The following is a 56,179-nucleotide window of genomic DNA, read 5'->3' as shown; positions in this document are numbered from 1 at the left end:
GCGCAGCGACGCCGAAGGCGCCCTTGACGCGCCCACCGCACCGTAAGACGCTGAAAAACGAAGGGCCCGCCCAGCCAAAATCCCCGCCGATGCGAAGCGAGGCGACCCCCAGAGTCACATCACCGACGGCACAGCCTGCAAATCCTTCACCAACGCGGCGAACGCCTCGTCCCGATCCGGAGCCCGCAGCACCGACGACGGATGCACGGTAGGCAGCACCCGCTCCGGCTGCCCGGAGAACTCCTCCGGCGCCGGCAGCAACTCCCCACGATGGGTGGTGACCCGGAACGACGGGCCCATCAGCGATGAAGCCGCGGTCGCCCCCAGCAGGACCACCACCGAGGGCTGCACGGCCTCCAGTTCCGCGACCAGCCAGGGACGGCACGCCACGATCTCCCCGCGTGAGGGCTTCTTGTGGATCCGCTGCTTCCCCCGCTCGGCCCGCACGAACTTGAAGTGCTTGACCGCGTTGGTGACGTACACCTGCGACCGGTCGACCCCGGCCTCCTCCAGCGCCCGGTCCAGCAACCGGCCCGCCGGCCCGACGAACGGCTCCCCCGCGACGTCCTCGCGGTCCCCGGGCTGCTCGCCGAGCATCATGACCTTCGCCGGCGCGGGCCCGTCCCCGAACACGGTCTGGGTGGCGTCTCGGTACAGGTCGCATCCCTGACAGCCGAGCGCCGCCGAGCGGAGCCGGTCCAGCGATCGGCTGTCCGGCACGAACTCGGCGGCGGTCCGCTGCGTCTTGGTGGCCATCAGCTGCCGGGCCGGTCCACGTCACCACGCCACGCGCCGGTCTCCTGACCGCCGCGCTTCTCGATGAACGCCTTGAAGCGCTCCATGTCGCCGTGCACGCGGCGGTCCAGGATGCCGAGCTTGTCGGCGGCCTGCTCGACGAAGCCCTCGGGGTCGATGTCCATCTGCGCGGTCACCCGCGTCTTGTGGTCGTCGAGCCGGTGGAACGTGATGACGCCGGCGTGGCTCGGGCCGGAGTCGGACCGCCAGGCGACCCGCTCGTCGGGGTGCTGCTCGGTGATCGTCGCGTCGAACTCGCGCTTCGCGCCACCGATCTTGGTCACCCAGTGCGTGTGCGTGTCGTCGAGCTGGCGGATCTCCTCGACGCCCTCCATGAACTCAGGGAAGGACTCGAACTGGGTCCACTGGTTGTAGGCGGTGCGGACGTCGACGTTCACGTCAACGGACTCGGTGATCGTGCTCATTTCGGCATGTCTCCTTTCACCCGTGTCACGTTCCGGGTACCTCGAGACTCGCCGGTTACACGTCCTCCGCGGCCGACAAGCGCGCCAGAATCGTTTCAAGGTGGGCACGGGCCTGCGCGGGCGGCTGGCCGGACGCGTGCACGGCCTCCACGAGCCGGTCGGCCAGGTCGCGCAGCTTGACGTTGCTCTGCTGCGACACGCGGATGAGCAGCTCGAAGGCGCCCGCCGAGTCGTGCCCGTACGCGAGCATGATCATGCCCTTGGCCTGCTCGATCGTGGCGCGCGAGGCCATCGCCCGCTGCAGCCCGGCCGCCTCGCCCGCCAGCTCGGACAGCTGCTCGGCCTCGCGGATCCGGGCCGTGGTCAGGTCGACGTAGTACCCGTGCACGCCGACGACCTCGCCGTCCTCCTCCTCGACGTCGCCGACCACGACCACCGCGCGGGTGCTCTCGTCCGCGGCCAGGATGCGCTGCTGCGCGCTGAACGGCTGACCGGTGCGGCGGGCCTCGTCGAACACCTCGGCCAGCTGGCGCCGGTCGGTCGGATGGCCGTGCTTGGTGACCAGGTCCAGCCCCGGTTCGACCGAACCCGGCTGGTAGCCGTACATCAGGTGGATCTCCGAGGACCAGGTCCACTTCGCGGCGCGGATGTCCCAGTGGTACATCCCGACCTGATCGGCGCTCTGGCCTGCGGGCAGGTCGGACAAGGGGTCCGGCTTCCGGGGCGTGGACATGCGTGTACGGCTCCTGCAGTGGAGTTGATCGAACACGGGTGCCACGCTGCTGGACAATCCCAGGGAGCCAGATCATAGCCGGGTGATCATCCGGGGCTACGCTCCGCTGTCCGGAAATCCTCGCGTGCCGCGTTCGTCACGCCGAAGGCTGCAGGAGGATCTTGATCGCGCCGTCCTGCTTCTGCTGGAACATCCGGTAGGCACGCGGCGCGTCCTCCAGCGGCAGCTTGTGGGTGGCGAGGTCCTCGACGCCGAGCGGGTCGGCGTCGTCGCTCACCAGCGGCAGCACGTCGTCGATCCACCGCCGCACGTTCGCCTGGCCCATCCGCAGCTGGATCTGCTTGTCGAACAGGTCCATCATCGGCAGCGGGTCGAGCATGCCGCCGTAGACGCCGGACAGCGAGATCGTGCCGCCGCGGCGCACCGTGGCGATGGCCTGGTGCAGCACCGCGAGCCGGTCCACGCCGCCCTTCTCCATCAGCGGCGCGGCGATCTGGTCCGGCAGCAGCCCCACCATCTGGTGGGTGAGCTTGCCCAGCGGCGCGCCGTGGGCCTCCATGCCCACCGCGTCGATCACCGAGTCCGCGCCGCGGCCGCCGGTCATCTCCCGCACCACGCCCGGCACGTCCTTCACCGCCTTGGCGTCCACCGTGGTGAAGCCGTACCGCTCGGCCAGCGCCAGCCGCTCCGGCACCAGGTCGACGCCGATCACCTTGCCCGCGCCGCGGTGCGCGGCGATGCGGCAGCACATCTGCCCGATCGGGCCGAGCCCGAACACCACCACGCTGCCGCCGTCCGGGATCCCCGCGTATTCGACGGCCTGCCAGGCGGTGGGCACGACGTCGGAGAGGTAGACGAACCGCTCGTCGGAGGGGCCCTCGGGCACCTTGACCGGCCCGTAGTGGGCCTGCGGCACGCGCAGGTACTCGGCCTGGCCGCCGGGCACCTGCCCGTAGAGCTTGGTGTAGCCGAACAGCGCGGCGCCCTTGCCCTTCTCGGTCACCTGGGTGGTCTCGCACTGCGACTGCAGGCCCTGGTCGCACATGAAGCAGTGGCCGCAGGAGATGTTGAACGGCACCACGACGCGGTCGCCCGGCTTGATGTTCGTGACACCGGAGCCGACCTCCTCGACGATGCCCATCGGCTCGTGGCCGAGGATGTCGCCCTCCCCCATGAACGGCCCGAGCACCTCGTACAGGTGCAGGTCGGAGCCGCAGATGCCGGTCGAGGTGATGCGGACGATGGCGTCCGTGGGCTCCTCGATCCGCGGGTCCGGGACCTCGTCGACGCGGACGTCACGCTTGCCGTGCCAGGTAACAGCCTTCATGCCCGTTCGTGTGCCCGCACGACGGGCGGGAAAACATCTAGCCGCCGAGCCAGCCGTGGTCGTGGACGAGTTCGAGGACGACGCGGCGGACCCGCAGGACCTCCTCGGCGGTGAGCGTCGGGACGCCGGTGAGCAGCGCCTCCGTCAGCTCGCCGCGGAAGTCGCGGGTCACGTACGGGTCCTCGCCGTCGTCGTCGCCGGCCTGGCGCACCAGCCGGATGCCCGACGCCTTGAGCCCGCGCTCGCCGTCCTCGACCGTGAACTCCACGACCACGCCGGGGGCGATCAGGCGTTTGTCCACGTCGAGGTCGTTGACGTGCATGAAGACGTCCTCGCCACCCCCCTCCGGCGCCACGAAACCGTACCCGCGCATGTCGTCGAAGCGGACGACCTTGCCCCTTACCACCAGCCACCCTCCCGGCGAAGTATCGCGCCAAAGTACGCCCCTGGCCGCGCCTGCACAACGTGCAAGTGTCACGGAACGGAACTCCGGGTACCCGGACGGGTGGAGCCGGGTCCACTGTGGAGAGGTGACGGGATGAAACTGCTGTACAAACCGCTGAGCCTGGCCGTGAGCGCGCTCGGCGGGGTGCTCGCCGGGATGCTGTTCAAGCAGGCCTGGAAGGCGGCGACCGGCGAGGACGACGCGCCGGAGGCCACGTCGTCCGACTACTCCACCAAGGAGGTGCTCCTCGCGGCGGTGCTGCAGGGAGCGATCTTCGGCGGCGTCAAGGCGGCCGTCGACCGGGCCGGCGCCAAGGCGTACACCAAGGCCACCGGCAAGAAGCTGGACTAGCTCCGCACGGCTCTGCGGGCTGAGTCGCCGAACATGGCGAGTGCCCGCAGGGCCGTGCCGAGTTCCGCGATGTCCGACGGGTCGCTCAATGACCGGCCCAGCACGTCGGTGATCCGCTTCAACCGGTGCCGCACCGTGTTCGGGTGGCAGTAGACCCGCTCGGCGATCTGCTTGGTCGACCCGCCGCAGTCGAACCAGGCGCGCAGCGTCAGCAGCAGCACGTTGCTCTCCTCGCCGGGCAGCTCCAGGATCGGCCGCAGCACCTGGCCGGCCAGCTGCGCCGACGCCTCCGGGTCGCTCGCCACCAGCCCGGCCAGCGGCGACTCGTGGAACCGCGCCACGTCCTTCGTCCCCGCGGGCAGGCTGGACAACGCGACCCGCGCCAGGTGCAGGGCACGCGCGGTGTCGCCGAGGCCGGTGAACACCGGGCTCATCCCGACCCGGCCGCGCGGGTTCTCCCGCAGCAGCTCCAGCACCTGGTCCGGATCGCGCACCGACACGACCCCGATCTGCAGCTCCGGCGTGAGCCGCCACGCCGACGCGTGGTGCCGCTCCCGCAGCCGGACCTCGATCAGCGGCAGCGCTTCCTGACCAAGCCCGGGGGTTTCCGCGGCGACGACGACGAACGAGCCCTCCAGCGGCAGGTCGAGCATCCGCGCGATGTCCCACAGCGTGCCCTCGGTCGTGCTGCCGCCGGTGAACAGGGCCTCGACGAGCGCCAGCCTGCGGTTCTGCCTGGTGCGGCTGATCTCGGCGACCGTCGCACGGTAGGTCGAGGTGAGCTCCTCGATGTAGTCGTCCATCAGGTCCCAGATGGCGGTGGTCGCCGAGACCAGGGTCGCGACGTCCTGCGCGGGCGCGGTCAGCTCGACGAAGCACTGCCACACCTCGGTGAACCCGATGCGGAACGCGCGCAGCATCTCCGGCAACGGCGCCCCCGCCAGCGCGCGCTCGCGCCCGGTCGCCCGCGCCTTGGACAGGTCGGGCGCGCCGGGCTCGGCCAGTGCGCGGACGAGGAACTGCAAGTTGTCCCGGCACGAGGCGAACAGGTCGGCGTGCGAGACGAACCGCTCCTCGCGGTAGACGGCCATCTCCTCGACGATCTGCTCGTAGGTCGCCTTGGTCATCTCCGGCAACCGCGTCAGTGCCCGGCCGGCCAGACCGGCCACCGCGGGTTCGGCGCCCGTGTACCTCATGAGATGTCCGTCCTCCCCGTCGAGGGCTCGCGAGTGGACATCTAACACGAAAGTGTCCAACGTTGCGCATTGGCATGACAGAGCCCCGCAACCGCGGCGGGTTGCGGGGCTCTGGTGCCGCAAGTGCGGTTCACATCTGGCTGGCCGCGGACTTCACCGCCTCCCGGATGCGGGAGTAGGTGCCGCAGCGGCAGATGTTGCGGATCTCCTCGAAGTCGGAGTCGCTGATCTCCCGTCCCTCGGCGCGGGCCTGCTTGACCTTGGCGATGGCCGCCATGATCTGGCCGGGCTGGCAGTAGCCGCACTGCGCGACGTCCCGGTCGATCCAGGCCTGCTGCATCGGGTGCAGCTCACCGGTGGCCGGGTCGGCCAGGCCTTCGATCGTGGTGATCTCGTCGTCCGGGCCGATCGCCGACACCGGCACCGAGCACGGGTTGAACGCCTTGCCGTTGATGTGACTCGTGCACGCCTTGCACACGTTGATGCCGCAGCCGTACTTCGGACCGGTGATGCCGAGCAGGTCGCGCAGCACCCAGAGCAACCGGACCTTGTCGTCGGCGTCGACCGTGACCCGCGTGCCGTTGACCAGGAATGTGTGTTGGGACAACGAAGGCTCCTCAGAACGTGTAGGCCAGGCCGTCGACCGGCGATTCGGGCACCGGCGGCACCTTCGGCTTCGGCTCGAAGCTCAGCGTGCCGTGGTTGATCGGGAAGCGGGTCGGCATCTTCCCCACCGCGCGGCCGTAGGCGCAGGCGGCCGCGGCGAACGAGCTGGCGACGGCGAGCTCCCCGGCGCCACCGGGCTCGCCGGTGGTCGCGGGCATGACCACGACCTCCATCTCCGGCGGCGTGTTCCACTGCCGGGTGTAGAAGTAGTTGTCCCAGCTCGCTTCCAGCGGCAGGCCGTTGTCGATGTGCAGGCTGGAGGTGAGCGCCATCGCGATGCCGTCGTTGACGCAGCCGATGGTCTGCGCCTCCAGGCCCTTCGGGTTGATCGGCAGTCCGGCGTCCACGACCGCGACGGCCTTGGTGACGCGCGGGCCGGCGACCCCGTTGCGGATCTTGCGGTTGACCGTCTCCGGGCGGCAGTCGATCTCCATCAGGACCGCGCTGACGCTCTTGTACTCGTAGTGCAGCGCGATGCCCTGCGCGGTGCCTGCGGGCATCTTGCGGCCCCAGTTGCCGACCTCGGCGGCCTTGTCGAGGACCTTGCGGATGCGGTCGTCCTTGAGGAAGTTCCGCCGGAACGTCAGCGGGTCCTGCCCCATCTTCGCGGCCAGCTGGTCGACGATCAGCTCGCGCGCGCAGACCACGTTGGGCGAGTAGACGTTGCGCATGCTGGAGGTGTGGAACTTCAGCGGCACCTCGTTGAGCAGTTGCGTGGCGGCGCCGAAGTTGTACGGCATCTGCGTGGACAGCATGAACACCGTCTGGGAGAACCCGATGTCGCCGACCGGGAGCTTCGCGGCGACGGCGGTGAGGATCTCGCCGAGGCCGTGGCCGAAGTCGGTGGTGACGCTGGTGTGCCGCTGCTCGTAGCTGACGACGTTGCCGAGCGCGTGGTTGACCCGGACGCGGGAGATGCACATCGGGTGCGTGCGGCCGTGGCGGGCGTCGTCGGCGCGGTGCCACATGAGCTTGACCGGCTTGCCCATCTTCTTCGAGATCTCCGCCGCTTCGAGCGCGGCATCGCCGAACAGCTTGCGGCCGAAGGAACCGCCGCCGGTGACGACGTGCACCTTGACCGCCGGGATCGGCAGGCCGAGCTTGAGCGCGATCTGCTCCTGCGTGGTGATCGGCGACTTGAGACCCGACCAGATCTCGGCGCGGTCGGCGCGCACGTCGGCGATGGCGCAGTTGGTCTCCAACGCGCTGTTGCTGGCGAAGGCGAACACGAACTCGGCGTCGATCGACTGGGTAAGCACCGGCGGCACGGTCATCGGCAGCGCCGCGGCACGCAGCTTCCGCTCGACCGAGGCGTCGGTCTCACCGTCCACTGTGCCCGGTCCCCAGTCCACCTTCAGCGCCCGGATCGCGTCGATGCACTGGCCGAAGGTCTCGGCCCGCACGGCGACACCGGTGGAGACGGTGGCGACGTCGGTGACGCCCGGCATCGCCTTCACCTCCGCCAGATTGCGGACGGCCTTGACCGTGCCGTTGATCGTCGGCGGGCGGCAGACCATCGTCGGCTTGGCGTTCGGGACCTGGAGGTCCATCGTGAACTGCTTGCGCCCGGTGACCGCCTCGAGCGCGTCGATGCGGCCGGTGGGCTTGCCGATGATGCGGAACTCGGAGGTCTTCTTCAGCGTCGCGCTGGTCTCCGCGGTGCGGGCGCTGGCGGCGGCCTCGGCGAGCGAGCCGTAGGTCGCGGTGCGGCCGGTGGCGCTGCGGATGACGCCGTCGCGGGTGGTGAGCGTGGCGGCGTCGACCTTCCACTGCTCGGCGGCGGTGGCCAGCAGGCGGGCGCGCGCGATGGCGGCCGCGGTGCGGACCGGGGTGTAGAGCGAGCGCACCGAGTTGGAGCCGCCGGTGAGCTGGTTGAAGACCAGCTCGGGGCGGGCGTCGGCGAGGTTGACCCCCACCTTGCTCAGCGGCAGGTCCATCTCCTCGGCGATGAGCATCGCGATGGTGGTGGTGATGCCCTGGCCGACCTCGGCGCGCGGCACCGCGAAGGAGACCGTGCCGTCGCGGTTGAGCTGGATCGCGATGAGGTTGGAGGTCGGCATCGCGGCGAGCGTCAGCGCGTCGCCGAGGTCCAGGATGTCGGCGGCGCCGGGGAGGGTGGGGATCGCGGCTTCGGCCGGGGCCGGGGACGCCAGATCACCACCGAGCTTCGCCGCCACCGCGAGGGTGGGCGCCGCGAGGAGGTAGCCGAGGAACCGGCGCCGTTCCAGGGACGGAGCACCGTCCCCGGGCGCGGGCGATCGCCGTTGATGCGCCATCGAGAGTGTCCTTCCGAGATCCACGTTGATCGCGGTCACGATAGGAATCGGGTTCGGCGGTGGTCAACGATCCGTAGCCGTGCCGGGGCATCTCTGTGACGGGGTGACAGTCTCGTGCCACACAACTGTGACGCGGACACAGCCGAACGTCGTATCTGGTTGGGCCGGACGGCGCACTGATCGCGACAGTCGATCAATCGGGGCGGCTGGCAGGTTGATGCCGCGGCCGCCCCGGGACCGGTTCCCGCCCCGACAATGACGATCATGGTCCAGCCCCACACGAAGGCCGCCGACCCACTGGCCGCGGCGCTCGGCAACGCCTCGCTGCTCGGCGCCGGCTACCTGCTGCTCGGCCGGCGACGGCTCGCGGTCCTCACCGGCCTGGTCACGATCGCGCTGGTCGCGGTGCTCGCCCTGGCGGTGCGGACGCTGTGGTTCGAGATCGTCGTGCTCGTCTGGTGGGCGGCTCTGGCCGCGCACGGCTGGCACCTGGCCCGGCGCACCGAGCGCCCGGCGCGCGCCGGCAGGCAACGGCTGACCGGTCTCGCCGTCGCGCTCCCGGTGCTGCTGGCCGTCGGGCTGCTGCGCTTCGACGCCGCCCGCATCGAGGGTGACGCCATCGAAGCCCACGGCCGCGGCGATTGCTCAGGGGCGCTGGCCGCGCTGGACGGACTGTGGGCGGGGCACGCGGTGGCCGACGCGCCGCTGACCGCGCGCACCGGCGACACCGTCCGCGCCTGCCGTCTGCTGCTGGCGGCCGAAGCGCAGCTCGGCAAGGCCCTCGGCGGCGACCCCGCGAACCTGGAGCGCGCGTTCGCGACACTGGCCGACGTGCGCGCGATCCCCGGCCAGGACCAGCGGATCCGGGAGGTGCTGGACCGCTTCACCGGCCGGCTGCCCGTCCCCGACCCGTGCGGCACCGCCGCGATCACCGACTGGCTCCGGCAGGGCGCGCGCGGCCCGGTGCTGGACCACGCCGCCCGTGTGGTGGCACGGGTCGCGCCCGCCGCGCTCGCCGGGTGCGCGGACCGGCTGATGGCGGCGGACGACTGGCCCCGCGCCCGCGACCGGTACCAGCAGATCCTCGACCAGTACCCCGGCCACGAACTCACCGCGCGCGCCGGCGACGGCGCGACCAGGGCGACCCAGGCGATCGAGCTGGCGAACGTGCGTGACCTGCTGGAAGTCTCCTACCCGGGCGCGGAACCGGAGTACTGCGACCACCCGGCGCCCTACAGCGGCGCGGCGCCCTACGGGGACGGGCCGAACCGGGCGCTGGTCTTCGGCGACGACGAGCACCTCGGCCGGTTCCCGGCGGAGTGGCGGGCGGGCGGCCCGGCCGACGCGGTGGCGGTGATCTGCGCGGGCACCACGGACTACGGCGCCGAAGTCCGGTCGTGTCCCTACGAGTCGGGCCTGAGCCTGTACGGCTACCAGGACGTGTCCTTCCGGAAGATCGCGATCCCGGTACGCGTGTACGAGGTGAAGACGGGGCGGCTGGTCACCGACACCCGCGTGGAGATCGGCGGCGCGTCCTGCCCGCCGGTACTGCACTACACCACCTACGTCGACCTGGCCGTGGACATCCCGCCGAGCCAGGTGTACGTGACGCCGTCGGACGCCGACGTGCGCGCGGCGTTCCAGCCGCTGATCGACCCGTGAGGGCGGGCAGCCCCCGCCCTCACGGGTGCTCGATCAGTCCGCCGAGTGCATGATCACGCCACGGATGTTCTTGCCGTCGCGCAGGTCCTGGTAGCCCTCGTTGACCTCATCGAGCGAGTACCGCTTGGTCACCAGCTCGTCGAGCTTCACGTGCCCGGCCTGGTAGAGGCGCAGCAGGCGGACGATGTCGTACTGCGGGTTGGCCGAGCCGAACAGCGTGCCCTTGACCGTCTTCTCGAACAGGGTCATCACACCGCCGGACAGGTGCACCGTCAGCTTCTCCGGGTTGGCCAGGCCGGTGATGACGACCGTGCCGCCCTTGCCGATCACGTTGAACGCGTCGGTCACGACCTGCTCGTCCACCGTGCCGACGGTGATCAGCGCCTGGTCGGCCATCTGGCCCCAGGTCAGCTCCGCCACCTTCGCCGCGGCCTCGTCCGCCGAGGCGAACGCGTGCGTGGCGCCCAGTTCCAGCGCCTTCTCGCGCTTGAACGCGACCGGGTCGACCGCGATCACGTTCGCCGCACCCGCGTGCGCCGCGCCCTGGACCGCGTTGATGCCGATCCCGCCGATGCCGTAAACGACGCACGTGTCGCCCGCGCGCACGCCGCCGGCGTAGTTGGCCGTCGCCCACCCGGTCGGCACACCGCAGCCCACCAGCACCGCGGTCTCCAGCGGCAGCCAGTCGTCCACCTTGACCACGGAGTGCTGGGAGATCGTGGCGCGCTCGGAGAACGTGCCGAGCATGCACATGGCGCCGTAGTCGGTGCCGCCGCGGTGGAAGCGGAAGCTGCCGTCGGGCATGTGCCCGTCCAGGATCGTGGCGCCCATGTCGCACAGGTTCGACCGGCCGGTGGCGCAGTAGCGGCACGTGCCGCAGTTCGGGATGAACGAGCAGACCACGTGGTCACCGGGCTTGACCTTGGTGACGCCCGGCCCGACGTCTTCGATGATGCCCGCGCCCTCGTGCCCGCCCACGATCGGGAACCGCGGCACGAGGTCGTTGTCGATCAGGTGCAGGTCCGAGTGGCACAGCCCGGCGGCCGTGTACTTGATCAGGACCTCACCGTCGCGGGGACCGTCGAGCTCGAGTTCCTCGATCTCGAACGGCTTGCCCGCGGAGTGCAGGACAGCGGCCTTGGTCTTCACACCGATCACCTCTTTGTGACAGGGGTCTCATGCACGGACTGCTACATGATGCCATCTTTGGCCACCGCCGCGGCAGCTTCAAGTAGAGCGTCCGCCCATCGACGGAGGGTGGCGCGCCCCGCTTCCGCGGTCGCCCCCACGGGGTCACCCAGCACCCCGTTCGGGCTCACCCCGCGCACACCTTCGTCACGCAACCGGCCGATCAGCTCGGGCAACGGCCGCGTCGCGCCGGCCTCGAACCGGTCCACCCGCACGGCTTCCGGCCGCAGCGCGAGCATCACCGAGGTCTCCAGCCGTCCGGCGTGCGTGTCGTCGGCCGGACCGTCCGGGCACCAGGCGCGCACGTTCCGGCCCTCGTGACGCAGTTTCGCGACCGCCCGGCGCAGCGGGGCCGCGTTGCCGCCGTGCGCGCACACCAGCAGCACCCCGGCGAACGCGTCGGCGGAGCGCACCAGCTCGACCACGAGGAGTTCCGTGACTTCCTGACCGATCGACAGCGTGCCGGGAAAACCGGCGTGCTCCCCGCTGGAGCCATAGGGCAGCGGGGGCGCGACGACCACCTCCGGACGAGCCTCGGCGAGGCGGCGGCACAACTCGACGGCGATTTCGGTGTCCACCGTGTACGGCAGGTGCGGACCGTGCTGCTCGGTGGCGCCCAGCGGCACGGCCAGCAGGCGGCGCTCGCCGAGTTCGGGCCAGGCGAGGTCGGCGAGGTTCATGACCTTTTCCGGATCGAGGCAGTGCCGCGCAGCGGCTCCGTTGAGGGTGGTGGTGGGCGACGGGTGGGCCAACTTGAGAGGTCGGGGATCAGCGGCCCCGGTTCCTCCTCGCGCAGGCAGCCACGCCAAACCCCGGTGCCGTAAGCGAAATCGTCCGCGGCACGGGCCAGCAGCCACCGCAGCGGGTCGATGTCCGGCCGGGTGCGGGCCCAGTCGGCGAGGTGCCGGGCATAGGCCAGCGCCAGCACGCGGCGGCCACGCCGGGACAGCGCCAGCACCGGGACCGCGGCCGGGCCCCACGCGCCGGTGAGCGCGTCGGCCAGGAACCGGCCCGCCGCGACGTGCCCGCGCAGCGCGATGCCGAGCGCCTCTTTCGCCGGGACGTCAAGGGGTTTCAGCTTGCGTGGCAACAGGGCCGCGGTGCCGAGCGCGATCGCCACACCGGTCTTCGGCCGTCCGGCGGCCACCGCGAGCCAGGCCAGCGCGGTCCAGCCGGACACCCGGACCGGCGCGAGCGCCTGCCGCCCGTGGCGTTTCGCGAGCGGCGCGGCGGAGGTGCCGTAGCTGTACCGCTGCTTCAGCCAGGCGCGCCACGTCGTGCGTGGTTCGTGCACCACTTCGGACTCCGGCTCGTACCGCACCGAGCCGCCGGCGTCGACGAGGCGCCAGATCAGGTCGACGTCCTCGCCGAACCGCAGGTCCTCGTCGAAGCCGTGGATCGCCTGCAGCGCCGAGGTTCGCACGACGAGCGCGGCGGTGGGCAGGTAGGTGATGCGGCCGCGCGGCCGCACCTGCGCCGGGGTGGTGCCCATGTCCAAAGAGGACCGCAGCCGTTCGTACCGGGAGAGCGTGCCGTCGCCGGGCGCGCTGCGCACCCGTGGCGCGACGGCCACCACGGCCGGGTCCTCGAACTGCGCCAGCAGCGGCCCGAGCCAGCCCGGTTCGGGGCGGGTGTCGGCGTCGAGGAAGGCGACCAGCTCGGTGGTCACCTTGCGCCAGCCGGTGTTGCGGGCGGCGGCCGGTCCGCGGGCGACGGGGTGCCGGTCGACGGCGTGCGGCACGGGCACCGCCGACCCATCGTCGACGACGAGCGTCTCGCGCACGTCGGTCAGGCGGGGCAGGAGTCCGGCGAGGCGGTCGGCGTGGTCGCGGACCGGGACCACGACGGTGACGTCCTGCGGGGTCAGCTTCGAGTCGGGGTGGGTGGGGTGGACCATCCCGGCGAGGGTGAGCTTTTCCGCCAGGCGGCGGTGGTGGGGCTTGTCGCCGACGGGTGTGCCGCTTGCCCACTGGGCGAACAGGCGCGCCCCGGTGGCGGACAGCTTGATGATCCGCAAGGGCGAGCCGCCGACGAGGACGCGCCCGCCGGCGACGGCCTTGGTGGAGGGGTCCAGGCGCAGCACAGTCATGCTGTGAAGCCTCCGTCCGCGTGGACGACGGTGCCGGTGACGGCGCTCGCGTCCGGGCCGCACAGCCAGCAGACCGCGGCCGCCACCTCCTCGGGTTCGAGCAGGCGCTCGGTGAGCTGGTGCTGGGCGAACTCCTCGACGTCGTCCAGGTCGTAGAGCTCCGCGGTGGCCTGCAGCATCGGGGTGCGGGTGGAGCCGGGTGAGACGGCCGTCGCGGTGACGCCGGTGCCGCGCAGGTCCGTCGCGAGGCCGCGGATCAGCCCCACGACGGCGTGCTTGGCGGCGTTGTAGCCGGCCAGCCGCCAGAGGCCGGTGTGGGCGGCGGCCGAGGCGAGGGCGACGAACCGCCCGGTGCGCGGCTGCGGGCGGCGCAGCAGGGCGGGCACCGCGGCGCGAGCGAGGTGGAAGACGCCGTCCACGCCGGCGCCGAACAACGATTCCCACTCGGAATCGGTGGTCTTCCAGAGCGGCCGCCCGCCCGCCATGACCGCCGCTGCGGCGACAGCGGCGTCCAGCCCACCGAACTCGCGCTCGGCGATGGCGACGGCCTCGTCGAGGGCCTGCTGGTCCCGCACGTCGGCCACGAAGTCGAGCACCTGGCCCGGCCACTTCGCGGCGACCTCGGCGAGCTGCTCCCGCCGCGCCAGCGGATAACCCAGCCCCGGGGAATCCGCGGCGACATCCACGGCGACGACGCGCCACCCCTCCCCAGCGAGCCGGTGCACCACGGCCGCCCCGATGCCCCGCCCGGCTCCCGTAACCACGGCGACGCGCGGGGTCACGTGATCATCTCCACGAGCGGAGCGTGCCAGCTGCCCGCTCACGACGACACCACCCACCCGGTGACAACTTGGCCGCGGGCGGCCACGCGACTCGCCAACCAGCTCCCGCCGCCCCCCGCTCGCACACCGCCCATCCGCGGGAGCGCAACCACCAGCGCCGAACCCATCACCCACCCGGTGCCGCAGCGAGCGGTCGCGGGACTCCCGACCGGCAGCTGCCATGGTCCCGCCGGAGGCGGGGTGACCGACCGCCCGGCCGCTGCCCCGCGTCCAGCCGCGTCGCTCACAACGACACCCCCGCTCGATGCCCCTCCACCACGGCGGCGTGCGCGCGCCGCGGGGTCACGCAATCCCCCGCGCGCAGCACCGGGAACGGCGCCTCCCGCAGCGCGTGCCACAACTCGTCCTCCGGCTCCTGGTGCGTCGCGCACACCACCCAGTCGCAGCGGACCTCCGTGGTCTCGCCGGTCGTGTGCTTCAACATCCGCAACGCCACGCCCCCATCCTCCGTCGCCGCGGCGCCGAGCACCATCTCGTCCGTCCGCTCCGCGATCCCGAGCTCGTGCGCCCGCCGCCCGAACAGCTCCCGGTCCAGCGTCAGCCCCAGGTCCTGCCCGACGACCATCCCGGGCGTCGACAACGTGACCCGGCAACCCCGCCGCGCCAGCAGCTCCGCCACCGACGTCGCCGGGTGGAAGCCGACCTCGTCGATCACGACCACCGCGCCGGACGGCGAGACACCGCCCAGCACCTCCCGCGCGTGCACCACCCGCGGCGGGACCGCCCAGCCCGGCAGCACCGGCCGGGCGCCCGTCGCCAGGACCACGGCATCCGGCGCCTCGTCCAGCAGGAACGAAGCCGTCACCGCGACACCGGTCGCCAAGTCGACACCGGCCTGACGGCACTCGGTCAGCAGGTTGCGCACCAGGTCACCGAGCTCGCCCCGGCCTGGCGCGGTCGCGGCCAGCGCGATCTGCCCGCCGACCTCGCCGCGCTCGAGCACCGTGACCCGGTGTCCCCGCCCGGCCGCCGTCGCCGCCGCCTGCAGCCCGGCCGGGCCCGCGCCGACGACCAGCACTCGCTTGGGGCGCGGCCCGGGCGGCGGCAGCGGCACCGCTTCCCGCCCGGCGCGCGGGTTCTCCACGCACCCGAGCCACCGGTTGAGCCCCATCCGCCCGACGCACTCCTGGTTGCAGGACAGGCAGGTCCGCACCTCCCGCCCGGCCCGTGCCTTCGCCGCGAACGACGGGTCGGCGATCTGCCCGCGCACCACGCCGACGAGGTCGCACCGCCCCTCGGCCAGCGCCCGCTCGGCCTCCTCCGGCGATTTGATCCGTCCGATGCCCACGACCGGCACGGACACCGCGCGCCGCAACGCTTCGGACACTGGCAGCGCGTACCCGCGCGGGACCGCCATCGACGGTTCGACCATGTACAGCGTCGAGGTCGCGACCCCGATCGAGGTGTTCAGGTAGTCGATGTCCGGCGAGATCAGCCGCGCCACCTCGGCCGCCTCGGACGGCGTGATGCCGCCCTCGACCAGGTCGTCGCCGGAGAGCCGCACCCCCAGCGCCCGGTCGGGCCCGATCGCCGCCCGCACCTCCGCGACGACCTCCCGCAGGAACCGCGCGCGGTTGGGCAGCGGGCCGCCGTAGTCGTCGGTCCGCAGGTTCGCCGCGGGCGCCAGGAACCCGCGCAGCAGCGACGACTGGGAGCACTGGATCTCCACGCCGTCGAAGCCGCCTTCGGCGCAGTGCCGCGCGACGCGCCCGTACCCGGCGACCACCTCGGCGATCTCCGCGACGGTCATCGCCTTGGGCACCTCGCGGAACAGCGGGTCCGGCACCGGGGACGGCGCCCACACCGCCCGCCGCGAGTACATCGACGACGCCTGCCCGCCGTTGTGGTTGAGCTGCGCGAAGATCGGCACGCCGTGCGCGTGCACGGCGGCGGTGATGCGGCGGTAGCCGGGCACGACCTCGGGCTGGTACCCGTGGATCACCTTCTCGTAGGGCCAGTCCGAGGGGTGCACGACGTGCTCCTCGGAGATGATCAGCCCGGCGCCGCCCGCCGCCCGCGCGGCGTAGTAGGCCGCGTGCTGCTCGGTGGGCAGGTTGCCGGTGGCGTAGTTGGTCAGGTGGGCGGCGAACACGATCCGGTTGCGCACCTCGACCGGCCCCAGCCGCAACGGTTCGAACAGCAGGCTCACAACGCCACCGCCGCGCGACGACCGTCCAGAACGGCCTCGTGAATCGTCCGGGGCGCCACCGCATCCCCGACCGCGACCCCCGGCAGCGCGACCTCGGGGAGCCGGTGTCCACAGTGGATCAGCACCGCGCACGACAGCTCCCGGCACTCCCCGGTGAGCACGTCCTCCACCACCACTTGGTCCCGCCGCGCCACCCGCAGGCGCGACCGCTTCGCCAGCTCCACCCCGGCCCGCTGCAGGCGCGCGTTCACCGCGGCGACGTCCCGGACCTGGGTCGCGATCACCGGATCAGGGCTGACGATCGTCACCGCGCGTCCGGCGGCCAGCAGCTCCGCGACAGCCGCGCCGGTCCAGTCGCCGAGCGGGTCGTGCACCACGACCGGCCCGTCCGGCAGCTCCGCGCCACCCAGCACCGCGGCCACGTCGAGCACCCGGCCGCCCTCGACGGAGTAGTCCCGCGGGCCGGGCCTGCTGCCGGTCGCCACGACCACCGGCCGGCCGTCCGCCGCGACGGTCTCCACACCGGTCGAGATCCGCACGCCCAGCCGCCGGACCTCGGCCTCCAGCCAGTCCGCGAGCCGCCCCAGCCGGTCCCGCCCGGGCAGCCGCGCCGCGACACGCGCCATCCCGCCGAGCCGGTCGTCGCGCTCGGTCAGCTCGACGTCGAAACCCCGCAGGGCGAGCACCCGCGCGGCTTCCAGCCCGGCCGGGCCACCGCCGGCCACCAGCACCTCCCCGGCACCCGGGCGCGGCAGCGGATCCTCGGTCTCGTGCCCGCTGCGTGGCTCGCCGATGCAGCTGACCAGCGGGTTCCGCGGGTCCCGCACCCGGCACTTCTGGTTGCACAGCACACACGGCCGCGGCCGCGTCCCGGCCCGCACGTGACGCACCAGGTCCGGATCGGCGATCTGCGCGCGGGTCATCTCGACCAGCCCGGCGAACTCCAGTGCCCGCTCCGCGAGCTCAGGATCCACCACACTGCCCTGCAACACGGTCAAGGCGCGCCCGGAGAACGCCCGGCACAGCTCGGCGTTGAAGCCCGGTTCGGTTCGTGCGTCCGGCCGGGAGTCGGTGAACGCCGAACCCCGCACCGGCACCAGGTAGTCGATCCCGCCGGGCACGGGCGCGGTCTCCGGCGTGATCCCGCCCCACGGCGCCCCTTCGTCGCACGCCAGGCGCAGCCCGAGGATGCGGTCCCCGATCGCCCCCCGGACCGCCGCGACGACCTCGCGCAGCAGCAGTCCCCGGTCCCCGTAGGCGTCCGTGCGCCGGTTGGTCAGCCCGGAACAGAACTGCCGCAGCAGCGAGTACTGCCCGGCGTCGATCTCCACACCGTCCACACCGGACTCGGCAGCGAGCGCGGCGGCGGCGCGGAACCCGGCGATCAGCTCCGCGATCTCCGGGCCGTCCACCTCCATCGGCAGCTCGCGGCTCACCGGATCCGGCACCCGCGACGGCGCCCACAACGCCGACTGGTGGTAGGCCGACGAACCCTGCCCGCCGGCGTGCCCGAGCGACGCGACCACGAGCGTCCCGTGTGGACGGCAGGCGTCCACGATGGACGTCCACCCCGGACCGCATTCCGCGGCCAGCGGCGCGCGCTCGTACGGCCAGTCGGAGGGGTGCACGCTCGCCGTCTCGGTGACGACGATCCCGGCGCCGCCCTCGGCCCGCCGCCGGTAGTAGGCGACGTGCCGGTCGGCGAGCGCCCGCCCCCGAGCCAGGTTCGTTTCGTGCGGACCGAAGAGGACCCGGCTGGGGGCGGTGCGGCCGCCGACCCGGACGGGGCCGGCGAGCCTGGTCATCGTCCTGGCTGGAACCCCGCGAGCGGGCTGGTGTCGCAGGCCCGGTCCGGCCGGGCGCCGCCCTCGGGCGGGCCGAACCCGATGCTGACCGGCACCTTGCCCGCCTTGCGGCTCTGGCGGGTCTTGCGGTGCGAGTGGTCGATGTGCGACCGCGGCGCCCCGCTGACCCCGGCCAGCGCCAGTTCCCCGTGCCCCTTCACGCATTCCGGATCGGGACCGTCCAGCGGAAGGCCGGTGAAGAACTTCGCCGCCATGCACCCGCCCTGGCAGGCGTCGTAGGCCGAACACGACGTGCACGCGCCGCCGGTCTGCGGGCCGCGCAGGCGCTCGAACAGTTCGGAGGTGTTCCACACGCCCGCGAACCCGCCCTCGTCGCGGACGTTGCCGGCGAGGAACTCCTCGTGGATCGCGAACGGGCAGGCGTAGACGTCGCCGACCGGGTCGATCAGGCACACCACCCGGCCCGCGCCGCAGAGGTTCAGGCCGGGCAGCGGGTCCGAACCGAGCGCGTTGAGGTGGAAGAACGAGTCGCCGGTGAGGACCTTCTCGCCGTTGGCGATCAGCCAGTCGTAGAGCTGCAGCTGCTGCTCGGCCGTCGGGTGCAGCTCGTCCCAGGTGTCCGCGCCGCGGCCGGACGGGCGCAGCCGCGTGATGCGCAGCTGGGCGCCGTAGGTGTCGGCGATGGCCTTGAACTCGTCGAGCTGGCCGACGTTGTGCCGGGTCATCACGACGGAGAGCTTGAAGTCGCGGAATCCGGCGTCCTTCAGGTTCCGCATCGCCCGCATCGCGGTGTCGTAGGAACCCGGGCCGCGGACGTAGTCGTTGACCTCGGCGGTGGCGCCGTCCAAGGAGATCTGCACGTCCACGTAGTCGGTGGCGGCGAGCCACCGCGCCCGCTCCGGGGTGAGCTTGACGCCGTTGGTGGAGAACTTGACGCCCACCTGGTGGTCCACGGCGTACTCGACGAGCTCCCAGAAGTCGGCGCGGACGGTGGGCTCGCCACCGCCGATGTTGACGTAGAAGACCTGCATGCGCTGCAGCTCGTCGATGACGGCCTTGCACTCCGCGGTGCTCAGCTCCCGCGGGTCGCGGCGGCCCGACGAGGACAGGCAGTGCACGCACGAGAGGTTGCAGGCGTAGGTCAGTTCCCAGGTCAGGCAGATGGGCGAGTTCAGCCCCTGCTTGAAGTGTTCGACGAGCTTCATCGCACGCCCTTCTCAGTGTTTCAGCGCGGTTCGATCGTGCCGTTCTCGGCGAGTCCGGCCAGCGCCTTCAGGTAGGCCGGGCGCTGGTCGCCGGGGACGCCGGCGGCGTCGAGGGTGGTGTGCACGTCGGGCTGGTCCCCGAGCGTGCGCACCACCTCGACCAGGATCTTCGTCTTCAGGAACGAAAGCCTCCGGGTGCCGAAGTCGTAGGCGAGCGCCCCGAACGGTTCCGGTCGCAACGCGACCCGCGGGGAGCACCGGTAGGCCTGGTCCGGATCGAACACGGTCAGTAGACGCCGCACATGCCGTCGATGGAGACCTCTTCCACGAGCAGGTCCTCCTCGACGAGCGAGTCTTCCACGGCGGGGGCGACGCTCTTGGCCTCGGACATGGGATGCTCCCTTCGGCGATGGGCCGCTCCGGTGCGGCCGCGCTTCTCGGACAATAATGGCACCGAGTGCCGAATGGAAGAGGGATGACCGAAAAGGCGGATCCGGCGCCCCGTGCGGGACGCAAGCCGATCACGTCGCGGGCGGAGGTCGAGCACGTGGCGTTCGAACTGTTCGCCAGCCGCGGGTTCGACCGCACGACGATCGACGACATCGCGAAGGCAGCCGGCATCGGGCGGCGCACGTTCTTCCGCTACTTCCCGTCGAAGAACGACATCGCCTGGGGCGACTTCGACGGCCAGCTGGACAAGATGCGCAAGCGCCTCGCGTCGTACCCGCCGGACCGCCCGCTGCCCGGCGTGCTGCGGGAGGCGCTGGTGGACTTCAACCGGGTGGACCCGTCCGAGGCGGTGTGGCACCGGCAGCGGATGGAGCTGATCCTGACCACGCCGGCGCTGCAGGCGCACTCGACGCTGCGCTACGCGGACTGGCGGCAGGTGATCGCGGAGTTCGTCGGGGGACGCCTCGGGGTGCCCGCGTCGGCACTCGCCCCGCAGACCGTGGCCTACACCGCGCTGGGCATCGCGCTGGCCGCGTACGAGCAGTGGCTGCGCGACCCGCGCGCCGACCTCGCCGAGCTGATGGCCGCCGGGGTGGACGAGCTGACGGAGACGTTGGTCCCGGGGGCGCGGTCGTAGGCCGGCGCCCCGGGGACGGCAGAACTCGCGCCGGGGAGCGTGGGACTCGCGCAGCGGTTGCGGAACTCGCGCCCGGGAATGCGGGACTCGCGCCGGCGAGTGCAGAACCCGCGCCCGGGAACGCGAGACTCGCACTGGCGACTGCAGAACCCCCACCCGGGGAACGCGAGACTCGCGCCGGCGACTGCAGCCTCCCGCGCGGGAACGCGCAATTCACCCCAGCCAGCGTGGAACTCGTGCCCGCGAACGTGGGACAAGCGCCCGGCAACGCGGAACTCACCCCAGCCAGCGCGAGACCCGCCCGGGAGTGCAGAACTCACACCCGGGAGCGTGGGACTCGCGCGGGCGCTGGGGCGGTTCGCACTCGCCCCCGGCCCGCCCGCATTCTTGCGTCGCCCAGGCGGTCGGCCGACCCGCCCCGGCGGCCTGACCCCAGCTAACCCTCCACCAGGTTCAGCAGCGTCGCCGGGCCGAGGACTTTCGCGCCCTCCGCCGTCACGCGTGCTCGCAGCTCGCGGTCGGCCGTCACCACCACCACGTGGTCGTCCGGGCGGGCGTCGCGCGTTTTGCGGACGCTTTCCACGATCTGGGAGTCGCCGTCGCGGACCGCGGCGATCACCTCGACCTCGTCGGCCGGGGGCACGTCCCTCGCCTGGCCTTCGACGACCATCTGCACCCGCGGCCACCACGACCAGTCCGCCCCGCCGAGCCCGACGTCCGCGCTGCGCACCCCGTCGCGCGCCAGCCCGGACAACCGGTCCCGCAGCCGCTCCGCCGCGCCTGCCCGGTCCCGCCACCAGCCGTCCGGCCGGGAGCCGACCACGTTGGCCGCGTCGACCACCAGCACCAGCTCCCGGCCGAGTTCGGCGTGCAGCGCGGGCCAGGCGGCCGCGAAGTCCGCGTGCAGCGGGAACGAGCCGACCTCGTCCGGCGGCACCCACCGCAGCTCGGCGCTCTCCTCGTTGACCACCCGCTCCCGCACCGGGTGCCGGGTGTTCGCCAGGACCGTCGTGTAACTCCAGCCGCCGTGGTCGACCACCGACTCCGCGGTGGGCCGCACGGCGGCGGACGGCACCGCGGCCTCCTCCTCCGCCTCACGGGTCGCGGCCTCACGCGCGGACTCGTGACCGCGGCGCGCGCCGCCGGGCAGCGCCCACGTCTCGCCGTGGTGCGTCCACCAGGCCCGGTGCTGCAGCAGCACACCCCGCTCGGGATCGGTCAGCAGCAGGCCCGCGGCGCCGAAGAGGCCCCAATGCCGGTGGCCGCGCTCGCAGTACACGAAGCCGTCGCCGTCATCTGGGGTCATCGTTCCAGCTTGTCATACCGCCGTGGCTTCGAGCGCGAGCGCGGCGGCCCCGACCAGCGCGGCGTCGTCGCCCAGCTGCGCGGTGCGGATGCGCGCGAGCGGCCGGTGCCTGCCGCCGGTGATCGCCGCCGCGTAGTGCTCGCGGGCCTCGTCGAGGAACAGCGGCGCCGACTCCGACACCCCGCCTGCGATCACCACGATCTCCGGGTCGAACACGTCCGCGACCAGCGCCAGCCCCTCGCCGAGCCACTTCGCCAGCTCGGCCACCGCCCGCTGCGCGATGGGGTCGCCGTCGCGCGCCGCCCCGGCCACCCGCCGCCCGGTCAGCGCGCCCGGGTCCAGCGCGATGTCCCTGGACAGGACCGTGGACGTGCCCGGGTACCTGGCCAGCAGCTCGATCGCGGTCGCGGCCAGCGCGGTGCCGCTGCAGTAGCGCTCCCAGCAGCCGTACTTGCCGCACGGGCACGCCCGCCCGTCCGGCACCACCGTCAGGTGCCCCAGCTCCGGCGCGACCCCGTTCGCGCCGCGGTACAGCTCGCCGTCCAGCAGCAGCCCCGCGCCGATCCCGGTGCCGATCGCCACCAGCGCCGCGACCCCGGCCCCGCGCGCGGCGCCGAAGCGGTGCTCGCCGACCGCGGCGGCGTTCGCGTCGTGCTCCAGTGTCACCGGCAGGCCGACGCGCTTGGCGATCCGGTCCGCCACCGGCGCGTGCCGCCAGGCCAGATGCGGCGCGAACATCACGGTGCGCCGGTCGTTGGCGACGAACCCGGCGACCGCCAGCCCGACCCCGGCGACGTCTTCGTGCCGGTTGCGCAGCTCGTCGATCACCGCGGTGATGGCGTCTTCGAGCGCGTCCTCGGCGGCCGGCGTGCCCGCCCGCGCGGTGTCCAGGATCGAGCCGTGCTCGTCCACCACTCCGGCACGGACGCTCGTGCCGCCGACGTCCAGGCCGATCGCGTGCACTAGCCCTCCCGCCACTGCACCGGGATGCGCTGCACCCGGCCGGAGTCCGGCTGCGGCCGCGGCGGCGGCTGGAACCCGGGCATGTGCACGCCCTCCTGCGGCTCCCACCGGTCGGCCAGCACGGCCCGCAGCAACGCGATGATCTGCGCCGCCTGCTCCAGCACGCGGGCGACGAACTCGGGCTTCTCGCCGCGCACCACGGCGACCACGGCGCACAGCGGGCACCAGCCGCAGTCGCTGTCACCATCGGGCTTCTCGGCCGTGCCGTGCCCGGCGGCGACCACGCCGTCCAGCCAGGGGGCCGCGCGTTCGACGACCATCTCGACGAGCAGCCGGATCTCCTCGGCCAGGCTCGCCGCGGTCACGCCTTCGGTCGTCATCGGTCCTCCCCCGGCTTGGTGAGCGAGACGACGAGACCGTCCGCATCGGACTCGGCGCCGGTGATCCGGCATGGCCGCAACGACTCCGGCAGCGCCACCAGGCGGCGGAACCCGTCGACGGTCACGGCCAGGTCGTCGTCCACCCGCGCCAGGTCCAGCTCGGCCCCGCGGTCCAGCGGCAGCGCCAGCCGCAGCCGGTACCCACCGTCCACTTCGGTCACGTGCAGCAGCGGCGCGGACGTGGAACCCTTGCCCTCCAGCGGATCCCGCTCGCCGTACAGCTCGGTGGCGATCTCCCGCAGCGCGGGCAGCCCGACCGGCTCGGCGGCGCGGTGCTCCACCCTGGCCAGCTCCCAGGTCAGCTCGTTCAGCACCTCGTCCTGCTGGCGACGGCGGGTGCGCATCCAGTTCGCGGCCGCCCCGCGCCACACGCCGGGCGCGGGCATCAGCCGGTTCACGATCAGCCCGTCGACCCGGATCCCGCGCAGCGCGAGCGAGCTCAGCGTGCGGCGCGCCTCGGCGACCACGACCCGCTCCGGCGTCAGCACCAGCCGCACGGTGGTGACGGCCGGATCGGTCAGCAGGTCACGCAGCGCCGAGACGTGCGCCGCGAGGTCGCGCACCGACCGGGCCAGTCCCCGCGAGCCGGTGAGCGTGAGCTGCCAGCCGAACACCTTGTCCAGGTACCCGGCCACGGCCTCGGGAAGCGCGAGCAGCCGCAGCGTTTCCGCGGTCGGCCCGCAGTCGACCACCACGACGTCCCAGCGGCCTGCCTCGGCCAGCCGCTGCACCTCGGTCAGCGCGAGCAGCTCGTCCACGCCCGGCAGGACGCTCAGCTCCTCGGCGTCCAGCGCGTCCACCCCGGCGCCCGCGAGCGCGCCCTTGAGCCTGCCGCGCAGGTCCTGCCAGATGTCGTCGACGAGGCCGCGCGAGTCGACCTGCGCGCCGTGCAGCCGGGTGTCCACGTCGGACGGTTCGCGGCCGAGGCGCTTGCCGAACGCGTCGGCCAGCGAATGCGCGGGGTCGGTGGACACGACCAGCGTCTTGTACCCGCGGGCGGCCAGGCCCGCCGCCGTCGCCGCGGCGAGCGTCGTCTTGCCGACGCCTCCCTTGCCGGTGAACAGCAGCAGCCGGGTCATGGGCCGTCCCGCCCTCAGGCGAGGTCCTCCACGCGGCGCTTGAGCTCCTTGAGCGCGGTGTCCATGACCATCTTCTCCGCCTTGCGGCGCAGCAGCCCGATCATCGGCAGCACCAGCTCGACCGACAGCGTGTAGGTGACCCGCGTGCGGTTCCCGACCGCCTCCAGCTCGTAGCGGCCGTCCTGCGCCTTCTGCATCTGGCCGCGCACCAGGTGCCAGCTGACCGACCGGCCGTCGGCGGCCCAGTCGTACTCCAGCGTGTAGACGTCCTTGATCGGGCCGGCGTCCAGGGTCAGTTTGACCTGCTTGGGACGGCCCGCGTCGTCGGTCGCGAGCACCTCGGTCTCCCGGACCTGCTTGGCCCATTCCGGGTACGACGCGAAGTCCGCGATCACCGCCATGACCTTCTCCGGCGGCGCGTCGACCTCGATGGACTGCGTGGACTGGTCGGCCATGGCGGAGAGGTTACCGCCTGGCCCGCGTCACCACCGCAGGACGTACGGGCGCCCGGTGACCTTGAAGTGGCCGACGTTGCGGCACTCGGTGCGGCCCACCCGCAGGCGGGCCGACAGCGGCTGGTGCACGTGGCCGAACAGCGACCACCGCGGCTGCTCCGCGTAGACCAGCGCGCGCAGGGCTGACGAGCCCAGCTCGTGCCGCCGGGCGACCACGTCGTAGGTCAGCTCCGGCAGCGCGGGCGGCTGGTGGGTGCACAGCACGTCGATGTCGGTGAGCTTGCCCACCACCTCGTCGAACTCCTCCTGCGTGCGCAGGTAGGGCCGCCACACCGGGTTGGACCGGCGGATCGTGGCCCCGGCCGGCAGCACCACGCCGCCCGCGAAGCCGAACCGCAGGCCGCCGATCTCGACGACCTCGCCCTCGACCAGCCGCACGTCGTCACCGGCGAACTCGGGCCACAGGTCCGGCGAGTCGACGTTGCCCGCGATCGCGTAGGTCGGCGCTGTCATCGCCGCGAACATCGCCGCGTACTGCTCGCGGACGGCCTCCTCGACGGCGGCGGCCGGGTCGTCCAGGCTCGACCACAGCGACTTCGAGAAGGCGATCGACTCCTCGCGGGTGCCCTCGCGGCGCAGCCGGGCGAACGTGGCGACCTTCTCCGGGCCGAACAGCGTGCCGAGGATGCCCTGGTCGTGCTGGTGGTAGTCGACGAAGTCGAGCAGGTCGCCGAGGACGATCAGCGCGTCCGCCCCATCACCGGCCTTGGCCAGGGCTTCCGTGTTCCCGTGGACGTCCGAGACGACATGAACGCGCATGATTGCCCAGTTTAGCGATGCTAAGAAGTCCGCGGGGGAATCCCGGGCTCCCGACCGTCCTCCAGGATCTCCTTCAGGCCCAGCGCCACGGCCTTGGCCGCGCGGGCCCTGCGGTCGAATTCGCGGCGCAGCTGCCGGGGGCTCATTTCCCCGGCCGGGCTCGCGCGCAGGAAGTAGTGCAGCAGCGTGCCGTCCAGCGTGCGCTCGAGCCAGACCTCCATCGTGCCGACCAGCGCGCCCCGGACGGTCCAGCGCAGGCCCTCCTCGCCGCGGTCGGTGTAGACCTCGAGCACCAGGTCGGGCCAGTACCGCCGCCACGCGGCCGGGTCGGCGAACACCGCCGCCACGGTGCCGGGCGGCACCGCGAGGAAGGTCTCGTCGACGATGTCGATGCTGGGCGGCGCACCGTTGAGCGTGCTCACGCGAGTGAGAATGTCATGCCCGTGTTACCGGCGGTCCGCCCCCTTGGTCGTAAGGTGTCACCGACGCTAAGTTGTGACTGGCGAGTAACACCCTTGAACCACGGAGGTCCACCGTGCGCGAGTACAGCGCCCCGGCAGTGCAGCCGGTTGCCGATGACGAGAACCTCGCCGACATCGTGTGGGCGAACGCCGAGCGGTTCCCCGACGCGATCAGCTTCCGCCGCCAGGTGGACGGCTCGTGGCTGGACGTCACGGCCCGCGAGTTCGCCGCCCAGGTCATCGGCGTCGCGAAGGGCCTGGTCGAGGCCGGGATCGAGCGCGGCGACCGGGTCGGCCTGATGTCCAAGACCCGGTACGAGTGGACGCTGATCGACTTCGCCATCTGGGCGGCGGGCGCCGTCACCGTGCCGATCTACGACACGTCCTCGCCCGAGCAGGTCGCCTGGATCCTGTCCGACTCCGGCGCCAAGGGCGTCTTCGTGGAGACGAGCGAGCACCTGGCCGCGGTCGACGAGGTCCGCGACCGGCTGCCCGGCCTGCAGTACACCTGGCAGATCGAGGCGGCCCGCCCCGCGGTGGACGAGCTGACCACGCTGGGCGCCGACGTGGCCGACGACACCGTGCACGAGCGGCGCCGCATCGTGCAGGCGGGCGACCTGGCCACCATCGTGTACACCTCGGGCACCACCGGCCGTCCCAAGGGCGTCGAGCTGACCCACCGCAACCTGCTGGCCGAGATCCGGGCCGACATCAACGCCTTCCCGCAGCTGATGGAGCAGGGCAACTCGCTGCTGTGCTTCCTGCCGCTGGCGCACGTGCTGGCCCGCGCGATCGCCGTCACCGCCGTCACCGCGCGCGTGACGCTCGGCCACACCCCGGACGTCAAGAACCTGGTGGCCGACCTGGGCACCTTCCGGCCGACGTTCGTGGTGGCCGTGCCGCGCGTGTTCGAGAAGGTCTACAACGGCGCGAAGCAGAAGGCGCACTCCGAGGGCAAGGGCAAGATCTTCGACCGGGCCGAGCAGGTCGCGGTGTCCTACAGCGAGGCACAGGACACCGGCGGCGCCGGGCTGGGCCTGAAGGCGCAGCACCTGCTGTTCGACAAGCTGGTCTACGGCAAGCTGCGGGCCGCGCTCGGCGGCCGCTGCATCGCCGCGGTCTCCGGCGGCGCGCCGCTGGGCGCCCGGCTGGCGCACTTCTTCCGCGGCATCGGCGTGCCGGTGTTCGAGGGCTACGGCCTGACCGAGACCTCGGCCGCGGCGAACGTGAACACGCAGGACGCGTTCCGCGTCGGCACCGTGGGCCGCCCGGTGGCGGGCACCTCCGTGCGGATCGCCGAAGACGGCGAGGTCCTGCTCAAGGGCGACGTCGTGTTCGGCGCGTACTTCAGCAACGAGACCGCCACCAAGGAGGCGCTGGAGGACGGCTGGTTCCACACCGGCGACCTCGGCGAGCTCGACGACGACGGCTTCCTGAAGATCACCGGGCGCAAGAAGGAGATCATCGTGACGGCGGGCGGCAAGAACGTCGCCCCATCCGGTCTCGAGGACACCATGCGCGCCCACCCGCTGATCTCCCAGGCCATGGTGGTCGGCGACCAGCGCCCGTTCATCGCCGCGCTGATCACGATCGACGAGGAGTTCTTCCCGGCCTGGAAGTCGCAGAACGGCAAGCCGGCCGACGCGACGGTCGCCGACCTGGCACAGGACCCGGACCTGATCGCGGCCGTGCAGGGCGCGGTCGACGAGGCGAACAAGCAGGTCTCGCACGCCGAGTCGATCAAGAAGTTCGTCATCCTCGGCAACGACTTCACCGAGGCGGGCGGCGAGATCACGCCGAGCCTGAAGCTCAAGCGCAACGTGGTGACGAAGAACTACGCGACCTTCATCGAAGGCCTGTACCAGAAGTAACGAGACGACTACGCTGTGTCGGTGCTTCACGATCACCGGTGCTGGGCCTTCGAGTCCACGGCGGATTTCCGGGCCCGCGCGCGGGAGTTCCTGCGCGACGGGCTCGCCCGCGGCAGGCAGGTCTGGTTCGTCGCGCCCGGCGAGCCCGCGCTCGACGGGCTGGACGACGCGTTGCGCACCGGCGCGGCGCGGACGGTCTCGCTCGACGAGACCTGCCCCGCGGGCGCCGTGGTCGATCCGGACGAGCAGGCGCGCAACTACGCACTGGCGACCGAGGCCGCTCTGGCGGCGGGCTACACCGGGCTGCGGGTCGCGGCGGACTGGACGCCGCTCGTGACCGCCCCCGGGCAGCTCGACGCGCTCGCGCGCTACGAGCACGCGGTGGACCGGTACGCCGCCGTGCGCCCGTTCTCCGCGATGTGCGGGTACGACCGCGGGCAGGTTGGTGACGAGGTGGTGGCGAGGGTGGCGTCCATGCATCCGGCGACGAACGCCGACCCCGGGTTCCGGCTCTTCGGCTCGGCGTCGGCGTCGGCCGCGCTCGCCGGGGAGCTCGACCTGTCGACCGAGGAGCTGCTCGTCGAGGCGCTGCGGCGGGCGGATCCGCGGCCGGTGGAGGGCAACCTCGTGCTCGACGTGCGCGGCCTGCGGTTCGCCGACCACCGCAGCCTGACGCGGCTGGCCGAGCACGCCGCGAACCGTGGTGCGACACTGGTGTTGCGTGATCCCTCGCCGGCCGTCTCCCGCCTGGTCGAAGTGCTGGGGCTGTCGACGGTGCGGGTGGAGGGGGCCGCGTGACCGCGTTCGTGCACCCCGCGCTGTTCTACAGCTCCGACGACGAGTACCTGGACGCCCTCGTGCCCTTCGTCACCGACGGCCTCGCGCGGCGGGAACCGGTCGCGGTCGCCGTGCCCGGTGACCGGCTGTCCGTGCTGCGGCCCGCGGTCGGCTCGGACGAGGTGCTGTGGCTGGACATGACCGAGGCGGGCCGCAACCCCGGCCGGATCATCCCGACGGTTCTGCGCCGGTTCGCCGACGCGCATCCGGACCGGCACGTGCGCATCATCGGCGAGCCGATCTGGGCGGGCCGCTCGGCCACCGAGTACCCGGCGTGCGCGCAGCACGAGGCGCTGATCAACCACGCGTTCGACGGCCGGGACGTGACGATCGTGTGCCCCTACGACACGGCGGCGCTGGAGCCGTCCGTGGTCGCCGACGCCCGCGAGACGCACCCGGAGGTGTGGGAGGCGTCGCGGCGGTACGCCAGCGAGCAGTACGCGCCGGACGACGTGGTGGCGCGCTACAACCAGCCGGTGCCGGCCGCGGCCCCGGTGGACTTCGCGGTGACCGGTGACTGGGGCGTCCGCGAGGCCCGCCACTGGGCGGCGGAGCAGGCGCGGGTGTTCGGCTTGAGCGAGGTCCGGGTGCCCGATCTGGAGCTGATCGTCACCGAGCTGGTGACCAACAGCCTGCGCCACGCCGGCGGCTCGTGCCGGGTCGAGCTGTGGCCCGCGGACGGCCACCTGTGCTGCGCCGTGCACGACGACGGTTTCCTGGCGGACCCGCTGGCCGGGCGGCGCCCGCAGCCGCCGGGCGCGCTGGGCGGGCGCGGGCTGCTGCTGGTGCACCAGCTGGCCGACCTGGTGCGCACGTACACGCAACCGGGCCGGACGACGCAGTACGCGCTGCTGCGCCTGTGATCACAGCGGCGTCAGCGCCGCTATCTTCCACGCCCCGTCCACCTTGCGCGCCACCACGGACAGAGCCGCCGAGGACGACGTCTGCTGCCCGTTCGCCGTGTTGAGCGTCTGCTGTTCCAGGAACGCCAGTGCCCGCGCGGAATCGCCGTCGAGGTCCTGCAGCCCGAGCGACGCCACCGTCGTGGTGCGGATCAGTTTCTGCGACACCGCCTGCTCCTGCGCCGCGGCGAAGGTGTCGCGGTACTGGGTCACCGCGTCGTCCACCAGGACCGACGCGGCCGCCCGCTCGGTGCGCGCCAGGTTGCCGTAGTCGTAGGAAAAGACCGCTTTCAGGGCCGCGCTGATCTGCTCCGAGGCCTCGGCGGTCGCCGCCGGGTCCGCCAGCGCGGCGTTCGAGGTGCGCCACTGGCCGGCCTGCACCGCGGCCCATCCGGCGAACCCGCCCGCCAGCACGATCACCGCCGTGAGCACCGAAACCCACGTCGCCACACGGGAAGTCACGAAGCCCCCTGCACGGCCGCGATCTTCCACGTCCCGTCCGCCCGCGCCACGTCCGCGGTCAGGTGGCTGCGGCCCGGCTTCGGCTCACCACCACCGGACGCGATCGACACGTCCAGCACCGCGATCACCCGCGCCGCGTCGCCGTTCAGCTCGGTCACGGCGATCTGCCGCAACGACGCCGTGGCGACGAGCTTCCCCGCGGTGGCCCGGTCCACCTGCCCCTGCCGGTCCCCGCTCAACGACGAGCCCAGCTGGCCGCTCGTCACCGCGATCCACCGGTCCAGCGCGGCCCCGGCCTCGCGGTAGTCGATCGTGTTCAACGCGACCAGCGCGTCACCAGCGGCGGCGATCACCGCGTCCCGGTCGCGGGCGCGGACCAGCCCGTCGTCGTGCGCCGCACTCCACCAGCTCCACCCGAACCACGCCGCCGCCAGCACCGCCACCGCGGCCAGCGCGCCCAGCACCCGTGTCATCCCGGCAGCCCCAGCAGCTGCCCCAGGGAACTCGCGGTACCGGTGACCAGCCCCAGCACGCCGGGCATCTGCGCCGACGTGGACTGCGCGGGCGCCGGCGCGGGGTCGTTCGGCTTCGCCGGGTTGACCGGCTTGCCCGCGTACGGCGCGTTCTGCGCGCCACGCACCCCGGTCGCGCTGCCCGGCGGCTCCGCGCAGTAGGCCTGCCGGTTGGCGGGCACCTCGCGGGTGTCGTTCGCCGGGCGCTGCTGCGTCGTCTCGTAGCCCTTGGTGCACGAGTGCGGGTCGAAGAAGTTCAGCACCAGCCCGAGGTGGCCTTCGCCGTTGGACCACACCGACCGCGTGAAGGCCGAGATCACCGGGTAGGCGACCAGCAGCTGCTCGATCGCGTCCGTGCGCACCGAGGTGATCTGCGCGGTGGTGAGCAGGTTCGCGATCAGCACGCCGAGGTCGGTGCCGGAGGTCGCGAGGATCGTGTCCAGGTCCCGGGCCAGTCCGGGCGTGGTGTCGATGACCTTCCGCAGGTCCGGGTCGGCGCCCTTGAGCTGCTCGGCGATCGTGCGCAGCCCGGTGGCCATCGAGGTGATCGTGTCGGCCTGCCGCTGCTGGGTGTCCAGCACGACCCGGCCGTCGGCCAGCAGCCGCGTGGTCTGCGGCAGGTTCTCCGTCGCCGCCGTGGTGAACGAGTTCGCCGTGTCGAGCAGCTGCTGCAGGTCGTGGCCGCTGCCCGCGAACGCGTCGTAGGTCTCGTCCACCACGGTCTTCAGCGACTGCGTGTCCACACTGGACACCAGGCGGTCCAGGTTGGCCAGCACCGTGTCCGGCGAGAGCGGGATCGCCGTGCGGTGGCTGGTGATCACCGACCCGTCCGCGAGGTAGGGCCCGTCCTGGTGCTTGGGCCGCAGGTCGACGTACTGCTCGCCGACCGCCGACCGGGTCGCGACCACGGCTTCGGTGTCGGCCGGGATCTTCTCGTCGGAGGTGATGTCCAGGTCGACCGCGACCCCCTCGTCGGTCAGGTGCAGCTTGGACACCCGCCCGACCGCGACGCCGCGGTAGGTCACCTCGGCGCCCTCGAAGATCCCGCCCGACTCGGTCAGGTTCGCCGTGACCAGGTAGCCGCTGGTGCCGAACAGCCGGTCCAGCCCGGCGTACCGGCCACCGGCGTAACCGACGGACGCGAGCGCGATCAGCAGGAACGCGATCAGCTGGATCCGGTGCTTGCGGGTGATCACGGCGTCCCTCCCAGCAGGTTGCCGAGCAGGTCGCTCAGTCCGGGCAGCAGACCGGTCACCGGGTCCGGCTGGGTCTGCGCCTGCGGCGTCGCGGGCTGCGGGATCGGCAGTGGCGGCGCTGCGACCTGCGTGCTGCTCTGGTTGTTGCTCGGCAGCTCGATCGACGGGAACTTCCCGGAGTTGGCGATGTTCTGGAAGATCGCGTCCAGGTTCAGGTCGATCCGCGCGGTCACGTTCGCGTAGTCGCCCTTCACCACGTCCCCGGCGACGTCGGGCAGCGGGTAGGTCGGCAGGATCTTCAGCGCCTCCGGCAGGTTCGTGCCCGCTTCGGCCAGTTTGGACAGTGTGGGCGCCAGCGCCCGCAGGTCCGCCAGCAGCGACTCCCGGCTCGCGTCGATCGTGTCCACGGCCACGCCGGACAACCGGTCGAGCGACTGCAGCATCCCGACGAGCTGGTCCCGCTGCTGGGTCACCACGGCCATGCCGGGCGCGAGGTCCTCCAGCGCGGTGGTCAGGTTCGCGGTCTGGGCGACGAGCGTGCCGGACAGCCGGTTGAGCCCGTCGATGGCCCGGATGATCTCCGACTTCTGCCCGTCCAGCTCGGTCGCGATCCGGTCCACCCGCGCCAGCAGCGCGCGGATCTCCGCCTCGTTGCCGGTGAGCGCGTGGTTCAGCTCGCGGGTGATGTCGGCCAGCTGGTTCACCCCGCCGCCGTTGAGCAGCAGCGACAGCGCGCCCAGCACCTCCTCGACCTCGGGGTTGCGGTTGGTGCGCGCCAGCGGGATCACCGAGCCCTCACGCAGCGGCGCGGCTGCCGGTTCCCCGGCGGGCTCGGCGAGCTGCACGAACTTCTCCCCCAGCAGGCTCGACTGGCGCAGCTGGGCGAAGGAGTTCTCCGGCATCTTCAGGTCGCCGTTGATGCTCATGTGCACGATGGCGGACCTGGTGTCCGGCGCCAGTTCGACGCTGTCGACCCGGCCGATCGGCACGTCGTTGACCTTCACCGCGGCCTGCGGCACCAGGTCGAGCACGTCGGCGAACTGCGCGGTGATGCGGTACGGGTGGTCGCCGAGGTCCGCCCCGCCCGGCAGCGGCGTGTTGTAGAGCCCGGAGAACCCGGCCGTGCCGCAGCCGGCGACGAGCAGCAGCACCCCGCACAGCACCCCGGTCAGCCGCCTCACGATCCGGCCTCCGGGATGTCGACCAGCGGCAGCAACGGCAGCGGCGGGAGCTTGCCGCTGTTGATGTCGGCGAGCAGCTGCGGGATGGACGGGACCTTCGCGATGCCCTCGACCACCGGGGCGATCGCCTCGCACACGTCGCTGACCGTCGTCGGCAGGCCGACCGGCGTGGACGCCTTGATCAGCCGGCACAGCGTGGTGATCAGCGGGTTGGTGAACTCGTTGGCGTTGTAGCGGATCGCGATGCTGCCGGACGCCGCGTCGTAGGAGTTGATGAAGTTGGTCATGCCGGTCGGGCCGACGTCGAGCACCTCGGCGAGCGCGGCGCGCTGGTCGACGAGCACCTGCGTGATGCCGGCCAGCCGGTCCACATTGGACGTGAGCAGGTCCTTGTTCTCGGCGACGAAGCTCTGCACGTCGCCGAGCGAGGAACCGAGCGCGGCCAGCGCGGCGCTGACGTCGTCGGAGTCCTCGGCGAGGAAGCCCGTCACGTTCCCCAGCCGCTGGTAGAACTCGTTGAGCTGCGCGTCGCTGTCCGCGAGCGCGGTGGTGAACGACTGCAGGTTCCGCACGGTGCCGAACAGGTCGTCCTTCGAGTTGTCCAGCGTGCGCGACAGGTTCGCCAGCTCGGTGACGGTGCTGTTGAGGTTCAGCCCGTTGCCGTCGAGGTTGGCCGCGGCGGTGTCCAGCAGGTTCGACAGCGCGCCGTTCGCGTTGGCGCCCGTGGGCCCGAGGCTGGTCGACAGCTTGTCGAGCGTGCCGTAGAGGTCGTCCAGCTCCATCGGCGTCGCGGTGCGGTCCTGCGGGATGAGCGTGCCGGACGCCATCACCGGCCCGCTGTCGTAGGCCGGGGTGAGCTGCACGTACCGGTCGCTGACCAGGCTCGGCGCGACCACCACGGCGCCGGCGTCGGCGGGGATCCGCACGTCGTCGTCGACGCGCATGTCCACGCGCACCACGGCGCCTTCCGGCGTGACGCCGGTGATCTCGCCGACCGGCACGCCGAGGACGCGCACCGACGATCCGGCGTAGAGGCCGACGGTCCGGTCGAACAACGCGGAGATCCGGGTGCCGCCGCTGTCCCGGAGCACCAGGTACAGGCCGGCCGTCACCAGCAGCGCGAGCACGCACCCGGTCGCGATCCAGCGGTACACGCCGCGCGAGGCACGGCTGTCGAGCGTCATCCGCCCCCCAATCCCTGGTCCGGCGCGGAGATCGGCGGCGTGCAGCCCTCGGGGTTGATGGACAGCCCGCCCGCCTTGATCACCGGCGGCAGCAGCCCGCAGATGTAGCCCTCGAACCAGCGGCCGTTGCCGGTCGCGTTCGCGCCGACGCGGGTGAACGGCGCGAGCAGCTCGAGGCTGCGGTTCAGGTTGTCCTGGTTGTTCTGCAGGATGGTGGTGACCTCGCCGAGCCGTTCCAGCGTCGGCCGCAGCTGCGCGCGGTTGTCGGCGACCAGTCCGGACAGCTGGGCCGCGAGCTGCTGGGTGCCGGTGAGCAGCGCCTTGATCGCGTCCCGGCGCCGCTGCAGCTCGCCGAGCAGCAGGTTGCCGTCGTTGATGATCGCGGTGAGCTGGGCGTTGCGGTCGGCGAGCGTCCGCGACACCTGGCTGGTGTTCGCCAGCAGGTTCGCCAGCTCCTGGTCGCGCGAGGACACCGTGCGCGACAACGCGGACAGGCCGGACAGCGTGTCCCGCAACGGTTGCGGGGTGTCCTTGAGCGCGTCGGCGACCGCGTCGAAGCTCTGCGCGAGCTGGTTCGTGTCGATCTGGCCGACCGTCGTGCTCAGCTGCTGGAAGGCGTCCTGCAGCTGGAACGGGGTGGTGGTGCGCTCGACCGGGATCGGCTCGTCCGGGTCCTGCGCGCCCTCGCCCTTGGGTTTGAGCGCGAGGTACTTCTCCCCCAGCAGCGTCTTGATCTCGATGGAGGCCGTCGACTCGTCGCCGACCCGGGTGTTCTCCACCTTGAACTTGACGAGCACCTTCCTGCCGGCCAGCGACACGTCGGTGACCTGGCCGACCTTCACACCGGCCACCTGCACCTCGTTGTCCGCCGCGAGGCCCGCGGACTCGGCGAAGTAGGCCTGGTAGGTGGTCCCGGTGCCGAGCAGCGGCAGCTCGTCGGAGAAGTAGGACACCAGGGTCACCAGCACGACGAGCACGAGCGTCACCGCGCCGACGGCGGCCTGGTTGCGGTCCTTGAGCGCCTTCATGACGGCTTGCACCTCTCCGGGAGCTCGGTCGCAGGCAGCGGGAGCAGCGGCAGCGTGATGTTGAGCGACGTCACGCCGATGGTCCCGGTCAGACCGCAGAGGTAGTAGTTGTACCAGCTGCCGTAGCTCAGGGTCCGGGTGAACTTCTCCAGGTTGCCGGGCAGCTTCTTCAGCAGTTCGTCGATCAGCTGCCCGGAGTCGGCGAGCGTGCCGGACAGCGTCCCGAGCGCGGCGATGTCCTGCTGGACCGGCGGCCGCGCGTCGGCGAGCAGCCCGGCGGTGGCGTCGGTCAGCTCGCCCAGCGCGGACACCGCGTCGCCGATCGGGCCGCGCTGGGCGGCCAATCCGGACACCAGCTGCTGGGTCTGGTCGATCAGGTTCGACAGCTGCGGGCCGCGGTCGTTCACCGTGGTCAACACGGTGTTGAGGTTGCCGATGACCTGGCCGATCACCTCGTCGCGGTCGGCGATGGTCTGGGTGAGCGACGCGGTGTGCGACAGCAGGCTCTCGATCGTGCCGCCCTCGCCCTGGAAGACCTGGATGATCTCGTAGGAGAGCTGGTTGACCTGCTGCGGGTCCAGGGCCGCGAACAACGGCTTGAACCCGTTGAACAGCACGGTGAGGTTCAGCGCCGGTTGCGTGCGTTCCGGCGGGATCATGCCGCCCGCCGCCAGCTGGTCGTCCCCGGGCACGTTGGTGCCCAGCGACAGGTACCGCTGCCCGACGAGGTTGCGGTACTTGACGGTCGCGGTGACCGAGCCCGGCAGGCGGTAGGCCGACTGGACGGTGAAGTGCACGTCGGCGTAGCTGGTGTCGCCGTCCTGCTCGACGGTGATCTCGTCCACCTGCCCGACCTTCACCCCGACGATCCGCACGTCGTCGCCCTCGTGCAGGCCGGAGGCGTCGGTGAAGCGCGCGGTGTAGGTGGAGGTGACGCCGAAGTTGGTGTTGGCGATCGTCGAGCCGAGGATCCCGGTCAGCAGCACCGTGACGGCGGCGAAGATCAGGATCTTGATCAGCGACGGGACGAACCGGTTCACCTGACCTCCACCTCCACCCCGCGGTAGAGCGGGCCGGCGAGCAGGGTTCCCCACCCCGGCACGTCCTGCGGCGCGGCAGGCGACAGCAGCGCCGCGACGAGGTCCTGTTCGGCGGGCGAGTTCGCGACCGATCCGGTGGTGGACGACCCGCCGTCGATGATCCCGTTGCTGGGCAGCGGAACGCTCGCGCCGGGCCCGGCGGGCGGGTGCGTGGAGCCGTCCTGGATCGGCCCGCCCGGCGGGTACTGCGGCCAGCGACCGGGCGGCAGCACCATCGGATAGCAGCGCGGCCCGCGCTTGTCGAGGTACTCCGGCTCGTCCTTGCCCGGCTCGTACTTGGTGCGGTCGGCGACGAACCGGATCGTCACGTGGTTCATCTTGTCGGTGCCCGCGCCGAAGGCCTCGTACGCGCGCGGCACGGCCTCGGCGAGCTGCTGCAGCAGGCACGGGTACTCCGGCGCGTACTTCGCGAGAACCTCCAAAGTGGACTGCGAGGTGACCGTGAGGTTGATCAGGTTGGCCTGGTTGACGCGCAGGAAGCTGTCCAGGTTGTCGCTCGCGTTCGTGACCGACGCCCAGACCTGGGTCAGCGCCTGCTGCTTGTCCACCAGGGTCTTCGTGGTGGTGGTCAGGTCGGCCAGCGCCTGCAGGAAGTCCGGCGCGGCCCGGTCGTAGGTGTCCGCGACGTTCGCCAGCCCGGTGATGTCGGCCTTGATGTCCGGCAGCGACGGGTTCAGCCCGGCCAGGTACTCGGACAGGTTCACCAGCGTGGCGCCGAGCTGCTCGCCGCGGCCGTCGAGCGCGGTGGAGACCGCGTTGAGCGTGCTGGCGAGCTTCTGCGGCTGGACGGCCTGCAGCAGCGGCATGACGTTGTTCAGCACCTGCTCCAGCTCGATCGCCGAGCTGGAGCGGTCCTGCGGGATGACGTCGCCGGCCGCGATGTGCCGGGCGGACGGATCCGGCGGGATCTGCAGGGCCACGTAGCGTTCGCCGAACAGGGTCTTGGGCAGCAGGCGCGCGGAGACGTTGTCCGGGATCAGGCTCAGCTGGTCCGGGTCCAGCGCGAGTTCCAGCGCGGCGTGGTCGCCCATCGCCTGGATCGAGCGCACCTCGCCGACCACGACGCCGCGGATCTTGACGTCGGAGCCCTTGCGCAGCTGGTTGCCGACGTGGTCGGTCTCCAGCCGCACCATCGCGACCGGGGTGAACTCCTTGTTGTAGGCGGCGACCGTGGTGACGAAGAACAGCCCGCACACGACGAGGAACACCAGGCCGAGCACCTGGTGCCAGAGCCGCCGCAGCAGCACCGCCCGTCTCATCCCGCGATCCTCACCGTCGTGGTCGCGCCCCAGACCGCGAGGCTGAGGAAGAAGTCCAGTACCGAGATCAGCACGATCGACGTCCGCACCGCGCGGCCGACCGCGACGCCGACGCCGGCAGGCCCGCCGCTGGCGGTGTAGCCGTAGTAGCAGTGCGACAGGATCACCAGCACGCTGAACACGATCACCTTGCCGAACGACCACAGCACGTCCTCGGGCGGCAGGAACAGCCCGAAGTAGTGGTCGTAGGTGCCCGCCGACTGGCCGTAGAGCCACACCGTAACCTGGCGCGAGGCCAGGTAGGACGACAACAGCCCGACCGCGTACAGCGGGATCACCGCGCCCAGCCCGGCCAGCACGCGTGTGGTGACCAGGTACGGCAGGCTGGGCACCGCCATCACCTCGAGCGCGTCGATCTCCTCCGAGATCCGCATGGCGCCCAGCTGGGCGGTGAACCCGCAGCCGACGGTCGCCGACAACGCGAGCCCGGCGGCCAGCGGCGCGACCTCACGGGTGTTGAAGTAGGCCGAGATGAACCCGGTGAGCGCGGCGGTGCCGAGCTGGTTGAGCGCGGCGTACCCCTGCAGGCCGACGATGAGACCGGTGAACAGGGTCATGCCGATCATCACGCCGAGTGTCCCGCCGATCACCGCCAGACCGCCGGTGCCGAAGCAGACCTCGGTCAGCAGCCGCAGCGTTTCCCTGCTGTAACGGCGAAGTGTGCGCGGGGCCCAGGCGAGCGCGCGGACGTAGAAGGAGAGCTGGCTGCCCAGTCCCTCCAGCACGGCGCCGGGGCGCGCGATCATCTCGAGTGTCCGGTCGGACACCCCGGGCTGTCTCTCCAGCGTTTCGGCGGTCATCACAGCGCTTTCGGCGGAATGATCCGCAGGTAGATGGCGGTCAGCACGACGTTGATGAGGAACAGCAGCAGGAACGTGATGACCACGGCCTGGTTCACCGCGTCGCCGACGCCCTTCGGCCCGCCGGCCGGGTTGAGCCCGCGGTAGGCGGCCACCACTCCGGCGACGAACCCGTACAGCACGGCCTTGATCTCGCTGACGTAGAGGTCCGGCAGCTGCGCCAGCGCGTTGAAGCTGGCCAGGTACGCGCCCGGGGTGCCGCCCTGCATGACGACGTTGAAGAAGTAGCCGCCGAGCACGCCGACCACGCTGACCAGGCCGTTGAGCAGCACGGACACGACCATCGCGGCGAGCACGCGCGGCACGATGAGGCGCTGGATCGGGTTGACCCCGAGCACCTCCATCGCGTCGATCTCTTCGCGGATCTTGCGCGCGCCGATGTCAGCGCAGACGGCGCTTCCGCCGGCGCCCGCGACGAGCAGGGCGGTGATCAGCGGGGCGGCCTGCTGCACGATGGCCAGCGCGCTGGCCGCGCCGGTGAACGACTGCGCGCCGATCTGCTGCGTCAGCGAACCGAGCTGCAGCGCGATGACCGCGCCGAACGGGACGGCGACGAGCGCGGTGGGCAGGATCGTCACGCTCGCGAAGAACCAGCACTGCAGGATCCACTCGCGGAACTGAAAGGGCCTGCGCGGGATCGCCCGCAGCACTTCCCAGGCCAGTGTGGACAGGCGGCCGACCTGGGCGAGCGCGGCGGTGCCCGGTACCGTGAGCGTTCCCGTGCGTGACCCCATCACACCTCCGCGACCCCAGCCTCGTTGCTCTGAGTCTTACTCCCTTGCGGGAAACCGCTTTGCGTTAGCGGTGTTTACTTCGTATTCCCGTGAAGTCGATCACCCCTGCAGGTTCAGCGCGTGCGTCGCGGTCGCGCCGCCGTCGGCGACGAACTCCCCGCCCGTGCAGTAGGAACTCTCGTCACTGGCCAGGAACACCGCGAGCTGCGCGATCTCCTCGGGCTTGCCGACGCGTCCCAGCGCGACCTTCTTGCCGACCCAGGCCATGTCGATCTCCGCCCCGCCCGCGGCGTCGGCGACCATCTGCGTGTCGATCATGCCGGGATGGACCGAATTGACCCGGATCCCCTTGCGCCCCAGCTCCAGCGCGGCCACCTTCGTCATCCCCCGGATCGCGAACTTGCTCGCGGTGTAGGCGACGAGGAACGGCATGCCGGCCAGACCCTCCACAGAGGACACGTTGATGATCGAGCCGCCACCGGCCCGCGTCATCGGTTCAACGACCGAGCGCATGCCGAGAAACGCCCCGATCTGGTTGATGCCGATGACGCGTTCGTAATCGGCCAGTGACGTGTGCGCCAGCTCCGAGAAGTGCAGGATTCCCGCGTTGTTCACCAGCACGGTGAGGCCGCCGAACTCGTCCTCGGCGCGCCGCACCGCGGCGGCCCAGTCGTCCTCGCGCGACACGTCGAGGTGCTGGTAGACGGCGCCGATCTCCTCGGCGAGCGCCTTGCCGTCGTCGTCGGCGACGTCGGCGACCATCACCTTCGCGCCCTCCGCGGTGAACCGCCGGGCCGCGGCCGCGCCCTGTCCCCTGGCCGCGCCGGTGATCAGCGCGGTCTTCCCGTCGAGGCGTCCCATCACATCATCTCGTCGGTCAGCGGCAGGTACACCGACTTGAGCTCGGTGTAGGCCTCGATGGAGGACTTGCCGCCCTCGCGGCCCAGCCCGGACTGCTTGAAGCCGCCGAAGGGCAGGTGCGGCTCGATCTGGAAGCCGTTGATGCCGATCGTGCCGGCCCGCAGCTTGCGCGACACGCGGAAGGCGCGCTGGACGTCGGCGGTGAACAGGCCCGCGCCGAGGCCGTACTCGGTGTCGTTGGCCAGGCGCACGGCCTCGTCCTCGTCGGTGAACGGGACGACCGCGAGCACCGGGCCGAAGATCTCCTCCTGCGCGATGGTGGCGTGGTTGTCGACGTCGGCGAAGATGGTCGGGCCGACGAAGTTGCCGTTCGCCAGATCGCCGCCGAGCCGCTCGCCGCCGGTGACCAGCCGGGCGCCCTCGGCCTTGCCCTTCTCGATGTACCCGAGCACCCGTTCCAGCTGCTTGGCGTTGATCAGCGGGCTCGCCATGACCCCCGGGTCGAACGGGTCGCCGTAGGTCATCGCCTGCGCCATGCCCTGCGCGGCGCCGAGGAACTCGTCGTAGACGTCGCGGTGCACCAGTGCCCGGGTGTTGGCGACGCACGCCTGGCCGGACAGGCCCATCGTGACCGCGCCGACGACGGTCGCGGCGGCCAGCGCGACGTTGGGCGCGTCGGCGAACACCAGCGCCGGACTCTTGCCGCCGAGTTCGAGCGAGACCCGCTTGAGCGTGCCCGCGGACGCCTCGACGATGTGCTTGCCCACCGCGCGGCTGCCGGTGAAGCTGACCTTGTCCACCCCGGGGTGGGTGATCAGCGCTTCGCCGACCGGGTCGCCGGGGCCGGTGACGACGTTGAGCGTGCCGGCCGGCAGCCCGGCTTCGACGAGCAGCTCGACCATGCGCAGCACGGTGAACGTGCAGTACTCCGAAGGTTTGAGCACGATGGTGCACCCGGCCGCGAGCGCCGGGGCGACCTTCTGCGCGAACAGCAGGAACGGCGCGTTCCACGGCAGGATCGCCGCGACCACGCCGATCGGCTCGCGGAAGGTCATCGCCAGGTGGTCGCCGCCCTGGTACGGCGTCAGGGTCTCGCCGCCGAGCTTGTCGACCCAGCCCGCGTGGTGGTCGAACACGTCCGCCGCGGCGCCGACCGAGGTCGCGTAGATCGTGCTGCTGAACGACAGCGGCACCGAGTTGTCCAGCGCCTGCAACGACCGCAGCTCCTCGGCGTGCTCGCGCAGGAGGTCCGCGTACCGGTGCAGAACCGCGACACGCGTGCTCGCGCGGGAGTTCGACCAGGTGCCCGACTCGAACGCCACGCGGGCCGAGGCGACCGCGGCGTCGACGTCGGCCTCGGTGGCGATGGCGAACTCGCCGATCTCCTCACCGGTCGCCGGGTGCAGGTGGGTCCAGGAGTCGCCGCCGGTGCCGGGGCCCCACTGGCCGTCGAGGTAGAGCTGACCGGTCTTGAGGCCGACGGATTCGCGGTGCGGCTGCACGGTGAGTGTCATGGGAGCTCCAGGATCTCGGTGGCGGCGAACATGGTGTCGGGGTCTCGGTCGTCGAAGTGGGCGCCCACGGTGGCCGCGAGCTCGCCGGCCGTCCACAGCGGACCGGCGGTGTCGAACCGCTGCTCGACGGCGGGTGGTTTCAGCAGCGCGACCATGCCGCCGTGCACGACGAACACCTGGCCGTTGATGCGTTCGGCCCGCTCCGAGGCGAGGAACGCGACGAACGGGGCGACGTGGTCCACCGACAGCGGATCGACGCCGCCGTCCGGCGCGTCGCCGAAGACCGCGGCGGTCATGGCGGTGCGCGCGCGGGGACAGATGGCGTTGGCCCGCACCCCGTACCGCGCGGCGCCCCGGGCAGCGGCGACGGTGAGGCCCACGATGCCGGCCTTGGCGGCCGCGTAGTTGGGCTGCCCGGCGGATCCGACGAGGAACGCCTCGGAGGCGGTGTTGATGATCCGCGCGAACACCGGCGCGCCGGTGGCCTTGGACTGGGCGCGCCAGTGCGCGGTCGCGTTGCGGGACAACAGGAAATGCCCGCGCAGGTGCACCCGGATCACGGTGTCCCACTCCTCGTCGGACATCGAGAACAGCATCCGGTCGCGCAGCACCCCGGCGTTGTTGACGACGACGTGCAGCCCGCCGAAGTGGTCGAGCGCGGCTTCGACGAGGGCGTCGGCGGTGGCGCGCTCCCCCACGTCCCCGGCGACGAGCAGCGCCCGGCCGCCCTCGGCTTCGATCTCCTCGACGACGGTCTTCGCGGCCTCCGTGACGTCGTTGAGGACGACCGAGGCACCCGAACGGGCCAGCGCCAGCGCCTCCGCCCGGCCCAGTCCCGCCCCGGCGCCGGTCACGATGGCCACCCGCGGTTCCCGCATACCTTCCACGACGGTCAGACTAGAATCTGTTCTCGCCCCGGACAACCCCCAGTTTCTGCCGTTTACTCCACGATGAACAGCGCATTCTTCGGACAAGCCGCGATCGCCTGCGAAACACGTTCTACTTCTGATTCGGGCACCGACGGGTGACTGATGCGCAACTCCTCGTCGTCGTCCAGCTCGAAGACGGCGGGCGCGAACCCGATGCACACCTCGTTCGCCTCGCACAGCGACCGGTCGACGGCGACCTCCATGGCTTTCCTCCTCGGCTGCGGAGCTGATAGAAATAGAACGTGTTCTAGACTAGCGCCACGGACCGGTCTGCTTCCAGCAACGACCGGGCGGGCCGGAGGTGACGCATGCGGATCAGCTACACGCCCGAGCAGGACCGGCTGCGCGACGAGCTGCGCGAATACTTCGCGAGGCTGATGACCCCGGAGCGGCGCGAGGCGCTGGCCGGGGACGGCGGCGAGTACGGGGATGGCAAGGCCTACAAGGAGATCGTGCGCGAGCTGGGCCGGGACGGCTGGCTCGCGATCGGGTGGCCGGAGGAGTGGGGCGGGCAGGCCAGGCCCATGCTCGACCAGCTCGTCTTCACCGACGAGGCGGCCGTGGCCGGGGTGCCGGTGCCGTTCCTGACGGTCAACACGATTGGGCCCACGATCATGCGGTTCGGCACGCCGGAGCAGAAGGCGTTCTACCTGCCCCGCATCGCCGGCGGCGAGCTGCACTTCTCGATCGGCTACTCGGAGCCGGAGGCGGGCACCGACCTGGCGTCGCTGCGCACCCGCGCGGTCCGGGACGGCGACTCCTACGTCGTCAACGGCCAGAAGATGTGGACGAGCCTGATCGAGTACGCGGACTACGTGTGGCTGGCCGCCCGCACCGATCCGGACGCGAAACGGCACAAGGGGCTGAGCATCCTGGTCGTGCCGACCGACGCGCCCGGCTTCTCCTGGACGAAGGTGCGCACCGTCGCCGGGCCGGGCACGAGCGCGACCTACTACGACGACGTGCGCGTGCCGGTGTCCGCCCGGATCGCCGACGAGAACGCGGGCTGGCCGCTCATCACCAACCAGCTCAACCACGAGCGCGTGGCGCTGACCTCGGCCGCGCCGATCATCTCCGCGCTGGACGAGGTGCGCAGGTGGGCGCAGGAGACCAAGCAGCCGGACGGCAGCCGGGTCATCGACGCCGAGTGGGTCCGGACGCACCTGGCCCGCGTGCACGCCCACGCCGAGTATCTCAAGCTGCGCAACTGGCGGATCGCCTGGGCCGCGGGTTCGGACGAGCTGGGCGCGGCGGAGGCCTCGGCGACGAAGGTGTTCGGCACCGAGCTGGCGATCGAGGCGTACCGGCTGCTGATGGAGGTCGTCGGGCCGGGCGCGGTGGTGCGTGCCGGCTCCCCCGGCGCCGTGCTGCGCGGACGGCTGGAACGCGCCCACCGCTCGGCGCTGATCCTGACCTTCGGCGGCGGCACGAACGAGATCCAGCGCGACCTGATCGCGGCGACCGCCCTGTCCCTGCCCGTGACCCGCTGAGGAGGAACCCGTGGACTTCGCGTTGAGTGCGGACGTCACCGAACTGGCCGCGCTCGCCGGCCGCATCCTGTCCGAGCGCGCTTCGGCGAGCCCGCACGGCGAGGGCGGATTCGACCGCGCGGTGTGGCAGGAGCTGGCGCGGGCCGGGGTGATCGACGCGGCGCTGCCCACCGCGGTCGGGGGCGGCGGCCTCGGGCTGCTCGGGCAGTGCGCGGTGCTGACCGAGGTCGGCCGCGCCGTCGCCGAGGTGCCGTACCTGCCGACCGTGGTGGCCGCGTCCGCGATCGCCGGGTCCGGAGACGGGCGGCTGATCGAGCAGTGGGTCGTGCCGGCGGTGCGTGGTCAGGCGGTGCTGGCGCTGGCGCTGCCGGACGCGGGCGCGCCGTGCGGTTTCACGGCGGAACCGGACGGCGGCGGTTGGCGGGTCTCGGGCGCGCAGACGGCGGTGCCGTTCGCCGCGTTCGCCGACGCGCTGGTCGTGCCCGCGCACACGCCCGAGGGGACCGCGGTGTTCGTGGCCGCCGCGGACGGGGTGCGGCCGCAGAGCGTGGTGGACCACGCCGACGCCGGGCTGGTCGAGCTGAACGGGGTCCCGGCTTCGCGGTTGCCGGAGGTGTCCGTGGTCGAGCACGCCACGGTCGGGTTGTGCGCGCAGCAGCTCGGTGTGCTGGAGAGCGCGTTGCGCCGCACGGCGGAGTACGCGCGGCAGCGTGAGCAGTTCGGGCACGCGATCGGCGCCTTCCAGGCGGTGCGGCAGCGGCTCGCGGACGCCTACATCGACGTCGAAGCCGTGCGGCTGACGCTGTGGCAAGCCGCGTGGCGCCTGTCGGAGGGGCTGCCCGCGGGGCCCGAGGTCGCGACGGCGAAGTACTGGGCCGCCGAGGCAGGGCACCGCGTCGCGCACACCGCCGTCCACATCCACGGCGGGGTCGGCATCGACACCGACCACGAGTTGCACCGGTACTTCGTGGCGGCCAAGCGGCTGGAGTTCGCCCTCGGCGGGGCGACCGCGCAGCTGCGGGTGCTGGGCGACCTGCTCGCGACGTCATGACGGTCACCGAGATGCTGCTGGCGCGTGCCGCGGACGACGGCCCCGGCCTGCGGTTCGAGGACTCGGCGTGGACCTGGCGGGAGCACGTGCAGCAGTGCGCCGACCACGCGGCGGTGCTGCGTTCGTTGCTGACCGGGCCGGTGAAGCACGTGGGTGTGCTGGCGGACAACGTGCCGTCGTTCTCGTTCCTGCTCGGCGGGTGCGCGTTCGCGGGGTCGGTGCTGGTCGGGCTGAACCCGACGCGCCGGGGCGCGGCGCTGGAGCGGGACATCCGGCTCGCCGACTGCCAGCTGGTGCTGACCGAGGGGCGGCACGCGGCGTTGCTGGGCGGCGTGGACGTGCCGGTGCTGGACCTGGACGGGCCGGAGTGGGCCGCGTTGCTGGATTCCTGCGCGGGCTCGCCGCTGTCCCCGGTGCCCGCGACGCCCGCGGACCTGCTGATGCTCATCTTCACCTCCGGCACCAGCGGCGACCCGAAGGCGGTGCGGTGCACGCACGAGAAGATCGCCTTCCCCGGGCAGATGCTGGCCTCCCGCTTCGGACTGTCCGGTTCGGACTGCGTGTACCTGTCGATGCCGATGTTCCACTCCAACGCGATCATGGCCGGGTGGTCGGTCGGGCTCGCCGCGGGCGCGGCGCTGGCGATGCGGCGGCGGTTCTCGGCGTCCGGTTTCCTGCCCGACGTGCGGCGGTTCGGCGCCACCTACGCGAACTACGTGGGCAAGCCGCTGTCCTACGTGCTGGCGACGCCCGAGTCGCCGGACGACGCGGACAACCCGCTGCGGATCGTGTACGGCAACGAGGGCGCGGAGGCGGACCTGGCCGAGTTCGGCCGCCGGTTCGGCTGCCACGTGGTGGACGCGTTCGGCTCGACCGAGGGCGGGATCGGGTTCGCGCGGACGCCGGACACGCCACCGGGGTCGCTGGGGCCGTTGCCGGAGGGGGTCGCGGTGCTGGACCCGGAGACCGGCGCGGTGTGCCCGCCCGGCGTGGTCGGGGAGCTGGTGAACACCGCCGGTGCGGGGGCGTTCGCGGGCTACTACAAGAACCCCGAGGCGGACGCCGAGCGGCTCCGGGACGGCCGGTACCACACCGGCGACCTGGCGTACGTGGACGAGAACGGGTTCTGCTTCTTCGCCGGGCGGCTCGGGGACTGGCTGCGGGTCGACGGCGAGAACCTCGGCACCGCACCCATCGAACGGGTCCTGCTGCGGCACCCGGCGATCGCCGAGGCGGCGGTGTACGCGGTGCCGGATCCGGCGGTGGGCGACCAGGTGATGGCCGCGCTGGTGCTGTCGGGACCGCTGTCGCCCGAGGAGTTCGGGGAGTTCCTGGCCGCGCAACCGGACCTCGGGCCGAAGCAGCTGCCACGGTTCGTGCGCCTTGTCAACGAACTCCCGCGGACATCCACGTACAAGATCGTGAAACGGCGGCTGGCGGCGGAGGGGACGCGGTGTTCCGATCCGGTGTGGTCGCGTGGCGGCAAGGAAAGCGTCTACTCGCCGACACCTGCGGTGCCTACGGTGGGCTGATGCGCAGGTTCGCCGCGGTCGTGGCCGTCCTTCTGACCGTCTTCGTCACCCCGGTCGCGAACGCCGCCCCGGTCAAGCTGACCGCGAGCGACTTCCGACTGAAGGAAAGCGCTTCCAACTCCGTGATCAGCGCGCTGGACGGGGTGCTGCCGACAGTGTCGTTCTCCGCGGTGCTGGACAGCGCCAACCGCAGCGCGTCGTCGTGCGACCCGGGCGCCACGGGCCAGGTGGCGGCGTTCTGCTGGAACTCCGGCGACAACGACACGACCGACTGGTACCCGCAGGGCGTCACCACGACGGCCGACGCGTACGGGGACGGGTTGTACGAGGGCCGCACGGCGGTGCTGGCGAGCTGGTACTACGCCGGTTCCGGGGCGAACAAGGGCGTGCGGGTCTCGTTCGTGGACTACTCGACTCTGAAGTACCGGCACGTGCTGCTGGTCGAGCCGTACACGAATTCGGCCGGGCAGCCGGACTTCCGGGCGGTGACCGTGCACGCGGGCGGGATCTTCCTGTACGGGTACTACCTCTACGTGGCCGACACGTCGGGCGGGTTCCGGGCCTTCGACCTGCGGCACATCTGGCAGGTGCGGACCGGCGACAGCGCGGCGATCGGACGGCAGGCGGACGGCACGTACGAGGCGCACGACTACGCGTACGTGCTGCCGCAGGCGCTGCGCTTCGTCGACTCGGCGGCCAGTGGGGTGACCGAGCTGCGGTTCTCGGCGGCGTCGCTGGACCGGACGAGCACGCCGGACAGCGTGGTGGTGCCGGAGTACAACGCGGACGGCACGGGCACGCGGGTGGTGCGCTTCCCGATCGACTACACGGACCGCAAGTTCGCCGAGTCCGCCGACGGCTACACGCACGCCACGGAGGCCTACCGGGTGGGCATCAGGAGCATGCAAGGCGCGACAGCGATCGACGGGACGTTCTACGTGTCCGCCAGCGCGGGTTCGGGCAGCCGGGGCTCGCTGTGGACGTTCACGGCGTCGTCCGGGCCCACGCAGAAGGCGGGCGTCTTCCCGGCCGGCAACGAGGACCTGAGCTACCGCGGGCCGGCCGACCAGCTGTGGACACTGACGGAGTACCCCGGAAGCCGGTCGGTGTTGGCGGTGCGGCCGTAGCGCCGACACCGCGAGCCGTGGTGTGGTGGCGCGGCCGTGGATCTGCCCGTGAGCCGTGGTGGCTGCGCGGCCGTAGCGCTGACTCCGTGAGCCCTGGCGTGGTGGCGGCGCGGCCGTAGAGCTGCCCGTGAGCCATGGAGGCTGCGGGGCCGTAGCGCTCTCCGCTGGTGGCGGCGCGGCCGTAGAGTGGCCGGCATGGGCAAGGTGTACGCGCTGAACCTGTTCGACGTCGCCGATCGCGCGGAGTACCTGGCGTACTCGCGCCGGTCCGCGGAGGAGGTCGCCACCCACGGCGGCCGGGTCGTGGCACTGGGCAAGTTCCGGGAGGCCGCGACCGGGGACATCGCCCCGCGCCAGGTGATGATCCTGGTCGAGTGGGACTCCCCGGAGGCATTCGAGAGCTACCGCGACGACCCGGCCCTGGCCGACCTCCACCCCCACCGGGAAAACGGGACGTCCTCCTACGTCTGGCACCTGTTCGACCGCCTGGACGACCTGCGCCCGATCCTCAAGGCCGCGGAGTAGCCACGCCACTCCGGGCGCCCAGTCACGGAAGCGGCGCAATGCCCGCCCCCAACCCCTACTCCGGCCAAGGCCCTCCCGGCCAACGCGCTCGGCCCGGCACCGCCCGCAGCAGCACACCCATCCGGGCGCGATCTCCCAACCCAGCGCAGCCCTCCGCCGCGCCCCTCGGCCGCGCCTCAGGGCAATGCACCGGCACCAGCCACCACCCCTGCCACCGGCCCACGGACGCCCGCCCCTACCGGCTCCGGCCACCACCGCAGCAGGTCAGAACGTCGCGTTGATCGGGCGCAGCCTTCGTGGCCCGGTGTCCGGCCGGGCGGGCGGCGGGCCGAGCACGATGCGCGCGTTGGCGACGAAAGCACCTTCCGGCGAGGCCATCACCGGGTCCAGCGTCAGCGCCCGCACCTCCGGGTGGTCCTCCGCCAGCGCCGCCACCCTCAGCACCATGTCCTGCAGCGCCGCGAGGTCCGCGGGTTCGTCGCCGCGGTAGCCGGTCAGCAGCGGGGCGCTCTTCGGCTCGCGGATGAGCGTGGCGGCGTCCACGTCGGTCAGCGGCACCGCCCGGTACGCCCGGTCCCCCAGCAGCGTGCTCACCAGCCCGGACAACCCGAACGACACCAGGCTGCCGAACGACGGGTCGTCCTGCAGCCCGATCAGGCACGAGATGCCCTTCGGCGCCATCTTCTGCACGTAGACGTCCCGCTCGCCGGACACCTCGCTCAGGTCCTCGTACCCGCGCCGCACCGCGTCGGGCGACGCCAGGTCCAGCCGCACGCCCGCGAGGTCCGGCCGTCCGCGCAGGCGTTCGTCCACTGCCTTCACCGTCACCGGGTAGCCGAGCTCCTCCGCGGCTTGGACCGCGGCCTCGGCGCTCGACACCATCCGGAACGGCACCACGTCGATGCCGTAGCACCCGAGCAGCCGCACGATGTCGGCGTCCTCGAGCACCACGTTCTTGTCGCCGCCTGCCAGGATCTCCCGCACGACCTGCTCGGCCTGCTCGACGTGCAGGCCGTCGGGGCGGATCAGCGTGCCCTGCGGCCGCTGCCGCCACGCCGCGTACCGCACGACCTTCGCCAGCGCGTTCACCGCGCGCTCCGGGCTGGGGTACGACGGGATCGACCCGCGTCCCGGGGCGCCGTCCGGTCCGGGCACGGCCAGCTCGTCCGGCACGCCCTCGGCGGCGAGGAACGTCGACACGATCGGTTTGCCCTGGTCAAGCTCCTGCGCCGCCTCGCGCAGCGCCCGCGCGTACGTGCTGCCCGGGATCGACAGCGGCGGCACGAACACCGCGACCAGAGCGTCGGTCTCCGGGTTGTTCAGCGCCTCCCGCACTGCCGCGGCGAAGTCGTCCGGACCGGCCTGCGGCCCGACGTCCACGGGGTCGAACGCCAGGCGCAGCCCCTGCGCGCGAGCCGTGTCGGCGGCGAGCAGGCCGATCGCGCTGGAGTTGCCGACGATCCCGATCCGTGGACCGGCGGGCAGCGGCTGGTGGGCGAACACGAGCGCGGTGTCGAACAGCTGCGCCAGCGTCTCCACCCGCACCACACCGGCCTGCTCGAACAGGGCCTGCACGCTCGACTCGTCGACCTCGGCGGACGTCGCGGCCAGCTGCGGGCGAACGGCGTGCCGCCCGGACTTCACCGCGACGATCGGCTTGCTGCGCCCGAGCCGCCGCGCGAGGCGGGCGAACTTGCGCGGGTTGCCGAACGATTCGAGGTAGAGCAGGACGAGGTCGGTGCTGGTGTCGGTCTCCCAGTACTGCAGCAGGTCGTTGCCGGAGACGTCGGCGCGGTTGCCCGCGGACACGAACGTCGACAGGCCGAGGCCGCGTGCTTCGGCGTCGGCGAGGATCGCGGTGCCCAGGGCGCCGGACTGGCAGAAGAAACCGGCGCGGCCACGCTTGGGCAGGCGCGGGGCGAGGGTGGCGTTGAGCCGGACCGCCGGATCGGTGTTGAGCACACCGAGGGCGTTGGGGCCGACCACGCGCATGCCGTGCGCGCGTGCTTCGCCGACGAGGCGCAGCTCGGCGTGCAGCCCGTGCGGGCCGGCTTCGCCGAAACCGGCGGTGACGATCAGCAAGGTCTTGACGCCCTTGGCGAGCGCACCGTCCAACACGGACTCGACCTGGTCCGCGGGCACCGCGACGACGGCGAGGTCCACCGGATCCGGGATGTCCACAACGGACGGATACGCACGCACGCCGCGCACCGAGCGGTGCTCCGGGTTGACCGGGTAGACGGTGCCCGCGAAGTCCGCGGCGAGCAGGTTGGACAGGACCGAGTAGCCGACCTTCGTGGGGTCGGCCGAGGCGCCGATGACCGCGACCGACCGCGGGTGGAGGAGGTTGTAGACGCTGCGCGCCTCGGCGGCCTGTTCGCGTGCGCGGGCGACGGCGAGGGACTCCTCGGTCGGGTCGATGTCGAACTCCAGGTGCAGCACGCCCTCCTCGATGGCGCGGCTCACCTGGTAGCCGGCGTCGCGGAAGACGCGCACCATGGCCGCGTTCTCGGCGAGGACCTCGGCGACGAACCGGCGCAGGCCGCTCTCGGACGCGGCGGCGGCCAGGTGCTCCAGCAGGATCGACCCGACGCCGCGCCCCTGGTGCGCGTCGTCCACGACGAACGCCACCTCGGCGGACGGCCCGTCGCCGAGCCGCTCGTACCGCCCCACGGCGATGATGTCGTCCCCGAGCAGGGCGACGAACGCCACGCGGTCGTGGTGGTCGACGACGGAGAACCGTTCGAGGTCCCGCTGCGGGATGCGCGGGTAGGCGCCGAAGTAGCGGAGGTACCGGGTGCGCTCGGAAAGCTTGCCGTGAAAGGCGACGAGGGCGTCGGCGTCACTCGGGACGATGGGTCGCAAGTGGACGGTGCCACCGTCGCTGAGCAGAACGTCGGCCTCCCAGTGGCGGGGGTAGTCGAAGGGATCGCGGGGCCCGTGCTTCTCCCGGTTCGCCCCGTCACCCGCGCCGTCCGCCTGCCCGGGACCGGCGCCGCTGCTGGCCGGCTCCTGGCCCGCATCGCTGGACTCGCCGGCAGCACCGCGCTCGCCGGCACTGCCGCGCTCGCCGGCGCCGCTTCGCTCACCAGCACCACCGCGGCCAGTACCGCCGCTTTCGCCGGCGCCGCCCACCTGCGCAGGCCCCGCGCCCCCACGCTCACCAGCACCGCCCACCTGCGCCTGCCCCGCGCCCCCACGCTCACCGGCACCGGTCAGCGGCTCCTGCTGCCCGCTGCCGCCCGCACTGCCCTGATCACTGCCCACGCCAGCGCCACCCACCTGCTCCTGATCGACACCGCCCAGCCCCGAGCCGCCACCGTCGGCCTGCTCACCGCCGGGAGCCTCGCCACCGGCCGCTCGCTCACCACCGGCGGCCTCGCCACGACCGACACTGCCCACGCCGCCGCCCGACCCCGAGCCGCCACGAGCGGCATGCTCACCGCCCGCGCCGGCACCCCGATCCTGGCCGGCAGCGGCCTGTCCGCCGCCACCCGCCGCCGCGCCGAGGCCGCCCTCCGGGCTCTCCGCTCCCGGCGCGCCACCCCCCTGAACGGGCCTGCCGGCCGGTGCGGCTCCGCGGGGCTCGTCCTCGTGCGGTCCGCCGGGCTTGTCGGTCCTGCTCATCTCACGTCGATTCCTCGGATCGGTCGGGTCAGTCCCTCGGGTCGTCCGGGTCCAGGCCGTGCAGCGGGAACAACGCGCGGCGCGTGTCCCGGATCGCGACGTCGACCGGATCGTCCGCCCCGTCCCCCCAGGAGCGGAACGTGGTGTCCCGGCCGTCGGTCATCTCCGGGGGCAGTTCGGCGCTCGGCGCGGCCCGCAGGACCGTGTTGACCCAGTTCGGCGGCAGCGGCGTCTCGGGCTTCACGTCGCGGTCGAGGACCGTCGCCATGAGGTGCGTCCACGAGCGCGGCACGACCCGGATCAGCTGGTACCCGCCGCCGCCGACGGCCAGCCACCGGCCCTCGGCGTGACGCTCAGCGAGGTCACGGAGAGTAGCGTAGATGGTCCGGTGGCCGTCGACGGAGAGCGCGAGGTCCGCGAGCGGGTCCTCCTCGTGGGAGTCGACACCACACTGGGTGACCAGGATCTGCGGCCGGAACACCTCCAGCAGGGACGGCACGACCGCGTGGAAGGCACGCAGCCAGCCGGCGTCGCGGGTGCCCGGCGGCAGCGGCACGTTCACCGACGTGCCCTCGGCCTCCCCGGACCCGGTCTCGGCGCTGTACCCGGTGCCCGGCCACAGCGTGAACGGGTGCTGGTGCAGCGAGACCGTGAGCACACGGGGGTCGCCGTAGAAGGCGGCCTGCACGCCGTCGCCGTGGTGGACGTCGGTGTCCACGTAGGCGATGCGGTCGAAACCGTGGTCGAGCAGCCAGGAGATGGCCACCGCGCAGTCGTTGTAGACGCAGAACCCGGCGGCGTGGTCGCGCATCGCGTGGTGGAGGCCACCTGCGATGTTCACCGCGCGCCGCGCCTCGCCGTCGGCGATCTTGCGCGCCCCGAGCAGGGTCGAGCCGACCACCAGCGCGGAGGCGTCGTGCATGTCGCTGAACACTGGGTTGTCGGCGGTGCCGAGGCCGTGGCCGACGTCCCAGCCCGCGGTCGGCGCGAGCTTGACCGCCGCCAGGTACTCCTCAGCGTGGATGCGGTACAACTCGGTATCGGTGGCGGGCTCGGGCACGAGCAGTTCCACGCCGTCGAGGACCCCCAGCTCAGTGGCGAGCCGCACGGTGAGGTCGAGCCGGACCGGGTTGAACGGGTGCTCACCGCCGAGGTCGTAACCGAGGAGGGCGGGATCCCAGACGACGGCGGGCTGCATGACGTCCGATGGTAGCCGTGAGGAGCGGGATTATCCTCCCGGTCACCTGGGGTGACCGTCGCCCGGAACGACTACCATGGATTGTCGCGGACGAAGGGGACATCGTGAACGATCTCATCGACACCACAGAGATGTACTTGAAGACCATCTTCGAGCTCGAAGAGGAAGGTGTCGTACCGCTGCGCGCCCGCATCGCCGAGCGGCTGCAGCAGAGCGGTCCGACAGTCAGCCAGACGGTGGCCCGCATGGAACGCGACGGGCTGGTGCGCGTCGCCGACGACCGCCACCTGCAGCTCACCGACCACGGCCGGGAACTCGCCATCGCCGTCATGCGCAAGCACCGCCTCGCGGAGCGGCTGCTGCTCGACGTGATCGGGCTGGAGTGGGAGCACGTGCACACCGAGGCCTGCCACTGGGAGCACGTCATGAGCGAGGCGGTGGAGCGCAAGCTGGTCCGGCTGCTCGACCACCCGACCACCTCGCCCTACGGCAACCCGATCCCTGGTCTGGACAAGCTCGGCGAGGGCGGGCTGCCCGCGCCGCCCGCCGAGGCCGACCTGGTGCGCCTGGACGACTTCGCGCGCTCCGGCGGCGGCAAGGCGGAGATCCGGCGCCTCGCCGAGCACATCCAGCTCGACGAAAAACTGATGGTCGACCTGAAGAAGGCGGGAGTCGCCCCCGGCAGCGTCGTTTCGGTGCGCCGCGCGGACGGCGGCGGCACCGCGGAGCTGACCGGCGAGCTCGGCGCGGTGCAGGTGCCCATGTCGGTGCTGCACGCGGTTCTGGCGCAGGCCAAGTGAGCTCCGCGAGCGAGGCCGCGGAGGCGTTCCGGTCCGTGCACGGGCGGTTCCCGGCCGGGGTGTGGTCCGCGCCGGGCCGGGTCAACCTGATCGGCGAGCACACCGACTACAACGACGGTTTCGTGCTGCCGTTCGCCCTGCCGCACCGGCTGGCCGCCGCCGCGTCCCCGCGCGCCGACCAGGTTCTCACCGTGTCCACGCTCGGCTCCGACGGGCGCATCCAGCAAGCCGAGCCCGTCGCGATCCCCGATCTGCGTCCCGGTGGTGTCGATGGCTGGGCCGCGTACCCGGCCGGGGTGGCGTGGGTGCTGCGCGACCACGGCGTCGAGCGCGGCGCCGACGTCGTGCTGGCCGGTGACGTCCCCACCGGCGCCGGGCTGTCCTCCTCCGCCGCGCTGGAGTGCGCGGTGGCGCTGGCCCTGCTCGGGCTGGCCGGTGAAGACGACCCGGGCCTGGAGCGGCGCGCCGAGATCGCCCGCTGGGCTCAGCGCGCCGAGAACGACTTCGTCGGCGCCCCGACCGGCGTGCTCGACCAGACCGCGTCGCTGTGCTGCGTGGACGGTCACGTGCTGTTCCTCGACGTCCGCTCCGGCGAGATGGAACAGGTGCCGTTCGACGCCGCGGCCGCGGGCCTGCGCATCCTGGCCATCGACACACGCGTCAAGCACGCCCACAGCGAGGGCGGTTACGGCGAGCGCCGCAAGGGCACCGAACGCGCGGCCGACCTGCTCGGCGTCAAGGCGCTGCGGGACGTGGGCCCCGGCGACCTGGACGGCGCGCTCGCGCAGCTGCCCGCCGAGCTCGGCCCGCTCGTCCGCCACGTCGTGACGGAGAACCAGCGCGTGCTCGACGTCATCGCGCTGCTCCGGGACGGCCGGATCGGCGGCATCGGCCCGCTGCTGACCGCTTCCCACGCCAGCATGCGTGACGACTACCGGATCTCCTGCCCGGAACTGGACCTCGCCGTGGAGGTCGCCGAAGCCAACGGCGCCCTGGGCGCGCGGATGACCGGCGGCGGGTTCGGCGGCACCGCGATCGCCCTCGTGCCCGAGTCCGCTGTGGACACCGTGGAGGCAGCGGTCACGGAGGCCTTCGACCGCGCGGGCTACCGCGCGCCGCGTGCCTTCGTGGCGGTCCCGTCCCCCGGCGCGGGACGCGACGAGCTGTGATTCGGCGGGGCCGGACCTGTGCGTGGCTCACAGGTTGCTTGTCCACACTGGCGACACCTCCTTTTCGTTCTCGAGAAAGGCTTTCGACGAGACCATGGCTTCCGACTCCTCGCGCCTCAAGCTGATCGTCACGGGCGGTGCCGGTTACGTCGGCAGCGTCTGCACGGCCCGTCTGCTGGAGGCCGGGCACGAGGTCGTCGTCGTGGACGACCTGTCCACCGGCCACGCGGACGCCGTCCCCGACGGCGCGCGCTTCGTCGAGGGCGACGCCGCCGATGCGACGGCGTCCCTGCTCGGCGAGGGCTTCGACGGCGTGCTGCACTTCGCGGCGAAGTCCCTCGTCGGCGAGTCGATGCAGGACCCGGCCAAGTACTGGCACGGGAACGTGATCACCTCCATTCGCCTGCTGGACGCGATGCGGGCGCACGGCACGCCCCGCCTGGTCTTCTCCTCCACGGCGGCCACCTACGGTGAGCCGGAGCGCAGCCCGATCCCGGAGACCGCGCCCACGATGCCGACCAACACCTACGGCGCGTCGAAGCTGGCCATCGACCACGCGATCACCAGCTACGCGCGGGCGCACGGGCTGGCTGCCGTGAGCCTGCGGTACTTCAACGTCGCCGGTGCGTACGGCCGCTACGGGGAGCGGCACACCACCGAGACGCACCTGATCCCGCTGGTGCTGCAGGTGGCCACCGGGGACCGCCCGCACATCGGCATCTTCGGCGAGGACTACCCCACCGACGACGGCACGGCCGTTCGCGACTACATCCACGTGGCCGACCTCGCCGACGCCCACCTGCTCGCGCTGACGCACGCGCGGGCCGGTGAACACCGGATCTACAACCTGGGCAACGGCACCGGGTTTTCCGTGCGCCAGGTCATCGAGGCGTGCCGCGCCGTGACCGGGCACCCGATCCCGGCCGAGGTGGCGCCGCGCCGCGCCGGCGACCCCGCGATCCTGGTGGCGGCCAGCGACCGGGCCCGCGAGGAGCTCGGCTGGAAGCCCGAGCGCGCCGACCTGGAAGGCATCGTCCGCGACGCCTGGCGCTTCACGCAGGAGCGCAAGGCACTCGGGGGCTGATCCCCTCCGGGGCTGATCCCCTCGGGGGCTGGTCCTCTCGGCGGGTGGGCCGGCGCCGGTCGAGGCTTGGCCGGCGCGGCCGGTGCCGATCGGGGCTTGGCCGGTGCCGATCGGGGCTTGATCGGTGCGGCCCGCGCCGATCGCAGCTTGGTCAGTGCGGCCGGTGCGGCCGGTGCCGATCGAGGCTTGGCCGGTGCCGGTCGGGGCTTGGTCTGCGCGGCTGGCCCCGAACAGGGCTTAGTCGGTGCGGCCCGCGCCGATCGCGGTGAGGTCGAGTGGCAGCAGTGCCCAGCGCTCTTGCTCGACTACTTCGGGCCGTCGT

General features: G+C 72.2%; 54 protein-coding genes. 14 read left to right on the top strand and 40 right to left on the bottom strand.

The window, feature by feature from the left end; genetic code table 11:
• Positions 1-114: 114 nt before the first annotated feature.
• The 5 genes from ABZ193_RS23065 to ABZ193_RS23045 form a co-directional block, all read right to left on the bottom strand.
• Entirely contained in the window at positions 115-756 is a 642-nt protein-coding gene (locus tag ABZ193_RS23065; RefSeq protein WP_354711405.1) for a UdgX family uracil-DNA binding protein, read from the bottom strand.
• Positions 756-1,220 (bottom strand): SRPBCC family protein, encoded by a 465-nt coding sequence (locus tag ABZ193_RS23060; protein WP_020421023.1) that lies wholly within the window; start codon positions 1,218-1,220, stop codon positions 756-758. The genes ABZ193_RS23065 and ABZ193_RS23060 overlap by 1 nt, the downstream gene beginning before the upstream one ends.
• 55 nt (positions 1,221-1,275) lie before the next feature.
• The gene (locus tag ABZ193_RS23055) at positions 1,276-1,953 is read right to left on the bottom strand and encodes a PAS and ANTAR domain-containing protein (RefSeq protein WP_020421024.1); all 678 of its coding nucleotides are present in this window, start codon (positions 1,951-1,953) and stop codon (positions 1,276-1,278) included.
• 136 nt (positions 1,954-2,089) lie between these two features.
• Positions 2,090-3,280, bottom strand: a complete 1,191-nt coding sequence (locus ABZ193_RS23050) for a zinc-dependent alcohol dehydrogenase (RefSeq protein ID WP_020421025.1) — start codon at positions 3,278-3,280, stop codon at positions 2,090-2,092.
• 37 nt (positions 3,281-3,317) lie between these two features.
• Complete coding sequence (locus ABZ193_RS23045) at positions 3,318-3,686, bottom strand: cold shock domain-containing protein (RefSeq protein ID WP_020421026.1); 369 nt, start codon at positions 3,684-3,686, stop codon at positions 3,318-3,320.
• A 132-nt stretch (positions 3,687-3,818) separates the two neighbouring features.
• On the opposite strand from ABZ193_RS23045, the gene ABZ193_RS23040 reads away from it, so the two are divergent.
• A complete protein-coding gene (locus tag ABZ193_RS23040; protein WP_020421027.1) occupies positions 3,819-4,076 on the top strand; it encodes a DUF4235 domain-containing protein in 258 nt (85 codons plus the stop codon).
• On the opposite strand, the gene ABZ193_RS23035 is transcribed toward ABZ193_RS23040, so the two are convergent.
• The 3 genes from ABZ193_RS23035 to ABZ193_RS23025 all read right to left on the bottom strand — a co-directional run bounded on the left by ABZ193_RS23035 (position 4,073) and on the right by ABZ193_RS23025 (position 8,214).
• Positions 4,073-5,272 carry a helix-turn-helix domain-containing protein gene (locus tag ABZ193_RS23035; RefSeq protein WP_237337280.1) on the bottom strand — a complete coding sequence of 400 codons (1,200 nt, stop codon included), beginning with the start codon at positions 5,270-5,272 and terminating at the stop codon, positions 4,073-4,075. The genes ABZ193_RS23040 and ABZ193_RS23035 overlap by 4 nt on opposite strands.
• A gap of 130 nt (positions 5,273-5,402) precedes the next feature.
• Positions 5,403-5,879: a (2Fe-2S)-binding protein gene (locus ABZ193_RS23030; protein ID WP_020421029.1), complete on the bottom strand. Its 477-nt coding sequence runs from the start codon at positions 5,877-5,879 to the stop codon at positions 5,403-5,405.
• A gap of 10 nt (positions 5,880-5,889) precedes the next feature.
• On the bottom strand, positions 5,890-8,214 hold the full coding sequence (locus ABZ193_RS23025; protein WP_237337279.1) for a molybdopterin cofactor-binding domain-containing protein: 2,325 nt from the start codon (positions 8,212-8,214) through the stop codon (positions 5,890-5,892).
• 264 nt (positions 8,215-8,478) lie between these two features.
• Here ABZ193_RS23025 and ABZ193_RS23020 point away from each other — a divergent pair, with 264 nt between their 5' ends.
• Complete coding sequence (locus tag ABZ193_RS23020; protein WP_354711404.1) at positions 8,479-9,876, top strand: hypothetical protein; 1,398 nt, start codon at positions 8,479-8,481, stop codon at positions 9,874-9,876.
• A gap of 33 nt (positions 9,877-9,909) precedes the next feature.
• Here the strand turns inward: ABZ193_RS23020 and ABZ193_RS23015 are convergent, their stop codons facing one another.
• The 9 genes from ABZ193_RS23015 to mftA all read right to left on the bottom strand — a co-directional run bounded on the left by ABZ193_RS23015 (position 9,910) and on the right by mftA (position 19,545).
• Positions 9,910-11,025, bottom strand: coding sequence for an NDMA-dependent alcohol dehydrogenase (locus tag ABZ193_RS23015; RefSeq protein WP_354711403.1), 1,116 nt, complete (start codon positions 11,023-11,025; stop codon positions 9,910-9,912).
• A 41-nt stretch (positions 11,026-11,066) separates the two neighbouring features.
• On the bottom strand, positions 11,067-11,744 hold the full coding sequence (mftE, locus tag ABZ193_RS23010; protein ID WP_354711401.1) for a mycofactocin biosynthesis peptidyl-dipeptidase MftE: 678 nt from the start codon (positions 11,742-11,744) through the stop codon (positions 11,067-11,069).
• Positions 11,741-13,153, bottom strand: coding sequence for a mycofactocin biosynthesis glycosyltransferase MftF (gene mftF, locus ABZ193_RS23005; protein ID WP_354711400.1), 1,413 nt, complete (start codon positions 13,151-13,153; stop codon positions 11,741-11,743). Before mftF ends, mftE begins: the two co-directional genes overlap by 4 nt.
• Positions 13,150-13,935, bottom strand: a complete 786-nt coding sequence (locus tag ABZ193_RS23000; RefSeq protein WP_354711399.1) for a mycofactocin-coupled SDR family oxidoreductase — start codon at positions 13,933-13,935, stop codon at positions 13,150-13,152. Before ABZ193_RS23000 ends, mftF begins: the two co-directional genes overlap by 4 nt.
• Before the next feature lie 283 nt (positions 13,936-14,218).
• On the bottom strand, positions 14,219-16,144 hold the full coding sequence (locus ABZ193_RS22995) for a mycofactocin system FadH/OYE family oxidoreductase 2 (RefSeq protein ID WP_354711398.1): 1,926 nt from the start codon (positions 16,142-16,144) through the stop codon (positions 14,219-14,221).
• Positions 16,141-17,949: a mycofactocin system FadH/OYE family oxidoreductase 1 gene (locus tag ABZ193_RS22990; protein WP_354711397.1), complete on the bottom strand. Its 1,809-nt coding sequence runs from the start codon at positions 17,947-17,949 to the stop codon at positions 16,141-16,143. The genes ABZ193_RS22995 and ABZ193_RS22990 overlap by 4 nt, the downstream gene beginning before the upstream one ends.
• The gene (gene mftC, locus ABZ193_RS22985) at positions 17,946-19,154 is read right to left on the bottom strand and encodes a mycofactocin radical SAM maturase (protein ID WP_354711396.1); all 1,209 of its coding nucleotides are present in this window, start codon (positions 19,152-19,154) and stop codon (positions 17,946-17,948) included. Before mftC ends, ABZ193_RS22990 begins: the two co-directional genes overlap by 4 nt.
• Positions 19,155-19,174: 20 nt before the next feature.
• Positions 19,175-19,456 carry a mycofactocin biosynthesis chaperone MftB gene (mftB, locus tag ABZ193_RS22980; RefSeq protein WP_017983864.1) on the bottom strand — a complete coding sequence of 94 codons (282 nt, stop codon included), beginning with the start codon at positions 19,454-19,456 and terminating at the stop codon, positions 19,175-19,177.
• On the bottom strand, positions 19,441-19,545 hold the full coding sequence (gene mftA / locus ABZ193_RS22975) for a mycofactocin precursor MftA (protein ID WP_020421040.1): 105 nt from the start codon (positions 19,543-19,545) through the stop codon (positions 19,441-19,443). The genes mftB and mftA overlap by 16 nt, the downstream gene beginning before the upstream one ends.
• An 84-nt stretch (positions 19,546-19,629) precedes the next feature.
• Here mftA and mftR point away from each other — a divergent pair, with 84 nt between their 5' ends.
• Positions 19,630-20,241 (top strand): mycofactocin system transcriptional regulator, encoded by a 612-nt coding sequence (gene mftR, locus ABZ193_RS22970; protein ID WP_354711394.1) that lies wholly within the window; start codon positions 19,630-19,632, stop codon positions 20,239-20,241.
• Positions 20,242-20,677: 436 nt separating this feature from the next.
• On the opposite strand, the gene ABZ193_RS22965 is transcribed toward mftR, so the two are convergent.
• Genes ABZ193_RS22965 through ABZ193_RS22935 form a run of 7 tightly spaced genes read right to left on the bottom strand, consistent with a single transcriptional unit; the run spans position 20,678 to position 25,725 of the window.
• Positions 20,678-21,547, bottom strand: coding sequence for an NUDIX domain-containing protein (locus ABZ193_RS22965; RefSeq protein ID WP_354711393.1), 870 nt, complete (start codon positions 21,545-21,547; stop codon positions 20,678-20,680).
• A 12-nt stretch (positions 21,548-21,559) separates the two neighbouring features.
• A complete protein-coding gene (locus tag ABZ193_RS22960) occupies positions 21,560-22,495 on the bottom strand; it encodes an ROK family protein (protein ID WP_027936303.1) in 936 nt (311 codons plus the stop codon).
• Between the two features lie 14 nt (positions 22,496-22,509).
• Positions 22,510-22,890, bottom strand: coding sequence for a hypothetical protein (locus tag ABZ193_RS22955; protein WP_020421044.1), 381 nt, complete (start codon positions 22,888-22,890; stop codon positions 22,510-22,512).
• Entirely contained in the window at positions 22,887-24,029 is a 1,143-nt protein-coding gene (locus tag ABZ193_RS22950; RefSeq protein ID WP_354711391.1) for an ArsA family ATPase, read from the bottom strand. Before ABZ193_RS22950 ends, ABZ193_RS22955 begins: the two co-directional genes overlap by 4 nt.
• 14 nt (positions 24,030-24,043) lie before the next feature.
• Positions 24,044-24,484, bottom strand: a complete 441-nt coding sequence (locus ABZ193_RS22945; protein WP_017983871.1) for an SRPBCC family protein — start codon at positions 24,482-24,484, stop codon at positions 24,044-24,046.
• 27 nt (positions 24,485-24,511) lie between these two features.
• Complete coding sequence (locus tag ABZ193_RS22940) at positions 24,512-25,303, bottom strand: metallophosphoesterase (protein WP_354711389.1); 792 nt, start codon at positions 25,301-25,303, stop codon at positions 24,512-24,514.
• A gap of 20 nt (positions 25,304-25,323) precedes the next feature.
• Positions 25,324-25,725, bottom strand: a complete 402-nt coding sequence (locus ABZ193_RS22935) for a hypothetical protein (RefSeq protein ID WP_020421047.1) — start codon at positions 25,723-25,725, stop codon at positions 25,324-25,326.
• Between the two features lie 113 nt (positions 25,726-25,838).
• Here ABZ193_RS22935 and ABZ193_RS22930 point away from each other — a divergent pair, with 113 nt between their 5' ends.
• The 3 genes from ABZ193_RS22930 to ABZ193_RS22920 are packed head-to-tail and all read left to right on the top strand — an operon-like array spanning position 25,839 to position 29,335.
• On the top strand, positions 25,839-27,635 hold the full coding sequence (locus ABZ193_RS22930; protein ID WP_354711388.1) for a long-chain fatty acid--CoA ligase: 1,797 nt from the start codon (positions 25,839-25,841) through the stop codon (positions 27,633-27,635).
• 21 nt (positions 27,636-27,656) lie between these two features.
• Positions 27,657-28,433 (top strand): MEDS domain-containing protein, encoded by a 777-nt coding sequence (locus ABZ193_RS22925; RefSeq protein ID WP_354711387.1) that lies wholly within the window; start codon positions 27,657-27,659, stop codon positions 28,431-28,433.
• Positions 28,430-29,335, top strand: coding sequence for a sensor histidine kinase (locus tag ABZ193_RS22920; RefSeq protein ID WP_237337264.1), 906 nt, complete (start codon positions 28,430-28,432; stop codon positions 29,333-29,335). The genes ABZ193_RS22925 and ABZ193_RS22920 overlap by 4 nt, the downstream gene beginning before the upstream one ends.
• Here the strand turns inward: ABZ193_RS22920 and ABZ193_RS22915 are convergent, their stop codons facing one another.
• The 14 genes from ABZ193_RS22915 to ABZ193_RS22850 all read right to left on the bottom strand — a co-directional run bounded on the left by ABZ193_RS22915 (position 29,336) and on the right by ABZ193_RS22850 (position 42,457).
• A complete protein-coding gene (locus ABZ193_RS22915; RefSeq protein ID WP_354711386.1) occupies positions 29,336-29,836 on the bottom strand; it encodes a hypothetical protein in 501 nt (166 codons plus the stop codon).
• Entirely contained in the window at positions 29,833-30,309 is a 477-nt protein-coding gene (locus tag ABZ193_RS22910; protein ID WP_354711384.1) for a hypothetical protein, read from the bottom strand. Before ABZ193_RS22910 ends, ABZ193_RS22915 begins: the two co-directional genes overlap by 4 nt.
• Positions 30,306-31,544, bottom strand: coding sequence for an MlaD family protein (locus tag ABZ193_RS22905; RefSeq protein WP_354711383.1), 1,239 nt, complete (start codon positions 31,542-31,544; stop codon positions 30,306-30,308). Before ABZ193_RS22905 ends, ABZ193_RS22910 begins: the two co-directional genes overlap by 4 nt.
• On the bottom strand, positions 31,541-32,725 hold the full coding sequence (locus ABZ193_RS22900; protein WP_354711382.1) for an MCE family protein: 1,185 nt from the start codon (positions 32,723-32,725) through the stop codon (positions 31,541-31,543). The genes ABZ193_RS22905 and ABZ193_RS22900 overlap by 4 nt, the downstream gene beginning before the upstream one ends.
• The gene (locus ABZ193_RS22895) at positions 32,722-33,909 is read right to left on the bottom strand and encodes an MCE family protein (RefSeq protein WP_020421055.1); all 1,188 of its coding nucleotides are present in this window, start codon (positions 33,907-33,909) and stop codon (positions 32,722-32,724) included. The genes ABZ193_RS22900 and ABZ193_RS22895 overlap by 4 nt, the downstream gene beginning before the upstream one ends.
• Positions 33,906-34,937, bottom strand: coding sequence for an MCE family protein (locus ABZ193_RS22890; RefSeq protein WP_354711381.1), 1,032 nt, complete (start codon positions 34,935-34,937; stop codon positions 33,906-33,908). Before ABZ193_RS22890 ends, ABZ193_RS22895 begins: the two co-directional genes overlap by 4 nt.
• On the bottom strand, positions 34,934-35,977 hold the full coding sequence (locus ABZ193_RS22885) for an MCE family protein (protein WP_237337257.1): 1,044 nt from the start codon (positions 35,975-35,977) through the stop codon (positions 34,934-34,936). The genes ABZ193_RS22890 and ABZ193_RS22885 overlap by 4 nt, the downstream gene beginning before the upstream one ends.
• Entirely contained in the window at positions 35,974-37,296 is a 1,323-nt protein-coding gene (locus ABZ193_RS22880) for an MCE family protein (RefSeq protein WP_354711380.1), read from the bottom strand. Before ABZ193_RS22880 ends, ABZ193_RS22885 begins: the two co-directional genes overlap by 4 nt.
• Positions 37,293-38,156: an ABC transporter permease gene (locus ABZ193_RS22875; protein WP_027934932.1), complete on the bottom strand. Its 864-nt coding sequence runs from the start codon at positions 38,154-38,156 to the stop codon at positions 37,293-37,295. The genes ABZ193_RS22880 and ABZ193_RS22875 overlap by 4 nt, the downstream gene beginning before the upstream one ends.
• A complete protein-coding gene (locus tag ABZ193_RS22870) occupies positions 38,156-38,950 on the bottom strand; it encodes an ABC transporter permease (protein WP_020421060.1) in 795 nt (264 codons plus the stop codon). The genes ABZ193_RS22875 and ABZ193_RS22870 overlap by 1 nt, the downstream gene beginning before the upstream one ends.
• A 99-nt stretch (positions 38,951-39,049) precedes the next feature.
• On the bottom strand, positions 39,050-39,811 hold the full coding sequence (locus ABZ193_RS22865; RefSeq protein ID WP_354711378.1) for a glucose 1-dehydrogenase: 762 nt from the start codon (positions 39,809-39,811) through the stop codon (positions 39,050-39,052).
• Positions 39,811-41,325: an aldehyde dehydrogenase family protein gene (locus ABZ193_RS22860; protein WP_020421062.1), complete on the bottom strand. Its 1,515-nt coding sequence runs from the start codon at positions 41,323-41,325 to the stop codon at positions 39,811-39,813. The genes ABZ193_RS22865 and ABZ193_RS22860 overlap by 1 nt, the downstream gene beginning before the upstream one ends.
• Positions 41,322-42,203, bottom strand: coding sequence for a 3-oxoacyl-ACP reductase (locus ABZ193_RS22855; RefSeq protein ID WP_354711411.1), 882 nt, complete (start codon positions 42,201-42,203; stop codon positions 41,322-41,324). Before ABZ193_RS22855 ends, ABZ193_RS22860 begins: the two co-directional genes overlap by 4 nt.
• Before the next feature lie 62 nt (positions 42,204-42,265).
• The gene (locus ABZ193_RS22850; RefSeq protein ID WP_020421064.1) at positions 42,266-42,457 is read right to left on the bottom strand and encodes a ferredoxin; all 192 of its coding nucleotides are present in this window, start codon (positions 42,455-42,457) and stop codon (positions 42,266-42,268) included.
• Positions 42,458-42,562: 105 nt separating this feature from the next.
• Between ABZ193_RS22850 and ABZ193_RS22845 the strand changes: the two genes are divergently transcribed.
• The 5 genes from ABZ193_RS22845 (at position 42,563) to ABZ193_RS22825 (ending at position 47,979) form a co-directional block, all read left to right on the top strand.
• Positions 42,563-43,744 (top strand): acyl-CoA dehydrogenase family protein, encoded by a 1,182-nt coding sequence (locus tag ABZ193_RS22845; protein ID WP_354711376.1) that lies wholly within the window; start codon positions 42,563-42,565, stop codon positions 43,742-43,744.
• 10 nt (positions 43,745-43,754) lie between these two features.
• Entirely contained in the window at positions 43,755-44,795 is a 1,041-nt protein-coding gene (locus ABZ193_RS22840) for an acyl-CoA dehydrogenase (protein ID WP_354711374.1), read from the top strand.
• Complete coding sequence (locus ABZ193_RS22835) at positions 44,792-46,327, top strand: long-chain-fatty-acid--CoA ligase (RefSeq protein ID WP_354711373.1); 1,536 nt, start codon at positions 44,792-44,794, stop codon at positions 46,325-46,327. The genes ABZ193_RS22840 and ABZ193_RS22835 overlap by 4 nt, the downstream gene beginning before the upstream one ends.
• Positions 46,327-47,454 carry a hypothetical protein gene (locus ABZ193_RS22830; RefSeq protein WP_354711372.1) on the top strand — a complete coding sequence of 376 codons (1,128 nt, stop codon included), beginning with the start codon at positions 46,327-46,329 and terminating at the stop codon, positions 47,452-47,454. Before ABZ193_RS22835 ends, ABZ193_RS22830 begins: the two co-directional genes overlap by 1 nt.
• Positions 47,455-47,649: 195 nt before the next feature.
• Positions 47,650-47,979, top strand: a complete 330-nt coding sequence (locus tag ABZ193_RS22825) for a DUF1330 domain-containing protein (protein WP_354711371.1) — start codon at positions 47,650-47,652, stop codon at positions 47,977-47,979.
• A gap of 264 nt (positions 47,980-48,243) precedes the next feature.
• On the opposite strand, the gene ABZ193_RS22820 is transcribed toward ABZ193_RS22825, so the two are convergent.
• Together ABZ193_RS22820 and ABZ193_RS22815 are read right to left on the bottom strand one after the other, a co-directional pair.
• A complete protein-coding gene (locus tag ABZ193_RS22820) occupies positions 48,244-50,871 on the bottom strand; it encodes a bifunctional GNAT family N-acetyltransferase/acetate--CoA ligase family protein (RefSeq protein ID WP_237337290.1) in 2,628 nt (875 codons plus the stop codon).
• A gap of 763 nt (positions 50,872-51,634) precedes the next feature.
• Complete coding sequence (locus tag ABZ193_RS22815) at positions 51,635-52,804, bottom strand: acetoin utilization protein AcuC (protein WP_020421071.1); 1,170 nt, start codon at positions 52,802-52,804, stop codon at positions 51,635-51,637.
• Between the two features lie 104 nt (positions 52,805-52,908).
• Between ABZ193_RS22815 and ABZ193_RS22810 the strand changes: the two genes are divergently transcribed.
• The 3 genes from ABZ193_RS22810 to galE all read left to right on the top strand — a co-directional run bounded on the left by ABZ193_RS22810 (position 52,909) and on the right by galE (position 55,857).
• Complete coding sequence (locus ABZ193_RS22810) at positions 52,909-53,604, top strand: metal-dependent transcriptional regulator (protein WP_020421072.1); 696 nt, start codon at positions 52,909-52,911, stop codon at positions 53,602-53,604.
• Positions 53,601-54,773: a galactokinase gene (gene galK / locus ABZ193_RS22805; RefSeq protein ID WP_354711370.1), complete on the top strand. Its 1,173-nt coding sequence runs from the start codon at positions 53,601-53,603 to the stop codon at positions 54,771-54,773. Before ABZ193_RS22810 ends, galK begins: the two co-directional genes overlap by 4 nt.
• Before the next feature lie 94 nt (positions 54,774-54,867).
• Positions 54,868-55,857 carry a UDP-glucose 4-epimerase GalE gene (gene galE, locus ABZ193_RS22800; protein WP_020421074.1) on the top strand — a complete coding sequence of 330 codons (990 nt, stop codon included), beginning with the start codon at positions 54,868-54,870 and terminating at the stop codon, positions 55,855-55,857.
• The last annotated feature ends 322 nt before the right edge of the window (positions 55,858-56,179 follow it).

The sequence above is a fragment of the Amycolatopsis sp. NPDC006125 genome (assembly GCF_040614195.1).
GTDB lineage: Bacteria > Actinomycetota > Actinomycetes > Mycobacteriales > Pseudonocardiaceae > Amycolatopsis_E > Amycolatopsis_E tucumanensis.
This window is presented reverse-complemented; position numbering and strand designations above follow the sequence as displayed.

Bases quoted from the DNA above. Each gene is read 5' to 3' on its own strand.
- ABZ193_RS22870 (WP_020421060.1), bottom strand. From the start codon at position 38,950: ATGGGGTCACGCACGGGAACGCTCACGGTACCGGGCACCGCCGCGCTC.
- ABZ193_RS22880 (WP_354711380.1), bottom strand. From the start codon at position 37,296: ATGAGACGGGCGGTGCTGCTGCGGCGGCTCTGGCACCAGGTGCTCGGC.
- ABZ193_RS22965 (WP_354711393.1), bottom strand. From the start codon at position 21,547: ATGACCCCAGATGACGGCGACGGCTTCGTGTACTGCGAGCGCGGCCAC.
- ABZ193_RS22855 (WP_354711411.1), bottom strand. From the start codon at position 42,203: ATGCGGGAACCGCGGGTGGCCATCGTGACCGGCGCCGGGGCGGGACTG.
- ABZ193_RS22865 (WP_354711378.1), bottom strand. From the start codon at position 39,811: ATGGGACGCCTCGACGGGAAGACCGCGCTGATCACCGGCGCGGCCAGG.
- ABZ193_RS22815 (WP_020421071.1), bottom strand. From the start codon at position 52,804: ATGCAGCCCGCCGTCGTCTGGGATCCCGCCCTCCTCGGTTACGACCTC.
- ABZ193_RS22890 (WP_354711381.1), bottom strand. From the start codon at position 34,937: ATGAAGGCGCTCAAGGACCGCAACCAGGCCGCCGTCGGCGCGGTGACG.
- ABZ193_RS22940 (WP_354711389.1), bottom strand. From the start codon at position 25,303: ATGCGCGTTCATGTCGTCTCGGACGTCCACGGGAACACGGAAGCCCTG.
- galE (WP_020421074.1), top strand. From the start codon at position 54,868: ATGGCTTCCGACTCCTCGCGCCTCAAGCTGATCGTCACGGGCGGTGCC.
- ABZ193_RS23025 (WP_237337279.1), bottom strand. From the start codon at position 8,214: ATGGCGCATCAACGGCGATCGCCCGCGCCCGGGGACGGTGCTCCGTCC.
- mftR (WP_354711394.1), top strand. From the start codon at position 19,630: ATGACCGAAAAGGCGGATCCGGCGCCCCGTGCGGGACGCAAGCCGATC.
- ABZ193_RS22830 (WP_354711372.1), top strand. From the start codon at position 46,327: ATGCGCAGGTTCGCCGCGGTCGTGGCCGTCCTTCTGACCGTCTTCGTC.
- ABZ193_RS22945 (WP_017983871.1), bottom strand. From the start codon at position 24,484: ATGGCCGACCAGTCCACGCAGTCCATCGAGGTCGACGCGCCGCCGGAG.
- ABZ193_RS23060 (WP_020421023.1), bottom strand. From the start codon at position 1,220: ATGAGCACGATCACCGAGTCCGTTGACGTGAACGTCGACGTCCGCACC.
- ABZ193_RS23065 (WP_354711405.1), bottom strand. From the start codon at position 756: ATGGCCACCAAGACGCAGCGGACCGCCGCCGAGTTCGTGCCGGACAGC.
- mftC (WP_354711396.1), bottom strand. From the start codon at position 19,154: ATGAAGCTCGTCGAACACTTCAAGCAGGGGCTGAACTCGCCCATCTGC.
- ABZ193_RS22860 (WP_020421062.1), bottom strand. From the start codon at position 41,325: ATGACACTCACCGTGCAGCCGCACCGCGAATCCGTCGGCCTCAAGACC.
- ABZ193_RS22825 (WP_354711371.1), top strand. From the start codon at position 47,650: ATGGGCAAGGTGTACGCGCTGAACCTGTTCGACGTCGCCGATCGCGCG.
- ABZ193_RS23055 (WP_020421024.1), bottom strand. From the start codon at position 1,953: ATGTCCACGCCCCGGAAGCCGGACCCCTTGTCCGACCTGCCCGCAGGC.
- ABZ193_RS22845 (WP_354711376.1), top strand. From the start codon at position 42,563: ATGCGGATCAGCTACACGCCCGAGCAGGACCGGCTGCGCGACGAGCTG.
- mftF (WP_354711400.1), bottom strand. From the start codon at position 13,153: ATGACTGTGCTGCGCCTGGACCCCTCCACCAAGGCCGTCGCCGGCGGG.
- mftE (WP_354711401.1), bottom strand. From the start codon at position 11,744: ATGAACCTCGCCGACCTCGCCTGGCCCGAACTCGGCGAGCGCCGCCTG.
- ABZ193_RS23020 (WP_354711404.1), top strand. From the start codon at position 8,479: ATGGTCCAGCCCCACACGAAGGCCGCCGACCCACTGGCCGCGGCGCTC.
- ABZ193_RS22910 (WP_354711384.1), bottom strand. From the start codon at position 30,309: ATGACACGGGTGCTGGGCGCGCTGGCCGCGGTGGCGGTGCTGGCGGCG.
- ABZ193_RS22850 (WP_020421064.1), bottom strand. From the start codon at position 42,457: ATGGAGGTCGCCGTCGACCGGTCGCTGTGCGAGGCGAACGAGGTGTGC.
- ABZ193_RS22955 (WP_020421044.1), bottom strand. From the start codon at position 22,890: ATGACGACCGAAGGCGTGACCGCGGCGAGCCTGGCCGAGGAGATCCGG.
- ABZ193_RS23035 (WP_237337280.1), bottom strand. From the start codon at position 5,272: ATGAGGTACACGGGCGCCGAACCCGCGGTGGCCGGTCTGGCCGGCCGG.
- ABZ193_RS22990 (WP_354711397.1), bottom strand. From the start codon at position 17,949: ATGACCAGGCTCGCCGGCCCCGTCCGGGTCGGCGGCCGCACCGCCCCC.
- ABZ193_RS22895 (WP_020421055.1), bottom strand. From the start codon at position 33,909: ATGACGCTCGACAGCCGTGCCTCGCGCGGCGTGTACCGCTGGATCGCG.
- ABZ193_RS22950 (WP_354711391.1), bottom strand. From the start codon at position 24,029: ATGACCCGGCTGCTGCTGTTCACCGGCAAGGGAGGCGTCGGCAAGACG.
- ABZ193_RS22835 (WP_354711373.1), top strand. From the start codon at position 44,792: ATGACGGTCACCGAGATGCTGCTGGCGCGTGCCGCGGACGACGGCCCC.
- ABZ193_RS23040 (WP_020421027.1), top strand. From the start codon at position 3,819: ATGAAACTGCTGTACAAACCGCTGAGCCTGGCCGTGAGCGCGCTCGGC.
- mftA (WP_020421040.1), bottom strand. From the start codon at position 19,545: ATGTCCGAGGCCAAGAGCGTCGCCCCCGCCGTGGAAGACTCGCTCGTC.
- ABZ193_RS22875 (WP_027934932.1), bottom strand. From the start codon at position 38,156: ATGACCGCCGAAACGCTGGAGAGACAGCCCGGGGTGTCCGACCGGACA.
- ABZ193_RS23050 (WP_020421025.1), bottom strand. From the start codon at position 3,280: ATGAAGGCTGTTACCTGGCACGGCAAGCGTGACGTCCGCGTCGACGAG.